The sequence below is a fragment of the Nocardia sp. CA-120079 genome (assembly GCF_050955745.1).
Classification (GTDB): Bacteria; Actinomycetota; Actinomycetes; order Mycobacteriales; family Mycobacteriaceae; genus Nocardia.
Window position 1 is genome coordinate 5,312,236 of the sequence record NZ_CP192088.1, and the last position, 56,269, is coordinate 5,368,504.

Sequence of the window (56,269 nt, forward strand, 5' to 3'; positions counted from 1 at the left end):
CTTGAAGGAGAACGGAACCGTGATGATGCGGCCATCGAATTCCGGGACGGCCACCTGGGTGGCGACATCCAGCGGGGAGAGCCCGTCGTCGTTGGCCTCCCATTGGGCGCGGCCGCTGGTGAGACACAAACCCTGCAGGATGGGCACATCGAGTTCGGCAAGGGCGGCGACATCCCAGGCCTCGTCGTCGCCACCGGCCGATGCGTTGGCGGGCTTGGTGCCGCCCGCCGCGAGCACGGTTACCACCAGTGCGTCTGCGGTGCGCAAGGTGTCGAGGAGTTCCGGCTCGGCGGTGCGCAGGGACGCGCAGTACAGCGGCATGGCCTTCGCACCGGCATCCTCGATTGCCGTGCAGAGGGCATCGATGTAGGCGGTGTTTCCGGCGAGATGTTGTGCGCGGTAATAGATTACGGCCACCGTCGGGGGGCGCTCGGCAGTTGTGCCCAGCTCAGTGCTCGGCGTGCGCTCCAACTCGCCCCAACTCGGCAGTTGCACCGGCGGCTCGAAGCCGTGGCCGGTGAGCAGCACCGTATCCGAAAGGAAGTTGTGCAGCTGACCGAGATTTTCCGCACCGCCGGCGGCGAGGTAGTTGTGCGCGTCGGCGGCCACACCACCGGGCACCGTCGAGCATTCCATCAGCTCGGCGTCGGGTGCGATCTCACCGCCGAGCGCCACCATCGGCACCCCGCTCGCGCGCACGGCCGCGAGCCCGTCCTCCCAGGCGCGCTTGCCGCCGAGGATCCGCACGATCACCAGATCGACGCCGTCGAGCAGCGCGGGCAAGTCGTCGACCAACAGCCGAGCCGGATTCCCCCACCGATATTCCGCACCACTCGCACGCGCGCTCAACAGATCGGTGTCGGATGTCGACAGCAGCAAAATCACAGGTGGCAGCCTTCCTCGGGTGACGCGCCCATCGGTTACGGTGCTCGCCGGAGAGGGTCTGGCTTTCGACAGTGGCGCGACCGCACCGGAGTTCCACCGGTTTCCTCATCGCCCGCCGAGCAACCAGATGCTACAGCGTGTCCTTCCAATCGGATGATTGGGTGACACCACCCTTCTCGGGTGTCCTGACCCATCGCCACCGAGGTGGTGTGGGTGTCGGTTTCCGCGTCATCCGAGACGGTTTCACCCACACCGCAGTGAGGGTCAGCGCCGTCTCGTCGGCCGACATTGATGACCAGGGTTCGCGCTTCGTCCCGAGCCGCTTGATAACAGGTAAGTGCCCGGTCACGTACTCGGCGCTCAGGTCAGGTCGGCGTTTCCGTCGATCACCTTCAAGTGGTAGTGGAATTTGTCGACGCGCCAGCCCGCAGCGGAGCGTTCGGCGCCGATGCTGTAGCTGCCGACGAAGGTGCGCGTCTTGCCGTGGGACGCATCATTCTTCACGTGCACCGCGATGGCGTCGGCGTGGATCTCGGCGTGGTCGCCCTGCAGGTCGACCAGGTAGTTGCCGGCCTGGTGATGGACGCCGTCGAGATCGGCGAGACCCGTGCGCCAATCGCCGACGATATCGGCTGCGGGCCGCACCGCCACCTCGCCGCCGAAGCCACCATCGAAGTCGACCTTCGGCGTGAATACCTCCGCGACAAGGTCATCCCAGCGCTTCTGATCGGTGTAGACGAACATCCTGGTGACAACGTCGATGATCGCGAGTCGGTCGGCAACGGTAGAGATTTCGCTCATTCCGCCAACCTTAACGGCGGGCCGGGGTTTACGCCGACTGGTCGGTCGCTATTGTCTGGTTGCACCCGAGCGTCGGTGCGAGGTACCGGAGATCGGCACCGTTTTCGCTGTGCGCTGCCAGGCTCGGATGTCTTCCAGCGCGTGGCCATTTGCCCGCTCACATGATCAAGCCGCGATCCAGCGCTGGACGCCGCACGATGCGACGGTCACGGCCGAGCGGGTATCAGCGCCGATTGCGCGGGATTCGCGACGAGGCTCCCTCACGGTCAAGCGTCACCGTCGTCGCCGGATTTCGCGACTGGGCGGTGTCGGCGGTCACGCGTTGCGGCCGTCGCTGATCGCGCGGCGGCGGGGTCGTAGGCTGGATGGGTCATGACGCGTACCAATCCCGATTCCTGCCCCGGCGTGCTGCGGCTGCATGAGGCGGCCGATGGCCCGTTGGCTCGGATCCGCCTGCCCGGTGGGCGGCTGGATCCGGAGCAGTTGCAGGTATTGGCCGAGGCGGCCGCCGAACTCGGCGATGGGAATATCGAGCTGACCTCGCGGGGCAATGTGCAGTTGCGGCAGGTGCGTGATGCGGCCGCGCTGAGTGAGCGGTTTGCGGAGGCCGGGCTGTTGCCCAGCGATACGCATGAGCGGGTGCGCAATATCGTCGCGTCACCGCTGTCGGGTCGAATCGGCGGCCGGGCGGATGTCCATGCGCTCGTTCCGGCGCTCGACACAGGTTTGCGCACCGCACCGCGGTTGGCCGAGCTGCCCGGCCGCGTACTGTTCACCCTCGACGACGGTCGCGGCGATATCAGCGGCCTCGGTGGCGATATCGGCGTACACGCCACGGGCGCAGCGGAATTCGCGCTCGTGCTGGCCGGTGGTGACTCCGGCATCCGGGTATCCGGGGCCGACGCGGTCCAAGTGATGCTCGCCGCCGCGCACGCCTTCCTCGATCTCGGCTCGGGTCAATGGCGACTGCACGAAGTCGATGACGGTGTGCGGCGAGTAATCGATATCCTCGGCCTGTCCCCCGGCCCCGAACGCCTGGAATTCGGTGCCGCCCATGACATTCCGATCGGCTGGCTCGACCAGGACAATGGCCTGGTCAGCCTCGGCGCGGCCGTTCGCCTCGGCTCCCTGCCCGCCCGCATCGCCGAATTCATCGCCGCCATCGAACGCCCCATCTTCATCACGCCTTGGCGCAGCCTGGTAATCACAGACCTAGACGAATGGCCCGCCGAACAGGTCGTCCGCGTACTAGCCCCCATGGGCCTGATATTCGACGCCAACTCCCCTTGGCTCCAGGTCAGCGCCTGCGCGGGGCAACCGGGGTGCGCAAAGGCGCTCACCGACGTCCGCGCAGATGCCGCAGCCGCCGTCCAAACCGGTCGCGTACTCCCCACCGACCAGCCCGCCGCAGACAGCGATGCCGACGGCCACGCAACAGAAACCCGCCCGACACTCCACACAGCCGACGAAGTCGCAGTCGCCGGCCGCCAACACTGGTCCGGCTGCGAACGCCGCTGCGGCCGCCCCCGCGGCCCGGTCACCGACATCGTCGCCACCGAAAACGGTTACCGCATCGGCTGACACCGCCCAGCGAGTGATCGCAGGGAATCCCGACGCACCATATCGCGCCGCAGTCCACAGACCGACGATCCGGCGCCGCGGTGGTTTGCTATCTGCTGAAAGCGACAGCACGTGACTGCGGCATGTGCGCCGCAAAAATAGCCCAGTTGAGCTGGTTCTCGGGCACAGCGCGTGGCACGGTGAGGGCAGCGGTTGACTCGTGGGAGGAGTGGTCCTATGACGGTCGGGCGGCTCGGTGATGCCGAGATCGATGCGATGTCGGCGCAGGAGCGGCGGGAGTTGATTCGGCGGTTGCAGTTGCCGCCCGAGGGGGTGTTGCCGCGCCCGGAGGTGGTGCGGATACATCGGCGAGTGCGGTTGACGCTGATGGTGGGTGGGTCGATCGCGCTGATTCCGTGGATCGTGTACCTCGCGGTGGCGCTGCCGCCTGATTATCAGGCCCGTAATTGGACGCTGACCTGGGTCGGGTTCGACATACTGCTGGTCATCATGATGGCCACGACCGCCTATCTGGGCTGGCAGCGCAAGCAACTGCTCATGTTGCCCGCATTCGGCACCGGCCTGCTGTTGCTGGTGGACGCCTGGTTCGACATCACGACCGCCAACTCTCGCGACGTCTGGTTCTCTATCGCCATCGCCTGCGTCGCCGAAATCCCCCTCGCCCTGCTACAGATCAGCGGCGCACTCCTGCTGTTCAAATTCGTTGCCGAACTCCATCCGTTGGCCGAACCAGGTGTCAGCGGTTTGCGCACCAAACTCCCGTTCTGACAGCGGTGCTCGCGCCTTACGAAGCAACCGCGGTCGGTGCACTCCGCGGATCCTCGTGAATCTCCAAGGTGCAGCACTTCACGCCACCACCGGCCTTCAACAACTCCGACAGATCGACGCCCACCGGGTTGTACCCCTGCGCACGCAACTCCGAAGCCAGGTTGTCGGCGCGACTGCTGATGAAGACATTCAGCCCGTCGGAGACACCGTTCAGCCCCAGAACCACCGCATCGGCATCGGTGGCGAGGATCGCGTCCGGATAGAGTTCGGCCAGTATCGCCTGACTCGCGGCACTGAAGGCGGGCGCGAAATACGCGACGTTCGTGTCATCGAGGGCCATCAGCGCCGTATCCAGGTGATAGAAACGCGGATCGACCAGTTCGAGCGAGACCACCGGCAGATCGAAGTACCGCTCGACCTCACGGTGCGCGGCAATCGAACTCCGGAACCCGGTCGCGGCCAGCATGCGCGCACCGACGAGCAGGAAATCGCCTTCGCCCTCATTGGTTTCCTGCGCCCCGACCAGGTCCACCAGACCCAACTGCGCGAACCAGCGGTGATATGCCGGACCTTCCGCGGCCCGCTCGGCATGGGTGAACCGCGCCGACATCGCCCGATCACCCACGATCAGGCCACTGTTCGCGGCGAAAACCATGTCGGGCAGACCCGGCTCCCCCGGCACCACGTCGATGCGGTGGCCGTAGTGCTCGAATGTCGCGCGCAGCGTCTCCCACTGTGATAGCGCCAGCGCCCGATCGACAGGTTCCTGCGGATTCATCCACGGATTGATCGAGTAGCAGACGTCGAAGTGATCCGGTCGGCACATCACGAACTGACGTGGCGACGGCTGCCGCGCCGGCTCGATACGGAGGGTGGCTACAGAGGTCAACGTGTCTCCCGGAGGTAGGCGCGGAGCATTCCACTGACACGAAGGTAATTGGCCTAGTATTGCGCCAGAAACAACGATTCATTGCGCATGATCGAGCCAATTCAGCGAATCATTGCGCCGATCGGGAGTGGGTGTGGCGTGGACGACATCGACCGGCAGATTCTGGCGCATCTGCTGAAATCGGCGCGCGCCTCGTTCCAAGAGATCGGCGCGAAGGTCGGACTGTCCGCACCTGCGGTCAAGCGCCGCGTCGACAAGATGGTCGCCAGCCGCCAGATCACCGGCTTCACCGCACTCGTCAATCCCGCCGCACTCGGCTGGACCACCGAGGCCTACGTCGAGGTCTACTACCGCGACAACATCACCCCCGCCGAACTCCGCCGCACCCTCGAACCGATCCCCCAGGTAGTCGGCGTCTGGACCATCGCGGGCGAAGCCGACGCCCTAGTCCACGTCATGGCAACAGACATGGCCGAAATCGAATCCACCGTAGAACGCATCCGCGAAAACACCCGAGTAGGCCGCACCCGCAGCTCCATAGTCATGTCCCGAATCCTCGAACGCCCCCGAACCTGATCGGCCGAGAAGCATTCAGGCAGCTGCCCCCTCGATGTTCGCCGCCACCCCCGCATTCTCGACCCGCAGCGGGCGTGGAGAGGGAGGGCTCATATGGTGGGGGCATGTCCGATGTTCGCTATGTCAGTGATGGGGCCGAGATCTATCGGCGGTCGTTCGCGATGATTCGGGCGGAGGCGGATCTGAGTGGGTTTCCGCAGGATGTGGCGCAGGTCGTGGTGCGGATGATTCATGGGTGCGGGCAGGTGGATCTGGCCGGGGACGTGGCGTTTTCGCCCGGAGTGGTGGCGGCGGCGCGGGGCGCGCTGCGGGCGGGGGCTCCTATTCTCTGTGATGCGCAGATGGTCGCGTCCGGTGTGACGCGCAAGCGGTTGCCCGCCGACAATGACGTGACCTGCACCCTCGCTGATCCGCGGGTGCCGGAACTGGCTGCGGCGATGGGCAATACGCGGTCGGCCGCGGCGCTGGAGTTGTGGCGCGATCGCCTCGAGGGCGCGGTGGTCGCCATCGGGAACGCACCGACCGCACTGTTCCATCTGCTCGACATGATCAATGCGGGGGCGCCGCGGCCCGCCGCCATCCTCGGCATTCCGGTCGGCTTCGTGGGCGCTGCCGAATCCAAGGAAGCGCTGATCGAATTCGGCGGCGTCGAATATCTGACGGTGCGTGGGCGCCGCGGTGGCAGCGCCATTACCGCGTCGGCACTGAATGCGATTGCGAGCGAACAGGAATGAGCAACGGCAAGTTGTGGGGCGTCGGACTCGGCCCCGGTGATCCGGAGCTGGTGACGGTCAAGGCGGCGCGGGTGATCGCCGAGGCCGATGTCATCGCCTTCCACAGCGCACGCCACGGTCGCAGCATCTCGCGTGGCATCGCCGCGCCGTATATGCGCGCGGGCCAACTCGAGGAACACCTGATCTATCCGGTGACCACCGAGACGACCGACCACCCCGGCGGCTATCAGGGCGCCATCGACGAGTTCTACGAACAGGCCGCCGAACGCCTGGCAACCCATCTGGGGGCGGGCCGGTCCGTCGCACTGCTCGCTGCGGGCGATCCGCTCTTCTACAGCTCGTACATGCATATGCACCGCAGGTTGGCCGACCGGTTCGAGGCCGAGATCATCCCCGGCATCACCTCGGTGAGCGCGGCCTCAGCGGCCCTCGGCACCCCGCTCGTCGAGGGTGAGCAGGTACTGACCGTCCTGCCCGGCACCATGCCCACCGACGAGCTCACCCGCCGCCTGCGCGATACCGACGCCGCCGCCATCATGAAGCTCGGCCGCACCTACCCCGGTGTGCGCCAAGCCCTCTCGGACTCCGGCCGCCTCGCCGACGCCTACTACATCGAACGCGCGAGCAGCACCCGCCAGCGCGTACTCGCCGCCTCCGACGTCGACGACGCGGATGTACCGTACTTCGCCATCGCTCTCGTTCCCGGCCCGCAGCCGACAACCCCACTGTCTCTTACGAATCCGGGGCAGGGGCAGTCGCAGATGGTCGGCGCGCAGGGTGCTACCGAGCTCTCCAGGGCAGCACCCGAGGCTGCGGGCAGCGAATCCCGCACGGCGCAGACAGTTCCTTCCGACAGCTCACGAGTCGAGGAAACCTCGAGCAGTTTCGGTGAGGTCGTGGTGGTCGGCCTCGGCCCGGGCTCACCCGACTGGACCACACCCGAAGTCGAACGCGCACTCGCCGGCGCCACCGATCTGGTCGGCTACACGACCTATATCAATCGGGTGCCGGCACGGCCCGGGCAGCGCAGGCATGCCAGCGATAACCGGGTGGAATCCGAACGTGCCGCCATGGCATTGGATCTAGCGAAACAGGGGGCCAAGGTGGTTGTCGTGTCCTCCGGCGACCCCGGGGTCTTCGCGATGGCCGCTGCGGTACTCGAGGAGTCCGCCGATCCGCAGTGGCAAGGGGTGCCGGTGCGCGTGCTGCCCGGGCTCACCGCGGCCAATGCCGTCGCCAGCCGGGTCGGCGCGCCGCTCGGCCACGACTACGCGATGATTTCGCTCTCGGATCGACTCAAGCCGTGGGAGATTGTCGCACAACGACTTTCGGCGGTCGCGGCGGCCGATATGGCAATCGCGATCTACAATCCCGCCTCCAGTCAGCGCACCTGGCAGGTCGCGGCGATGCGTGATGTGCTGCTCGAGCATCGCAAGCCGGACACCCCGGTAATTCTCGGTCGCGACGTCGGCGGGCCCACCGAATCCGTCCGTGTGGTCACCCTTGCCGAGCTCGAGCCGGCCGAGGTCGATATGCGCACGCTGCTGATCATCGGTGCCGCCACCACCGCCATAATCGAGTCCGAGCAGGGCACCAAGGTTTACACTTCGCGCCGCTACCAGCGTTGATTTTGGAAGGGCAACCCGATGCGCAAGCTCAAACTCCAGGTACAGACCACCGTCGACGGCTACATGTCCGGCCCGAACGGTGAGATGGACTGGATGACATTCCAGTGGTCCGATGACCTCGCCGCCCGCGTCACCGCCATTACCGCCGAATTCGACACCATCGTGCTCGGCCGCAAACTCGCCGAAGGCTTCATTCCGCACTGGGCCTCCAAGCCGGAACACGAGCCCCAGGTTGCCATCGACAAGATGAACAACACGCCCAAGGTCGTGATCTCCAACAGCCTCACCGAATCGCCCTGGGAGAACACCGTCGTCGCGGGCGGCGACCTCGCCGAGACCATCGACAACCTCAAGGCCCAACCGGGAGGCGACATCATCGTCTACGGCGGCGGCACCCTCGTCGCGAATCTGATCGCCGGGGACCTCATCGACGACCTGTACCTGTTCGTCAATCCGACCGCGATCGGCGCGGGCCTGCCGGTCTTCGGTGGCACCACCCGGCTCGACCTCGTCTCCGCCACCGGATTCGAATGCGGGGTGACCGAGCTGCACTACCGGCCGAGGATCGCCTGACCGCGGCCTCGTCGGGGATGCTGATCGGCATCCGGCGACAATTCTCAGGCGCGGTAATTCCCGACGACGAGCGCCAAGCATCCGGCCGCACCAACAGCGGCGGCCGCGAACATTATCGGGTATTCCAGGCCGAAAGATTGATGCAGGAATGCCAGCAGCGCGGGAATACCGAAGCCGACGTAGCTGACGGAGTAGAACACCGCAGTCAGTCCAGCGAGGTCGTCGCGACGAGCAATCCGCTCGATCTCCTGTAGTCCGGCGACCAGCCCGATCCCATATCCGGCACCGAGCACAGCAGCGGTGACAATTGTGAGCACCAATGCCAATGTGCCGGAAGCCCATGCGGCCGAGGCCATTCCACACACAACCAACGCCAGCGCGACAACTGCGGCACGGGCGGTGCCAGCTCGATCGATCCGACGCGCCAGCGACTGGATCGCGAAACCACAGCCGAGCGTGATCACCGTGATCAACGCCGAGAACGCGATCGGTGCACCGTGCACCTTGGGCGCCATCAGAGTGGGCAGCACCGCATAAGCCGTTGCGGCAGAGGTGAACAACCACAGCGCGACCGGCAGCGCCACACACCGGAACCTGCGATGCGCGGCCGCCGGAATCTTCAGATCATCGATCAACCGCCCCGAATTCCGCTGCGCCGATGATGTCTCCGGCGCCCGAGCCACCCACACCGCAGCCATCAGACACAGCACCACATTGATCAGATACGCCAACGTATTCGGCAGCGGAGCCCACTGCGCGAGCACACCCGCCGCACCGGCACCGACGGCGAACCCACCGGTCAGGCTCATCGCCGAGCGTCGCGCCCCGGTCCCCGTGGGCAGTTCCGGCCCGAACGGCGGCTGCGAAACTTCCTCGAGCCAACTGCTTCCCACCGCCATCGCCAGCCCGAGCGCCACCCCGCACAGCACCCGTCCGGCCGATAAAAGCGGCACCGATGCCGATCCGAAAGCCAGCAGCAGCGAACCGGCCGCACCGATCAACGGCGCCGGTCGCAGCAGCGCGCGACGCCCGTAGCGGTCCGAGAGCGGTCCGCCGATCAGCAAGGCGGGCACGATGCCGAGCACATAGTCGAACAGGAGCAGGTCCACCGTGGTGACCGGCAGTCCGTTGCCCTTGTACATCACCAAAAGCGGCGTGAATTCGTTTCCGCCCCAGGCGATCGCGAACATCGTGGCCGCGATGCCCCACCAATTCCGCGTACCATGCCGTGGTCTTGCCGACCTGATGTCGACGGCGAGCAGCGTTGCCATTACCGGCCTCTCATTTCCAGCTTGTGCACGCCGGACATATGGTCCACGAGCGCGGTGGCAAATCCTGCCGCGTCGCCGATTTCGATCAGCAGGGCCAGACGCGTGTGCTGATCGACAATGCGAGCGGTGTCGGTCGAACCCCGGTGCAGGGCAGCGCTGTTCATGCGACGCTGCCGCTCCCGCAGCGAATCGTAGAACCCGGTGAGCAGCGGATTGCCCGCAGCGACCACATAGGTGCGGTGAAAGTCGGTGTCCGCCACCGCGAATCGCTCGAAGTCCGCGGCGGCGGCCAGTTCGCGCTGCAGATCCAGCGAGGCATGCAGGTCAGCGATCAACGCGGACCGCTCCTGCGCGATCACCGCGCGCACCGCTGCGGCCTCCACGACATAGCGGGCATGTACGACGTGCTCTGCCTCGGCGGGCGGAATCGGCACCACCAGCGCGCCGCGCTTGGGGTACAGCCGCATCCATCCCTCGACCTCGAGCCGCAAAAATGCCTCCCGCACCGGGGTTCTCGACATACCGAGGTCGGTGGCGATTTCGCCCTCGCTGATGAGCTCACCGCCCGGTAACGCGCCGGTCAGGATGCGTTCCTTGACCTCGCGATAAGCGAGTTCGGCAGATGAATACGTCTTAGACACAAGTTGAATCTTAGCGACACGCCATAGGAGCCCCAGCAGGTGTGGACAGGAGTCGTATAACATTCCACTATGGAACATTGAGAGCGAGAGGAGCAGTACCTTGGCGAACACCTCGACACAACGCAAATCGCTGAATTCCACTGCGGCGTCGCTGCTCGGATTTCTGCACGACGGTCCGATGTCGGGCTGGGATCTGGTGACCGAAGCCCAGGACCGGATCGGCGATTTCTGGACCATTACCCAAAGCCAGGTCTACCGGGAACTGGCCGCCATGGACGCGGCCGGACTGGTCGAAAAAGGCGAGATCGGGGCACGCGAGCGCACGCCGTATCAGATCACCGACGCCGGTCGCGAGGCATTCCTCGAATGGATCGCCCGTGACCCCGGTGCGGAGACCATTCGGGTGCCGCTACTACTGACCCTGTCCTTCGGCAAGCACGTCGATCCGGACCATCTCGATCGAATCATTGCCGCCAACAAGGAAACTCACCAGCAGCGCCTCGACCGCTACCTCACCGACGACCACACCGACATGTCCGCGTATCAACGCGCCACCCTCGAATTCGGCATCGGCTACGAGCGCACCGTACTCGCCTGGTTCGACCGCCTGCCCGAACTGCTCGGCCGGTGAATCAGCGGGATGCGATCTCCCGCAACCACTTCCACGCCGCGTCGACGGATTCCACCACCACCGCGCCGGGCGGCAGCCCGGGGCGGTCTACGACGACCACTGGAAGGCCCGCCGAGCGAGCGGCATCCAGTTTGGCGGCGGTCTGATCGCCGCCACTGTCCTTGGTGACCAGCACGTCGATCCGGTGTTGCGTCAGCAGGCGCTGCTCATCCGCGGGCGCGAAAGGCCCACGCGCGAGCAGCAATTCGTGGTGGGGCGGCAGCGCGCCGGTGGGCGGATCGATGGCACGGATCAAGAACCACTGGTCCGTCAGGCCCGCGAAGGCGGCGACACCTTGGCGACCGATGGTCAGGAAGATGCGCTCCCCCAGCTGCGAGATCGCCTGCGCGGCCGCGTCGAGATCCGGCACGCGGATCCACCGATCACCCGGCTGTTCGGACCAACCCGGCCGCCGCACATGCAGTAGAGGTAGACCGAGATCCGCTGCGGCACCGGCAGCATTCGAACTGATCGTGCCAGCGAACGGATGTGTGGCATCGACGACGGCAGCGATTTCGTTGTCCGCCAACCACTTCCGTAGACCCCCGACTCCGCCGAAGCCGCCGATCCGAACCGGCCCCGCCGGCAGCAGCGGGTCGCGAACACGACCGGCGAGCGAGGAAACGATATCGAATCCTCGCTCACCGGAAGCGATGTGGGCGATTTCCCTGGCTTCCTGGGTGCCGCCCAGAATCAGAGTTTTCAGGGCTGCCCGCTGAAGTAGGCGATGCCCGCATTGATCAGGTTCGGACCACCCGCGATGAGCAGACCGATCAACGCACCCACCGGCAGACCGATGCCGAAGAAGAAGAATCCGATGATGCCGCCGATCACGGCACCGAGGGAGGCACGCTGCAGTTCGCTGAAGAACCACTCCTGCGAGGAGATGGCCTCGGCACTGATCGCGGCGGTCGGCTCGACTCGCGGAGTCAGCGTCAGCTGCCCGCCCGCAGGGTCGATGGTGGCCGCGATCGGAATCAGCTGGTCCCCGACCTGCGCCTGCAGCGGAATCGAGGTGACGACCGCACCCTCGGCGTTCTTCACCGTGACGTACACCTGATCGGCATCCAGACTGAACGCGCCGCCGGTGACCGCCGCGACGATCGACTTGTCGACGAGTTGCACCGCGTAGTTCACACCGTGATCCTCGCCTTGCACGGCGGGCACGGCCTGGTTCTGCACGGCAGGCGCGGGTGCCAGCGGAGCGGCGCCGGACGTACCCGCCGCGATACCGGTGGCGGCAATGGCCGTAATCGCGGTGGCGGCAAACTTCTTGTACTTCATAAATCTCCCCAATAGGACGCGGATCCGGCGATAACGTCCGGATCTCGGGCACCGACCCTACAGTCCACTTCACCCGCGAAGGAGGTTTTCAGACCGAGCCGCGTTTCACAACTGCCCACTGGGCGACCGGCAATTGCGGACGCCAGGTCGTGAACTTGCCGAGGGCTTCGGCCCGGTAAATCTGAAACTTCCGCAGTTTACCGCCGTGCGCAGCGGCCCAATTCAGTAGCAATGCTTCGGATTCCGCTGTCACCGCATTCGCCACCAAGCGGCCGCCCTGGCGTAGATGCGACCAGCATGTCTCGAGTACGCCATCCTGAGTGAGCCCACCACCGATAAATATTGCGTCCGGAGGTGATGATTCGGTAGATTTTCCGACATCGGTGCGTATCTCTCCAAAAACACCGATGTATGGAACACCAAGGGCGGCGGCGTTGTCGGCGATCTGCCGCCGCCGGTGTTCGAGTCGCTCGAAGCTGACCGCCCGACAGCTCGGATGCGTGCGGCACCATTCGATCGCGATACTGCCGGAACCACCGCCGACATCCCACAGCAATTCCCCGGGCGCGGGTGCCAGCGCGGCCAGTGTCAGTGCCCGCACCTCGGATTTGGTGAGTTGACCGTCACCGCCGAAGAGCTCATCCGCCAGTCCCGGCACACGCGTCGCCCGCAGGTGCTTCGGGTCGGCGACGCAGTCGATCGCGACGATATTGAGCGGGTCCCCCGCCGCGAGTTCCCACCCCGTCGCGCGATCGCGCGCGACCCTTTCGCGCGGGCCGCCCAACTGCTCGAGCACGGTCAATGCCGACTCCCCGAAACCATTGTCCCGCAACAGTTCCGCGAGCTGTGCCGGCGTGTGCTCGTCCGCGCTCAGCACCAGGACCCGCCGCCGGTCCGCCAACTCGGGCAACACCGACTCGACCGGCCGCCCCACCGCGCTGACCACCGGAGTTTCCGCCAATGCCCAACCCAGCCGTGCACATGCCAGCGATGCCGATGATGCCTGCGGAAATACCCGCAGGTGATCAGCACCGAACAGCCGCGCCAACGTCACCCCGATGCCGTAGAACATCGGATCCCCACTGGCCAGCACGCATACCTGCCGACCGGTGTGGCCGGCGAACAAACTGGGCAGTGCAGGGACCAACGGCGAAGGCCACTCTCGCCGCGCCACAGCAACATCCTGCGGAATCAGCTCGAGTTGTCGCGCCGATCCGAATACCACTTCGGCATCCGAGACCGCTTCGCGCGCAGCCTCGCCGAGACCGCTCCACCCGTCGGCACCGATACCGACGACAGCGATCGGCGATCCGCTCCACCGCGCACCGCCGTTCACCGCGGCATCCGACGCCAGATGGGTTGGGGCAGTAGGCGGATCGCGAAGATGACCGGACGCAGAATGCCGGGGACCCACACCCGACCGGCACGACGACGCAGGCCGCGCACGACCGCATCCGCCACCTGGTCGGGGGTGCTGGACATCGGTGCCGGGTCCATGCCCGCGGTCATCCGGCCGATGACGAACCCGCAACGCAGCAGCAGCAGGTGAACACCGCTGCCGTGCAACGCATCGGCGAGGCCGCCGGCGAATCCGTCGAGACCCGCCTTCGCCGAACCGTAGACGTAATTGGCTCGCCGTACCCGTGTGCCCGCGAACGAGCTGAACACGACGAGATGCCCGCCGCCCTGCGCCCGAAGCATATTCGCGAGGATGGTGAGCACGCTGATCTGCGCGACGTAATCGGTGTGCACGACCGCGATCGCATGTGCCGGATCCCGTTCGGCCCGCGCCTGATCCCCGAGCACTCCGAATGCGACCACCGCGACCCCGATCCCCCCGTGCTCGGCCGCGATCTTCTCCAGCAGCGCCGGATGACTCGCTGTATCGTCCGCATCGAATTCAACGGTATGCACTGCCGTCGCCCCGGCTGCCGCAACCGCCGCACGCTCCTGCGTCAACTCCGCGCTGCGTCGCGCCGCGAGGATCACCACACGCCCCGGCGCCAGCCGTCGGGCCACCTCGAGCCCGATCTCACTGCGGCCCCCGAGTACCAGCACCGGCCCCTCGGCAATTCCACGCGCTCCCATGCCGCCAGTCTTTCACCCCACCCCGCTGTGCAGATCCGCCAGGTCAGACGATCTCGAGCTGATAGGAGGCCTCGACCCAGAAGCCGCCCGGCTCGTACTCACCACCGAAGGTGAGGATGTAGTCGCCGCGGACCAGGTCGTCCAGCCTGCACCAGAGCCCCCATGCTGTCGCCTTGAAACGGCCGGTCACCTGGAACGGGCCGCCCGCCGCCGGGTTGATGGGGAATGCCGCGCGGTTGGTCACTTCCAGCATCGGTAGTGCGACGCCGTTCAGCTCGGCGTGGCCGCTCGCCGTCGGTACCACCGGTGGTCGGGTGCCGAATTGGAAAAACGACCTTTCGACCTTCTGGAAGATATTGAAGGCGGGAAAGAATATCGGACGACCGTAGGGCACGGCACAGCTTCGGCCGACCTTGCCGCCGAACGTCCCGGCGAGGAACCAGACATCGTCGGGCTGAGCTTCGGCCGCGCAGGCTCCGGTCTCGTCGCAGACCGGATTCTTGGCGATCGGAATCGACATGGCCCACTGCCACCATCGAGCGGCCAACTGGACGTCCGTGCTCTGCATCCCTGAACCCCTCGATTGTCGATCTCGGGGCTCAGAATATCCGAGCAAGCACGAAACACCGAACTGACCAGTATGTACCAGACGTGCGGACTCGGCATGTGCCGGTGCCGGACGGCCCGCATACCGCTACGGTCGGGGGATGCCGACCAGCACCGCACAGCTGTCCACTGCCGCACTCGAATTCGTCGCCGAGCGCCACCTCGCGACCCTGACCACCCTGCGTGCCGACGGCACGCCGCATGTGGTCGCGGTGGGTTTCACCTGGGATCCGGAAGCCGGGATCGCGCGAGTGATCACCAACGACGGCTCGGTGAAGGTGCGCAATGTGCGGCGCTCCGGCTACGCGGCAGTGAGCCAGGTGGACGGAATCCGCTGGATCACCCTGGAAGGCCCGGCCACGGTGCTCGACGATCCGGACAACGTCGCAGCAGCCGTAGATCGATACGCGGGCCGCTACCGAGTCCCCCGAGAGAACCCGACCCGCGTGGTCATCGCCATTCAAGTCCAGCGCGTACTCTCCAGCAGCACCCTCGCGCCCGCCCCGGCCTGATGCACCGCCCGGCCTGACCTCGAACCCGAAGTCATTGCATCCCAGGGCATTTCACCTCACCGCAGCTTACCGCACCGCCTCTCAGCGCGCGAAGAATCATCGAGCTGGGAACGCCGTCACTGTGCTTGCGCATTCGCCACGCCGCTCACAGCGCGGTCACTCCGCGACGAATTCACGGCCGCCCGGACTCAGAGCACTGTCAAACCATGCGGTCGCTGGTTCATCGACTCACAGCCGTCTTCGGTGACGACGACGATGTCCTCGATGCGTGCGCCCCAATCGCCGCGGAAGTAGATCCCGGGTTCGATGCTGAAGGCCATGCCGGGTTCCAGGACCAGGCTGTTGCCTTCGACGATGTAGGGCTCCTCATGGACCGAGAGACCGATGCCATGGCCGGTGCGGTGAACGAAGGCGGGGCCGAAACCGGCTTCGGTCAACAGGTTTCGGGCTGCGGCGTCGACGGATTCGGCGGTGACACCGGGGCGGACGGCGGCGACCGCAGCAGCTTGGGCGCGCTCGAGTTCCCCGAATTGTGTGGCCACGGTGGACGTGGGCTCACCGAGGACGTAGGTGCGGGTCGAGTCCGAGTAGTAGCCGGGGTCGACCGGGCCGCCGATATCGATCACCACCACATCTGCGGCTTCGATGCGACGATCGGACACGCCGTGATGCGGATCGGCGCCGTGCGGTCCGCTGCCGACGATGACGAAGGCCGCCTCGGTGTGCCCCTCCTCGACGATCGCCGCCTTGATGTCAGCGCCGACCTCGGCCTCGGTGCGCCCGACGCGCAGGAATTCACCCATCCGCGCATGCACCCGGTCGATGGCCGCACCGGCACGCCGCAGAGCCTCGATTTCGGCCTGGTCCTTGATCATTCGCAGTTGCCGCAGCACCGGCGTGGCCGAAGTGGGCAGTCCACTGACTGATTCGGCCAGCGGCAGCAGATGCAATGCGGGCATGACATCGGTGACCGCGACCCGGGAGCCGACGTGCAGCGACGACTTCACGAGCTGATACGGATCGACGCCGTCGACCCAATCCAGCACCTGCAGACCGAGTTCACCCGCGGCCGAACCCTCCAACGCGGCCAGTTCGAGCTTCGGAATCACCACCGAGGGGGTGGCGCCGTCGGCCGTGATCACCAGACAAGTCAGCCGCTCGAAGGACTCTGCAGCCGAGCCGATGAGATAGCGCAGATCCGGCCCCGGCGTGATCAATAGCGCGTCCAGATGAGCGGCGCGCATCAACTGCACCGCCCGCTCGAGTCGATCACCGTAGATATCCGCCGCGAATCGGGACTCCGTGTGCGAGCTCATACCGTGCGACGTTACCCGCCCCCGACATCAACCCGAATGTGAATACCGATCACCCCAGGTTGTCGTTGCGGACAGGTAGCCTCAGCGGCGTGAACACTGCGACTTCCGGTGGGCCCCTGCTGTTGCTCGATGGCGCGAGCCTGTGGTTCCGCGCGTTCCACGCGATTCCGGAGAAAATCACCGCACCCGACGGCCGATCGGTGAACGCTCTGCGCGGCTTCACCGATATGGTCGCCTCGCTCGTCACCAAGCACAAACCGAGCCGATTGGTCGTCTGCCTGGACCTGGAATGGCGTCCCGCATTCCGGGTGGCGCTGGTGCCGACCTACAAGACCCACCGCCTCGACACCACCGCCGATGCGGCACCCGGCGCCGAGGACGTGCCGGACACCTTGACCCCGCAGGTCGAGATGATCCTCGACGTACTCGCCGCGGCGGGCATCGCCACCGGCGGCGCGATCGGACTCGAGGCCGACGACGTACTCGGCACCCTGGCCACCCGCGAGCGCACCGATCCGGTGGTGGTCGTCAGCGGCGACCGCGACCTACTCCAGCTGGTCCGCGACGAGCCGGCACCGCCGGTGCGCGTGCTCTACGCCGGTCGCGGATTGGCCAAGGCCGAATTGTTCGGTCCCGCCGAGGTGTCCGCGAAATATGGTGTGCCACTGGAGAATGCGGGCCCTGCCTATGCGGATATGGCAACCCTGCGCGGCGACTCCTCCGACGGCTTGCCCGGCGTCGCAGGTATCGGCGAGAAGTCCGCCGCGATGCTCATCTCCCGCTTCGGCTCCCTCGACGCGCTCACCGCGGCCGTGGACGACCCCGCAGCCGATATGGCCCAGGGCATCCGCGCCAAACTCCGCGCCGCCGAGACCTACCTGAAGGCCGCCGCCCCGGTCACCCGCGTGGTCTGCGACGCCGATGTGGAGCTGTCCTGCCCCGACACCCTCCCCATGGCCCCCGCCGACCCGGACCGCCTCCGCGAACTGGCCGCCACCTACAACGCGGAAAGCCCCATCACCCGCCTGATCGCGGCACTGAACTCGGCGCACTCGGGGTGACCGCATCGATCGTCATGCACAGGCCTCGCATACCAAGTAGCGGCTCGCATAGGTTGCAGAGCTTGTGCGAGGCCGCCGCTCCCGCTGCGCCACCAGGCGAACAGCTCGGCGGTGCGCCGCCCGACTCGAGAGTTGGACCTACCCGAGGAATACCTGGTCGCCGCGCCAACGTGCCCGCGCTCGCCTACTAGGCCCAAGGCCGCGCAGTTTGGGGTTCTGCCCGGTTGTCAACCGGGCAGGATATGAATGCTGACCTGGGTTTTGTAGATGTTGCGGTCGATGTCGCCCTTGGCGCGGTGTTTGGAGATGGCACGTTTGACGATGCGGGGGCTGGTGCGTGCGCGGCGTGGGGTCAACGGGCTGGTCCGGATTGCGTGGCCGATCGTGCCGATGAGGTCGATCGTGGTGTCGTTGATGATCCCGGCGGCGTGGATCAGTTGGTCGCGTGCGGTGTGCATGGCGACGGTGAAACTTCCGCGGTCCGCGGAAAAATCACCTGTGGCCAGGGCGGTATCGGCGATGACGGTGCGCAGCGCCTGGTAGGTGATGAGCAGGGCGTAGACCTCTTGGCAGACCCCGGCCGGGGTGCGGGCACGGAGTACCCGGCCACCGAGCATGGTCGATTTCAGTTCGAAATAGCTGGTTTCGATCTCCCACCGCTGATGATAAAGAGTCACCAATTCCTGTGCGGGGTAACGCTTCTCGTCGGCCAGGCTGGTGATCAGCCGATACCGCTCGACCCGCCGGGGCCCACCGGCGCAGCAGACGGCGATCTCGGCGTCGATGACCCGCACCGTCGCCGCGCCGGCGCGGGTCAGCCACGACCCGTCGCCCAGCCGCGCGATCGCGGGGACGCGCCGGTTGAGTTTGGCGCGGATCAACAGATCCGCGCCGGTGCCGGTGATCTGCTCGATCAACGCCGTGACGGCGAAGTTCCGGTCGGCCAACAGCAGCATGCCCGGACGCAGACACCCGAAAAGGCGTGGCGCATAGGCTGTTTCGGCGACCCGCAGGGGTCCGAACACGACATCGACGACGGTGCGGGTGCCACAAGCCACCACTGCCAGCAACCGCAGCATCGGGTAACCGGCCTGGGCGTGACCACCGCCGTGACGACCGAACGCGGCCACATTGTCTGGGCTGTCGGGCACGAACACACTGGTGCCGTCGATCGCGCACACCAACAGACCCCGCCACCGCACCGCACCGACGGCAGGCCCGCGGACCAGGTCGAACAACGCTTTCAGGGGTTTGGGCCCGACCCGGCGCAGCGCCTGCGACAACGCCGAGGAACCCGGACACCCCCTCGGACTGCCGGGCAGCCCGGCACACAACCGCGCCCACACCTGCCGATACCCAATCCCGGTGAACAACGCCCCGGCCAGCAGCAAATACACCACCACCCGCGAGGGCAGCAGCCGCACCCGCGACTGCACCGCGCCCGACGCCTCCAGCGCCGCATCGACCAGGTCGAACGACACGATCCGGGTCAGTTCCCCCAGATGACCCGGCGCGAATACACCCGCGGCTACCATGCCGCGTCGGTTGATGACAGACTGATCCGACAGCGGAGCTCCCAGTGAAGAGTTGTCTTGGAGTGACAAACCTCTTCTACCAGGCGCTCCGCTGTCCTACGTCACGGCATACCAAGCCCCACACCATCATTCGATTGACACACCAACTGAACCGCTAACTGCGCGGCCTTGCTACTAGGCCCGCGCAGCGGGGCCGCCCCACCGACGCCCGCTCGCCGACCTGCCGACCGAAGAACCGTCAGTTCGGGCGCCCGACCTCGTAGGTGCCGTCATCCTTGGTGATCTTGACGGTGACCTTCTTCTGCTCGCCACTGACCTTCAGGTCACAGGTGAAGGTCGCGTCGACCTTGACTTGCTGGCCGGAGGGGCAGGAGACATCGGCGACGTCCTGGATTCCGTACGAATCCGAGAGCACCTTCTTCACGCCGTCCTGAACGGCGGCCTGGTCGAGCTCGTCCTTGCTGGTCAGCACGAGCACCAGCACCACGATGGCGCCGATGACGGCGAGCGCGAGCACACCCAGGCCGATGAACAGGCCCTTGCTCTTGCCGCCGCTGCTCGGCTGCGGGGTCTGCTGCTGCCACGGCTGCTGCTGGCCCTGCTGCCAGGGCTGCTGCTGCCCCTGCTGCGCGGACCAGTCCTGCTGGGTCGGCTGCTGCCCCCACTGCGGCTGACTCGGCTGGCTGGGCTGGGGCTGGCCCCACTGTGGCTGGCTGGGCTGGCTCTGCGGATTCGGCTGACCCCACTGCGGCTGGCTGGGCTGGCTCTGCGGATTCGGCTGACCCCACTGCGGCTGCTGCGCGTTCGGATCGCCCCACTGCTGAGTCGGCTGCGCCTGCGGGGTGGCACCCCACTGCTGAGTAGGCCCGGCTGCACCGGGTGCCTGCTGTCCGCCCCACTGCTGGGTGGGATCGTTGCGTCCCTCCCCGGGACCAGGGGCGTCGTTCGGTCCGTACGGGCCGCTCATCTGGTTGCCTCCACTCGCATCGTTATACACACGGTAGCCCCCCGCGTGAGACTCGTCGCACAACAGGACCAATCCCGTATGAGGTGCGATCCTGTCCGACTCCTCCGCCACGGTCGGTACGCGAAAGAAATCAAATCACAATCGAATCGGCTACGCGGCGTCCACGGCTACGACACCCCGTCGGATCGCGCGGACGGCCTTGGCCGCGGTCCCGGCGATCTCCACATCGTCGGCGGTTCCGTGGATCTGATCGAGCAGATCGATCACCTGTCGGCACCACCGCACGAAATCGCCCGCGGACAGCGGCGCGTTCTGATCACCGCTGGCCAGCAACGACTCGGCCAACCCATCGCCGCGCGCCCATTTGTAAACACCTGTCACGAAACCGAGATCCGGCTCACGGGTGGGCGGTAGCTTGTGCCGTGCCTCGTCGGAACGCAACTCGCTCCACACCCCGACGGTCGCACCGACCGCACGGCGAATCGGTTCGGTGGGCCCGCTAGCGCCGAGATAGCCGCCGTCCTGGCGGGATTCGTACACGAGAATGGAAACCACCGCCGCCAATTCGGCCGGACCGAGCCCACGCCACAGTCCCTGCCGCAGACATTCGGCGACCAACAGATCGCTTTCGGCGTAGATCCTGGCGAGCCGCCGTCCGTCGGCGGTCACTTCGCCCGCGTGCACGAACCCGCGTTCCTCGAGCAGGCCCAGGATCCGGTCGAAGGTGCGCGCCAGCGAATTGGTGGTCGCGGCAACCTTCTGGCGCATCGTCTCGGTCTCGCGCAGCAGCCGGTTGTAGCGCTCGCCGACCCGGCTCATCTGCTCGCGATCGGGCCGCGTATGCGCCGGATGCGAACGCAGACTGCGCCGCAAAGTCGACAGCTCGCGGTCCTCGCCCGCCTGCGAACGGTCACCGCGCCGCGGCCGGCCCGGCACCGAGATCCCGGTGCTGCGCAACGCCGATGCCAGATCACGCCGAGTCCGTGCCGTGCGGTGATCGATCTTGCGCGGCAGCCGCATATGCCCCAGCGTCTTCGCGGGCACCGGGAAATCGGCGACCGATACCCGACCCGCCCACTTGTCCTCGGTCAGTACCAGCGGACGCGGATCTCCCGGCGTGGCATCCGGCTCCAGAATGACCGCGAGCCCGGCCCGCCGTCCGGACGGAATGGCCACCACATCACCCCGCCGCAGGGCGACCAGCGCGTCGACCGCGGCCCCGCGCCGATCGGCCCGACCCTGCTGCGCGATCTGACGTTCACGCTGCTTGATCCGCTCGCGCAGGGAAATGTATTCCAGGAAGCCGCCGTCCTCGCCGCCGAGCTGACCTCGCAATTTGCGCAACTGCCCCTCATTGCGCTCGATCCCGCGCACCAGCCCCACCACCGACCGGTCGGCCTGGAACTGCGCGAAAGATCGCTCGAGCAGCGCCCGCGACTCGTCCGCACCCATCCGATCGATCAGATTGATCGACATGTTGTAGCCCGGCCGGAACGAACTGCGCAGCGGATAGGTCCGGGTGGAGGCGAGACCGGCGACCGCACTGGTATCGACCTCGGGCTGCCACAGCACCACCGCATGGCCCTCGACATCGATCCCGCGCCGCCCGGCCCGGCCCGTGAGCTGCGTGTACTCCCCCGGCGTCAGCTCGGCGTGCGACTCGCCGTTGTACTTGACCAGCCGCTCGAGCACCACCGTCCGCGCAGGCATATTGATGCCCAAAGCCAGTGTCTCCGTGGCGAATACGGCCCGCACCAGACCGCGCACGAACAATTCCTCGACGGTATGCCGGAAGGCGGGCAGCATGCCCGCGTGATGCGCGGCCAAGCCGCGATGCAGCGCCTCGCGCCACTCCCAGTAGCCGAGCACCTCCAGATCGCCCTTGGGTAGATCCCCGGTGTGCTTCTCGATGATCGCGTCGATCTCTTCGGTCTCGTCGTCACGGCTGTATTTACCCACCCCGTCGGCTCCGCCGACTGCCGTCCCCCTGAGATCCAGTCGCGAACGCAGGCATTGGGCAAGCGCCCCATCGCATCCGGCCCGGCTGAAGATGAAGGTGATCGCGGGCAGCAGCCCTTCCTCATCGAGCTTGGCCAGCACCTCCGGCCGCGGCAACGGCCGGAAGTTGCGGTTGCCACCGCGGCCGCGCGGTCCACCCCAGCCGTTCATCCGGTCCGCCGCTTCACGGTGGCGGATATAGCGCACCAGATCCTCGTCGACGAGCACCTTCTGCTCGCTGGAGTCGGTATCGAACAGATCGAACATCCGCCGCCCGACCATCACGTGCTGCCACAGCGGCACCGGGCGGGTCTCGTCCACGACCACCGCGGTATCGCCGCGCACGGTTTCCATCCACGCGCCGAATTCCTCGGCATTGCTGACCGTCGCGGACAGGCTCACCAGCCGCACATCCGGCGACAGGTGCAGGATGACCTCCTCCCAGACCGCGCCGCGGAAGCGGTCGGCGAGGTAGTGCACCTCGTCCATCACCACATACGAAAGTCCGCGCAGCGCGTCCGAGGAGGCGTAGAGCATATTGCGCAGCACCTCGGTGGTCATCACGACCACCGGCGCGTCCGGGTTGATCGACTGGTCACCGGTGAGCAGTCCGACTTGGTCGCGCCCGTGGCGCTCGGTCAGGTCGGCGAACTTCTGGTTCGACAGCGCTTTGATCGGTGTGGTGTAGAAACACTTTCCGCCCGCTGCCAACGCGAGGTGCACCGCGAATTCGCCGACGACGGTCTTACCCGCGCCGGTCGGAGCACAGACCAGCACGCTGTGCCCGCCCTCGAGGGCTTTACAGGCATTGCGCTGGAAGGGATCCAACCCGAAAGTCAGCTCGGCGGAGAACTTTGCCAGCTCGCCCGCCTGCGACTGGTGATACGTCACGGTCAGAGGGTATCGGAGTAGTCCGACACGGGGGGATGGTCGCCGGCGGAGCCGGCGGGGTGGGCAGGCATAGCTCGCGCCGATTTCTCCACCGGATCAACGATCGAATCTGCGGGGTTGATCGGCTCGGGGCCGGAGATCGTCGAGGCTTCCTCATCCGAGAGTGCCGCCAATTCCTCGGCCTCCCGACGTGCGCGCCGCTTGTCGTTGATCCGGGAGAACTGGATGGCAACCTCGAACAGCACCGTCAGCGCCAGCGCCAAGGCCAGCATGGAGAACGGGTCCTGCGGGGTCACGATCGCAGCGAAGACGAAGAGCCCGAAGACAATTCCGCGTCGCCACTTGGCGAGCTTGTCGTAGTGCAGCACTCCGACCAGATTCAATCCGACCACCAGCAGCGGGATTTCGAAGCTGACACCGAAGATGACGAGCAGCTGGATGATGAAGCTGAAGTATTGCGTACCGCTCAGCGCGGTGATCTGCGCATTGTTGCCGATATTCAGCAGGAAGCTCAACGCGTGCGCGACAACCCAATACGCGAGTACGGCGCCGGTCACGAACAGCGCGCTACCGGAGGTGACGAAGCCGACCGCGTACTTGCGTTCCTTCGCATACAAACCGGGCGTGATGAAGGCCCAGATCTGATACAGCCATACCGGAGCTGCCAGTACCACGCCGGCCGTCATACCGACCTTCAAGCGCAGCATGAACTGCTCGAAGGGCGCTGTCGCCAGCAGACGGCAGGCGCCGTCGGTGGTGAGCACGGCCCGCGACGAGGCGGGCAGGGAACAGTAGGGTCCGGTCAGCAGCGAACCGAGGCTTTCGATACCGAAGATCGTGTGCGCGTACCAGAAGAAGCCGAACAGCGTGGTGACGACGACCGCGGCGATCGAGACCAGCAGCCGACGGCGCAGCTCTTGCAGATGCTCGACCAACGACATGGTGCCGTCGGGATTCGTCCTGCGCTTACTGCGCCGGGGATCGAACGGGATTCGCATGGTGGTGTGTTGGCCCCTGGGGTCGACGGTGCCCGCAGCGGTCGGCGGGCAACAGCACTAGGACCGGAGCGAGTTCGCTACTCACCCCGGCGGCAAGGCTGGGCTCAGAGCGACTTCGGCTGTGCCTGAGGCTCGGCCTGCGGCTGCGCGACCGTCGGCTGGACCGCCGAGGCCTGCGGCAGTTCGGCGGCCGGTTGCTGCACCGGTGCTGCACTTGTCTGTGCGCTGCTGCTCTCGTTCTGCATCTGGCTGACTTCGCTCTTGAAGATGCGCAGCGAGCGGCCCAGGCTGCGGGCGGCATCGGGCATACGCTTCGCGCCGAAGAACATCACGAAGACCGCGGCGATGATCAGCCAGTGCCAGATGCTCAGACTGCCCATAATTAAACCTCCAAAGAATGTGGTAGCTCCGATGCTACCGGACTATGACATGCGAGAACGCCCGCGTCGGCGCGCGTTCGCTGTGCGTTCAGCCGCACTTGTACGACACGAAGTTCGCGGCCGGCCGGGTTCAAGATCCTCCTGCGGCCGTTCGCAGTTGCTCCAACAGTTCCGGTCCGGTCCAGTCGCGGCGATCGCCGTGTTCGGCGGCCACGATCAGTTCGATGAGACGCTGATTGACCGGTGTCGCCAGCCCCACCATCGCGCCGAGGCTCACGATCTCCCCGCACAACCAGGAGATTTCAGTCTTGCGACCGAGTTCGAGGTCATCGGCCATGGACGAGCGCGCCTGCGGATCGATGGCCAGCACGGTCGCGGCGACCCGGCGGAAGATACCGTCCGGAACGGTCAGCAGCCGGGCCATCCACGCCGGCGGCAGCGGCGTCAGCCGAGCTGGGCGAATGCGCGCTCTGTGCATCGCGGCCAGTGCCTCGCGCTGGGTGAGGGCCAGGCAGCGCCGGAAGTCACGGTCGGACAGTTCCTCGCGCAGCGGCCTGCCGGACAGCGCATTGATCGGGTTGTTGAGGTTCAGCAGCAGCTTCGCCCATTGCACCGGCAGCAGGTCCGGATAGCGCCGCAGTACCAGACCAGCCCGCGCGAATACGTCGGTGAACTGTGCGAGCGCCGGATCGTCCTGCACCGCCAGCCCGCCCTCGGTGCCGCGATGGAAACGGCCGTCGGGATGGTGCACGACGTTGAACATCACCATGCCGGCCAGCACCACGCAGGTCGGCAGGACCTCGCGGATCACCGCGTCGTTGCCGATCCCATTCTGCAGGCTCAGCACCACGGTGCCGGGGCGGATCTTGCCGTCGAGATCGCGCACGGCCGCCGCGGTCGCCGCCGATTTCACGGTGACCAGCACCAGATCGGCGGACCCGACATCCTCCGGTGTGGTCGACACCCGCACCGCATCCCCCGCCACCGCGACGTCACCGCCGTCGAGGTCGGTGAGTCGCAGCCCGGATGCGCGGATCTCGTCCAGCACCCGTTGCCGGCCGACGAATGTGACATCGGCGCCGGCCGCCGCCAGCTTTCCGCCGACAAAGGACCCGATACTTCCGGCTCCCAGGACCAGCACCCGAGCGGGTGCCACCACCTCACTCACGCCGTTCCAGCCTCCGTGCGATTCATCTGGTCTCCAGGAACCCGGCCGCTTCGTAGGCGGCCAGCGCGGCATTCGAGCGTTCGCGCACCGCGGTGATCAATTCGGGTGGGCCGAGCACCGTGACGCCGGAACCGAAGCCGAGTAGCAGCCGCGCCATCCAGTCCATGGTGGCGAAGCGCATGGTCGTCTCGATGCTGCCGTCCGGGTGCACCGCCATCCGATGCATCGGATATTGATCGAGCACCCAACCGTAATCGCCGCGAATGCGCAAGCGCGCCAACGGAACCGCGGGATCGTCCTGGAAGAGGTCGAGCGCGGCGGCCGCCGCGGTCGCATGGCTCGGCGGGCGGGCGGCCTCGTCGAGTTCGGTCGCTGCCTCGATCCGATCGAAGCGGAACAGTCGCACACCCTCGGCCTCGCGGCACCAGGCTTGCAGGTAACTGTTGTTGTCCACCAGCACAATACGAATGGGATCGACGACACGTTCGGATACGACATCGCGACTCGCCGAGTAGTAGACCAGGCGCAGCGCGCGCTGTCGGGCCAGCGCCGAACGCACCGTCGAAACCGCCGGGGCCTCGGTCGGCAGGTGCTCGCGGGCCTCGTCGACGGTCTTGCCGCCGACGATGGCCGATTCCAGTTTGGCGATCGCCGCATGCGCCGCGGTCGGATCGACCATGCCCGGCATATCCACGATCGAGCGCAGCGCCACGAGCAACGCGGTCGCCTCGGTGGAGGTCAGCCGCAGCGGCCGGTCGATACCGGCAGAGAAGGTGACCTCGATGCTCTCCTCGGAGAACGACAGGTCGATCAGATCGCCCGGCCCGTAACCGGGTAGTCCGCACATCCACAGCTGGTTGAGATCGCTCATCAGCTGCTTGGTGGTGACACCGAGATCGGCGGCGGCCTCGGCGGCACTGATCCCCGGATTCGCGATGAAGTACGGAATCATGTTGAGCAGCCGTGAGAGCCGAACCGAAAGTCGACTGCGCTCGGCTGTGCCTGTCGTCCGCTCGGCCGGCCCCCTGGTTCGCTCGCTGCGCTCGCTCATGCCCGCGCCTCGCTAGCGCTCGGCTCCGGCACGAGCGAGTGCTCGGCTGTATCTATTGTTCGCTCGCTGCGCTCGCTCATGCCCGCGCCTCGCTGACGCTCGGCTCCGGCACGAGCGAGTGCTCGGCTGTATCTATTGTTCGCTCGCTCATGCGGTGACCTCCGTGTGGTCGAAGACCGAACGCAATCGCGCCACCACATCCGCGCGTAGTTCCTCCGGTGCGAGCACTACGGCATCTGGACCGAGTCCGGTAATCAAGCGCGCCAACCAATCTCGGGATCGGATGGGCAATTCGACGACCACGCCGTGACGTTCGCCGATGGTGCGCTCTTCCAGCACGGGTCCAAGTCGGCGGATCTCGCGGCCATGGCCATCGGCCACCCACACCGTCGCGGTGCCGGTCACCGGGGCACTGCCGGTGACGGTGCCGACGATCTCACGCAGATCCACACCCTCGGGCTTGCTGACCGCATTCGGCGGCCCGTAGGCGGTCACATCGTCGCCGATGCGCGATAGGCGGAAGCTGCGAACCGCATCCCGGTTCCGATCGTGTCCGACCAGATACCAGCGACCGTTGTGGGTCACCACACCCCACGGCTCCACATCACGCATGACATACGGCTCGTTGATCGCACCCCGATGTTCGAACCGCACCGCCTGACCGACGTCGATCGCGGCCAGCAGCTTGCCGAGCACCGCATCCGAGCCACGGGTGCGCGCGGGGACCGCGGGCACCGAGGCCACCGCGGCATCGGTCTCGACGTGGATCCCGGCCGCACGCAATTTCAGCAGCGCGCCCTCGGCTGCGGCCGCCAGCTCCGGCGACTCCCACATCTGCACCGCGACCGCGACCGCCGCCGCTTCCTCGCTGGTCAGATCGATATCGGGTAGTTCGTAGGCGTCGCGGTTGATCCGATAGCCCTCCACCGTCGAAAATCGGCTGACCTGCCCGACCTCCAAGGGAATCCCCAGGTCACGCAGCTCGTTCTTATCGCGCTCGAACATTCGACTGAACGCCTCGTCGCTGGCCGAATCCTCGTACCCCGCGACGCTGTCCCGAATCCGCTCCGCGGTCAGGAATTGCCGGGTCGACAGCAGCGCGATGACCAGATTCATCAGCCGCTCGACCTTGGATATCGCCACTCGACACAGGGTAATCGGCCGCCCGCCGCGACCGCGCGTCGGCGCGCGATTCACCCCGATCCGGTTCGCGCGCGGCCATCATGGAGTCATGATCATCGCGTTCTCCGTGACACCGCTGGGTGCGGGTGTCGATGTCGGCCGAGCCGTCGCCGAGGCCGTGCGCGTCGTGCGGGCCAGCGGCCTGCCGAACCGCACCGATGCCATGTTCACCACTGTCGAGGGCGAATGGGACGAGGTGATGGCCGTGGTCAAGGAAGCCACGGACGCCATACTCGAGGTCGCACCCCGCTGCAGCCTGGTCCTGAAAGCGGACATCCGACCAGGCGTCACCGACGCGATGACCACGAAGGTCGAGTCCGTCGAGCGCTACCTCACCGACAGCTAGCCGCAAGCCCGCGCCGACTTTGGTCCTCACAGAGCTATCGGACTCCGCACAGAAGTCACAACCTGGGTGCGGCGCTCGATAGGTCTGTTACAGCACGGGCGACCTTGATCGCTGCCGCAACCTGAGGAGGGCTACATCGAGGCGATCAGCCGATCCACTCGTTCGTCGACGGAGCGGAACGGGTCCTTGCACAAGACCGTGCGCTGGGCTTGGTCGTTGAGCTTGAGGTGCACCCAGTCGACAGTGAAGTCACGCCCCGCTTCCTGGGCGGCGGTGATGAAGTCGCCGCGCAGTTTGGCGCGGGTGGTCTGCGGCGGGGTATCCACGGCCGCGTCGACCGCCTCGTCCTCGGTGACGCGCTTGGCCAGACCCTTGCGCTGCAGCAGGTCGAAGACACCGCGGCCGCGCTTGATGTCGTGATAGGCCAGATCGAGCTGGGCGATCTTGGGATCGGACAGCTCCATGCCGTAGCGATCCTGGTAGCGCTGGAAGAGCTTGCGCTTGATCACCCAGTCGACCTCGGTGTCGACCTTGGCGAAGTCCTGCGCCTCGACCGCGTCCAGGGTGCGGCCCCACAGATCGACGACCTGGTCGATATTGGGGTCGCGGTCGCGGTTGCGCAGGTGCTCGACGGCGCGAGCGTAGTACTCGCGCTGGATGTCGAGCGCACTCGCCTGGCGTCCGCCTGCGAGCCGGACCGGACGACGACCGGTCAGGTCGTGGCTGACCTCGCGGATGGCGCGGATCGGGTTGTCCAGGGCGAAATCGCGGAACGAGACGCCCGCCTCGATCATCTCCAACACCAGCGCCGCCGTGCCGACCTTCAGCATGGTGGTGGTCTCGGACATATTCGAGTCGCCGACGATCACATGCAGACGCCGGTACTTCTCCGCATCGGCGTGCGGCTCGTCGCGGGTATTGATGATCGGGCGTGAGCGGGTGGTCGCCGAGGAGACGCCCTCCCAGATGTGCTCGGCACGCTGGGACAGGCAGAACGTGGCCGCCTTCGGCGTCTGCAGCACCTTGCCCGCACCACAGATCAGCTGACGCGTAACCAGGAACGGCAGCAGCACGTCCGAGATCCGGGAGAACTCACCGGCCCGCACGACGAGGAAGTTCTCGTGGCAGCCGTAGGAGTTGCCCGCGGAGTCGGTGTTGTTCTTGAACAGGTAGATGTCGCCGCCGATGCCTTCCTCCGCGAGGCGCTGTTCGGCGTCGATCAGCAACTCCTCCAGCACGCGCTCACCAGCCCGGTCGTGAGTGACCAGCTGCGCCAAGTTGTCGCACTCTGCGGTGGCGTACTCCGGATGCGACCCGACATCGAGGTAGAGCCGAGCACCGTTGCGGAGGAACACGTTAGAGCTACGGCCCCAGGAAACTACCCGGCGGAATAGATACCGGGCCACCTCGTCAGGGCTGAGCCGACGGTGTCCGTGGAAGGTGCACGTCACACCGAATTCGGTCTCGATCCCCATGATTCGTCGCTGCACACTATCGACATTACAGCCATGTCAGGTACTCGCGTGGGGCTGCGGACAACCCCGGTGCATACGTCTTCACAACGATTTCGCACGTGAGCGAAATGTTCGGCGGAAAACTACCGGCCGAAACGAAGGCCCTCCCGAAAAATCGGGAGGGCCTTCGCAGTCGAACGATCGTGGTGGACTACTCCGATTCGGGAGCGTCCTCGGACTTCGCCTCGGCGGGCGCCGCCTCGGCCTTGTTCGCCGACTTGCCGCCGTTCAGCAACTGGTCCAGGGCCACGCCCGCGACCCGGCGGAACGCCCGCCGCGGCCGCGCCTGTTCGAGGGTGGCGACCTCGAGCGAACCCACCCCGAGCACCCGCTTGTCCTTGTCCGCGGCACCCTCGGGCACCCCGGCCTTCAGGGCCTTCACCGCCACGTCGACGGCACCGGCCAGATCGAGTCCGGGCTGGTAGGAGGTCTTCAACGCGGTCATGATGGGCTCGGTCGTGCCGCCCATCACCACATATTCGCGCTCGTCCACGATCGAGCCGTCGAAGGTGATCCGGTACAGCACCGATTCCGGTGACTGCTCCGGGTAGCCGACCTCGGCCACGCAGATCTCCACCTCGTAGGGCTTGAGCTGATCGGTGAAGATGGTGCCCAGGGTCTGCGCGTAGGCATTGGCCAGGCCACGACCGGTGACATCGCGCCGGTCGTACTGGTAGCCCTTCAGGTCGGCCTGCAGGATGCCGCCGCGGCGCAGTGCCTCGAATTCGTTGTACTTGCCGACGGCCGCGAACCCGACACGGTCGTACAGCTCGCTCACCTTGTGCAATGTCGCGGAGGGATTCTCCGCGACGAACAGCACACCCTTGTCGTAGGTCAGCACGATCACGCTGCGACCGCGAGCGATGCCCTTGCGCGCGAGCTCGGTCTTGTCGCGCATGATCTGTTCGGCCGACGCGTAATACGGCAGTGTCATGCTGAGGCACTCCCCTCTTCCGCGGCCTCGCGATCGGCGACGATCGCCCGCGTGATCTCCTCCAACCGCGATTCGGTCACCTCGTCGGCGCCCTCGTCGTTGATGACGATCGCCGTCGGGTAGATGCCGCGCACCAGATCCGGTCCGCCGGTGGCGGTGTCGTCGTCGGCCGCGTCGAAGAGCGATTCGACGGCGATCCGCAATGCGCGATCCTCATCGATTCCCTTGGCGTACAGCTTTTTCAACGACGATTTCGCGAACATCGAACCCGAACCGACCGCGGTGTAACCGAACCGCTCCTCACTGCGCCCGCCGACCACATCGTAGGACACGATGCGACCGGCCTTGTCCGGATCGGTGGCGTGCTGGTCGTAGCCGACCAGCACCGGAACCACCGCCAGACCCTGCAGCGCGGCAGGGAGGTTGTCGCGCACCATCTTCGACAGCTTGTTGGCCTTGCCGTCGAAGGTCAGCGAGACACCCTCGATCTTCTCGTAGTACTCCAGCTCGACGGCGAACAATCGCACCATCTCGATGGCCATGCCCGCGGTGCCCGCGATACCGGCCGCCGAATAGGTGTCGGTGATGTACACCTTCTCGATATCCCTGCTGGCCAACAGGTTTCCCTGGGTGGCCCGGCGGTCACCGGCGATCAGCACGCCACCGCGGAACGAGACCGCCACAATGGTGGTTCCGTGCGGAGCCAGGTCCTTCGCGGCGGTGCCACCGGAGATTCCGGTGGCACCTTCGATCGCGCCGAATCGGTTGCCAGGCAACAGTTCCGGTGCATGCATGCGCAGGTGCTCGGTGAATGACGAGAGGGCGTGCCCCGGGTGGAGACGCAAGGGGTCACCTGCTGTCACTGGCCGCCCTTCTGCACATACGCGCGAACGAAGTCTTCCGCGTTCTCCTCGAGCACATCATCGATCTCGTCGAGCAGGTCGTCGGTGTCCTCCGCCAGTTTTTCGCGGCGCTCCTGACCGGCGGCGTCAACGCCCTCCGGGCCCTCGTCCTCGTCGCCGCCCCCGGCGCGCTTGGTCTGCTCTTGTGCCATGGCAGCCGACCTCCTCTGTCCTCATCATGACCAGGGCTCCATTCTGAGCACGACCCTGATCATGAGCAATGTCCGTGCCCGTACATCAACACTACCCAGCCGCCCTGACAACGTGCTGAGTTATTGGCCGCGCGGGCGCGGCGTGTTCGCGACTGTGTTCGATTCGCAGCGCCCGCGGCGCTGCGTGTTCGCGGCCCCCTGATGTCTCGCGTCCGAGCCGTCGCGGCTCGGACGCGAGACGGGCCCCGAACGTCGCTCGTAAGACTCGCTCCGTCGTCATTGTGATCGCGATAATCGTTGCTACCTGGGCTTATTCGCGCGACTTTGCTACGTGGTCAGCTGTTCGACCAACTCGGCGGCGGTATGCACACCGTCGAGCAGCTTGCCGACGTGGGCCCGGGTGCCGCGGCGCGGTTCCAGGGTCGGGATGCGCACGAGCGAGTCGCCGCCCAGGTCGAAGATCACAGAATCCCAGCTGGCCGCTGCGATATCGGCACCGAATCGACGCAGACATTCGCCGCGGAAGTAGGCGCGGGTGTCGGTCGGCGGGTTGGTCATCGCTTCGAGCACCTGCTGCTCGTTGACCAGGCGTTTCATCGAGCCGCGCGCGACCAGGCGGTTGTAGAGACCCTTGTCCAGACGGACGTCGGAGTACTGCAGGTCCATCAGGTGCAGTTTGGGCGCGGCCCAGCTCAGGCCCTCGCGCTTGCGCATTCCCTCGAGTAGGCGCAGCTTGGCGGGCCAGTCGAGCAGATCGGCGCATTCCATCGGGTCGCGCTCCAGCAGATCCAGCACGTTGGCCCAGTTCTCCAGGATGTCCTTGACGCGCTCGTCGTCGTTTCCGCTGCGGGCCACGAACTTCTCCACCCGGTCGAGGTAGATGCGCTGCAGCGCGAGCCCGGTGAGTTCACGGCCATCGGTGAGCGCCACTGTGGCACGCAGGGTCGGGTCATGGCTGATCTGGTGGACGGCGGTGACCGGGCGGGCCAGCTGCAGATCCGAAAGATCTTCGCCGGCCTCGATCAGATCCAGCACCAGCGCGGTGGTGCCGACCTTGAGGTAGGTGGACATTTCGGCGAGGTTGGCATCGCCGATGATGACGTGCAGGCGGCGGTATTTGTCCGCATCGGCGTGCGGTTCGTCGCGGGTGTTGATGATGCCGCGCTTGAGCGTGGTCTCCAGGCCGACCTCGACCTCGATGTAATCGGCGCGCTGGGACAGCTGGAATCCGGCGTGATCACCGGACTGTCCGATGCCGACCCGGCCGGAACCACAGATCACCTGGCGTGAGACGAAGAACGGGGTGAGCCCGACGATGATCTGGTTGAACGGGGTGTCGCGGCTCATCAGGTAGTTCTCGTGGGTGCCGTACGAGGCGCCCTTGCCGTCGACATTGTTCTTGTACAGCTGCAGTCGCGGCGCACCCGGCACGCTCGACGCGTGCCGCGCGGCCGCCTCCATGACCCGTTCGCCGGCTTTGTCCCAGATGACCGCATCCAGCGGATCGGTGACCTCGGGTGCGGAGTACTCCGGATGGGCGTGGTCGACGTAGAGCCGGGCGCCGTTGGTGAGGATCATATTGGCCGCGCCGACCTCGTCGGCGTCGATCACGGGGGCCGGACCGTTCATCCGGCTCAGGTCGAAGCCGCGGGCGTCGCGCAGCGGCGATTCCACCTCGTAATCCCAGCGCGTGCGCTTCGCGCGCGGTACCCCCTCCGCGGCGGCATACGCGAGAACCGCTTGGGTGGAGGTGAGAATCGGGTTGGCCGACGGCTCGGTGGGTGTGGAGATGCCGTATTCGACCTCGATACCGATGATGCGCTGCATACCGTCGAGCCTAGGCGACGCGTGCCCGCCGCCGGTCGCGACCGGCGGCATCGGCGATCTCGGGTGACCTCGATGTCATACCGATGGTGGTACTTCCGGAGGATATGGCCAGGCCGCGGCGGCCAGGATATTCGGAATATGACCGATTCGATCGCCGAAATCACGGGGCGCCACCGCAAGTCGGATGAACCGAGCCTCACCCAGCCGAAGAATCCCACGCGGTTGGTCGCCTTGGACGTATTGCGCGGCATCGCGATCCTCGGCACGCTCGGCACCAATATCTGGATCCTCACCCATCCCGAGGGCATCGTCGGATATATCGACGAATTGGGCAGCCCGGCGACCGGCTGGATGTGGTCGGAGCGAGTGCTGCAGCAGCTCGCGCAGGGCAAGTTCCTCGGGCTGCTGACCATCATGTTCGGCATCGGCTTGGCCATCCAGCAGGGCTCGGCGGTGCGGGCCGGTCGGCGGTGGCCGGGCAGCTATCCGTGGCGCGCCGGGCTGCTGTTCCTCGACGGTGTGCTGAACTTCGTGTTCGTCGCGGAATTCGATGTGCTGATGGGTTATGCCGTCACCGGATTGGTCATCGCCTTCATTCTCGCGACAAGTGAACGCGCGCAACGTCGCTGGCTGACCATCGCGGCCGGATTCCATATCGCCGTGCTGACCCTCATCGGCATCGCGATGGCCTTTGCGAACCAACAGGATTCGACGCCGCGCGCGCCGTTGGATCCGAATCCCTATGCGGACGGGTCGTTCTGGGATCTGGTGCTGTTCCGACTGGAGAACGCGGGCATGTTCCGGTTCGAGCCGATCTTCGTCTTCCCGATGTCGATCGCGCTGTTCCTCGCGGGTGCGCAGTTGTTCCGGGCGGGAGTGTTCCGACCGGAGGGTGCGCGGTTACGTAGGCGGCTCATGATCATCGGATTCGCTGTTGCCGCGCCGATCGATCTGGCGGTCGGTGTGCTCGGCGGCGATCTGGTCTTGCTGACCAGGTACGGCACCGCCCCGTTCGTCGCCTTGGGGCTGCTCGCGCTGGTCGCGGAGTTCTACCTGCGTCGTGCGCGGGTCGGATTCGTCGGCAGGCGGCTCACCGAAGTCGGGCGGATGGCGCTGAGCTGCTATATCCTGCAGAATCTGGTCGCTTCGGCGCTGTGCTACGGGTGGGGGTTGGGCCTTGCCGCGCGCGTCTCCCCTGACGCCCGCGTACCGTTCACCGTGGGCATCTACCTGCTGGTCGCGCTGATCATCGTGACTCTCGCGCACCTGTGGATGCGCCGGTTCGAGCGTGGCCCGGTCGAGTCGGTGTGGAATCTCAGCTACCGCGCGCTGGCCGGTGAACACTGAGCCACCGCCCGTCTACGGACATCGCCGCAGTTCAACACCCGAAACCGGTGCGAATGCGACCGGGTGCGGCCGAGGAGAACACGAGTAGCGGACTACTCGTGTGCTTTCCGCGTCGGTGCCGGATGCTGACGCGACGTCACCGAACTGCGTCGACGTATCGATTTCAGATGCACAGGAGGTGCGTGGTGTCGGAACCGGCCCGAGCAATGAGTAAGGACCACGCTTTCGCCGAACTCGAACGTCTCGCGAACGATGACCTGATCCGCTTCGACGGGCCGGCGTCCCCGGCTCTGGTCGGATTCGCAGGTTTCGACCCACAGTCCGGCCGGCCGCTACCGGGCAGTCTCGCCGGGGTGGTCATCCGCCACAGCAGCACCCCGGTGGCACCGCAACACCTCGATTCGCGAAATGCGTTGGCGCTGGTGCGATTCTGCCGATTCCTCTCCGCAAATTTCGGCGTTACCGAGTTGCACACCCTCGGAGTAGATGGCCGCCGAACCCATTCCGACGACTGCCACGGCCAGGGCCGCGCCTTCGATTTCGCCGGTGTCACCATGCCGGTCGGGGACGTATCGCGCAGGATCACCGTGGCAGCGCATTGGGGCACCGTCGAGACCGCCGTGACACCCGGCGGAACATGGCCGCGCGGCACCGGATCCCGGGTGCGCTACCGACTCGACGAACCCGATGCGAGTCCGCTCGGCGATCCGGACGGCGATCTGTTCGTCGCCGACTTCTTCCGCAGCGTCTACGATTTCGCGGCGGGTGAATGGCAGGACTGCTCGGACAGTCCCGATCCCGCGACTGCCATCTCCGGCATCGGCGATCCGAGTTTCATCCTGCATCCCGACCATCCGGATGACCATCCGCTCCCGGCCACATCCGGTCGCGCGGCTCATATCGATCACATCCACTTCCAGATCGGCAAGTCCGGGACCGAGTAGGTGGACTAGCGTCGTCGGTGTGACGCTCGCCGACCGATATCCGTTGCTGCACACGCCAACCCGCTGGGAATGGGGCGGTCTGGATGTGCGGTTCTCCACCGAGTTACCACCCGACGAACTGGTCACCAATATCCACGTCGTCTGCTTCGTCGGCGCCGATATCGTGTTGTGTCGCGACGATCGTGATATCTGGATCGTGCCCGGCGGCACCAGGGAGTCGGGTGAAACTGTCGACGCCTGCGTGCGACGCGAACTCATGGAGGAGGCCGGTGCGCGCCCGGTCGGATCGGTGCGGCCGTTCGGCGCTCACCACACGACCACCGATCGCCCTGCACCGCACTATCCTTGGCAGCCGCACCCGCACAAGGCGTGGCTGTGGTGCACGGCGGATGTGGCGCTCGAATCCGCACCGACCAATCCCGAGGATGCGGAAAATATTCTCGAGGTCCGCGCCTTCGCACCCGATGACGCAATGCGCCTGTCGCGCACCGACGGCGACTACCTGGCCGAATTACTCGCCCTCGCAATCGAATTCCACCGGGGCTGATCAGCGCAGGGGTGTACGGAATCCGGCGAGCAGTCGCGCGATATCGATCGGCGCCTGCTCCGGTCGCAGCGGTGCGTGTTCGACGAGCAGGCGGTACCAGAACGGTCCGAAGATCAGATCGGTCGCGTACTCGATATCCAGGTCGGCGGCGAGTTCACCGCGCGCCACACCGCGGGACACTATGCGCGCCACCACATCTCGCCGAGTCTGCACCCAGTCCCGGAACGGTCCGGCGAAGTCCGGGTCCAGCTGAGCCTCAGCCATCAACCCGCGTAATGCCTTGATCCGCAACGGATATTCGACCACACCGTAGAGCGCCTCGAGGAAGACGGTCAGGTCCTGTTCGGCCGATCCGGAATCCGGATCCGGCATGCGCTGGGTGACCACCATGCCTTGAGCGTCCATGACCAGGACCGCCTTCGATTTCCACCAGCGATAGATCGTGCTCTTGGCCACGCGCGAGCGCGCCGCGACGCCTTCGATCGTCACCTTGCCGAAGCCCTGCTCCTCCAGCAGTTCGGCCGTCGCACGCAGTACCGCATCGCGTGCGGCTGCGCTGCGGGTTCGACCGCCGGACCGCGGTGTCGCGGCACTTCCCGTCGCCATGGCGGTCAGTGTATTCGTCTGCTATCGTTTTACGAAACGCTACGGAGCGTTTCGATTTAGGAGATGAGTGACAGTGAGTGCGATCGTGGTGAACCACGGCCTCGGATCCCGGGCAGACAGCGTCTGGTTTCCCTACTTCACGGCGGAGCTGACCGCGCTCGGTCATTCCGTGACGATCCCGAACCTGCCCGATCCAGACGCACCCCGGCTGGACCCGTGGCGCAAAGCCTTCGCCGAAGCGGTGGCCGCGGCGGGCCCCGCAGGCGATACCGTTCTGGTCGGCCACAGCATCGGCGGGGTCAATGTGCTGCGCGTGCTCGAGCAGCACGATGTCGCCGCGGCCGGGCAATTCGCCGGAGTGCTACTGGTGTCCACCGCAGCACATGAGGTCGGCTATGATCTGTTGGCCGAATTCTTCGCCGAACCGTTCGACTGGGCACGAATTCGTGGCGCGGCACGCGAGTTCCGGGTGCTGGCGGCCGCCGACGATCCGGTCAACGTGCCCGATCCGGTCGAACACGTCGGACTGCTGGTGCGCGGCCTGGAGGCCACCGCCGTGCTCACCGCGACCGGGAGCCATCTGGGCGACTTCCCGGACGATCACATCGAACTGCCCGAGGCCGTTCGGTTGGTCGATGAAATCCAGGCGGCCGCACGGTGACTCGGCAGCAGACAGGCGAAAGCCGCATACCGGCCACGCGACCCACGGGTCCGGTCAAATGGAAACTGTGGCTGTTGACGGTCATCGGCATCTATCCGCTGCTCACAGTTCTGGTGACGATCTCAGGGCCGCTGCTCGAACCGCTGGCCCCGCCGCTGCGGCTTGCGGTTATCGTGCCGATCGCCGTGGCGGCGATGGTGTGGGTGGTCATGCCATTGCTCACCCGCCGATGTGCGGAGTGGCTGATGCGGTGACGGATTCTATTGGGACCGTACGGGTTCCGCGCGGCTCAGCAGATCTTTGACGACAGTGTCGCGTTCCAGCGGAACTCCGAGACTGCGCGCATTGCCCTCGAACAGCGCGAGCACGGATTCGGTGAGGATGCCTTCGACTTGATCGCAGGACAGTGTGGTCCCGGCATCGGAGCGCCAGTTGTTCACGAAACCGTCGACGAAGCCGATGATGCCGAAGGCCATCGGGCGGGCGCGATTCGGATCGATTCCGAAGCGCGCCAACGATATTGCGAACATATCGGCGAGCCGACCGCCGATGCGATCGCGCGCACCGGCCAGCGCCTGTGACGAATCCCCAAGCGGTGCGGGATCGCCCAGGAATCGGTGCAGATTCGGATGACGCTCGACCCAACCGATGTAGGTACCGATCGCAGCCCGCACGGCATCGCGCAGGGTGCCGTCGGGCTGCAGGGTCGGCATCAGTGCGGTCAGCAGTGAATTCAGGATCTCCCGGCGAATCTGCTCATCGAGATCGGCGCGCCCGTCGAAATGCCGGTACACCACCGGACGCGGCAGCTGCAGCCGGTCCGCGATCGCCTGTACCGACACCTCGACACCCTGCTCTTCGATCACCGTGATCGCCGCATCGATGACGTCTGCGCGACGGCGAACCTTGTGGCCGTGCCATCGGGTGCTGCGACCGTCCGACGCGGCGGGATCGCGCTTTCTCGCGGTACTGCTCACCAGCTCACGATACCCGGAACAGCTATTGACCGTGACAGTCTGTCTCACTAATCTGAGTGTTACAGCTTGTATCAGGTATTCGAAAGTTGGAGCCGACATGGGCAACGAGGCCGCAGTCATCCCACAGGAATCCTTCGCGCAGCGCCTGCTGACCGGTTCGGTGAAGAAGTCGTACGAACCTGCCATCGACATGGACTGGGACGCACCGCTCGATCCCGACAAACTGTTTCTGCCGCCGGAGGTGGTTTCGCTCTACGGCACCGCGCTGTGGGAATCGATGACTCCGCAGCAGCGCCGGGAACTGTCGCGCCAGGAGCTGGCCAATGTCCTGTCCGTCGGCATTTGGTTCGAGAATCTGCTCAACCGCCTGCTGCTGCGGGAACTGATGCGCGATGATCCGACCACCCGGCATTCGCACTACACCCTCACCGAAATGGGTGACGAGTGCAGGCACATGATGATGTTCGGCAAGCTCATCGACCGGATCGAGGCGCGTCCGTACTGGCCACGGCTGCCCGGCCGCCTCGCCATCGGGACCCTGCCGCTGTTTCTGCGCGGGTCGATGACCTGGGTGGGCGCACTCGTCGGCGAGGAGATCTTCGACGCGCTGCAGCGGCGCACCCTCGACGATCCGGAGTTGCAGCCCTTGGTTTCCCGGGCGATGCGGATCCACGTCACCGAGGAGGCGCGCCATATCGGATTCGCCCGCGACGCACTGGCGCGCCGGGTGCCGAGCATGTCGCAGGCCGAATTGGCCTACACGCGGCTATGTGTCGCGGTGGCCGCACCGCTGTTCGTCTACCTGATGACCAACCGGCACATGTACGACCGGGCCGGGCTGGACGGTCGCGCGGCGCGCCGGATCGCCACGAACAACCCGTATGCGAAGAAGGCGCTCGGTACCGGCGCCGCGAACCTCGGTGCGTTCCTGGACAAGCAGGGCTTGATCGGCCCGTTGGGCAAGCGAATCTGGCGCTGGCGGGGACTCTACGCATGACCGAACCCGAAATCGTCATTGTCGGAGCCGGAATCGGTGGCATCGGCATGGCGATCGAGCTACGCAAGTCCGGTTTCGACGACTTCGTCGTGCTGGACAAGGCCGAGGAGACCGAGCAGTGGACCCGCATGTTCGCCGGGCAGCCACAGATATTGGAGTATCTGCACCGCACCGTGGACAAATTCGACATTCGCAAGCATATTCGGCTGCGGTCCGAAGTCGCCGCACTCGACTTCGATGACGAGACGGACCGCTGGCACGTGCAGACCGCGGACGGGCGGCACTTTCAGCCGCGCGCGGTGGTGATGGCACCGGGACACGAACCGTGCGTGCCGGACCTTCCGGGCCGGGATGTGTACCGGGGATACAGTTTCCACTCGACGCAGTGGGGCCACGATTTCGAAGTAGCTGGCAAGCGGATCGCCGTCATCGGAGCCGGTTCCAGCGCAGTGCAATTCGTACCGCAGATCGCCGAGCAGGCCGCGCAGGTGACCGTGTTCCAGCGGACACCACACTTGATCGCGCCGAAGCCGGATGGGCTGCGCTCTTCGGTTCAGCATCGGATGTTCCGGTATCTGCCAGGGGCGCAACGGCTCTACCGCTGGGCGATCCATTGGGGCTACGAGTCGTTGACGCCGGCATTCATGAATCCGGAGCTCATGCGTCGCGCGGAGATGGCGGCGCCGGCGCATCGGCGTCGTCAAGTGGCCGACCCGGAGCTGCGGCGCAGCCTTACGCCGGACCACCGCCTCGGATGTAAGCGAATTCTGGTGTCCGACAACTATTACCCGGCGCTGCAGCGGGATAATGTCGCGCTGGTAACCTCACCGATCGCCTCGATCACCGAGTTCGGGATCGTCACCGCCGATGGTATCGAGCAGGAATTCGACGCCATCGTGTACGGGACCGGGTTCGAGATCTGCGACCGGTTCGGCGATCAGCACATCGTCGGCGCGAATGGGCTCACTCTCCACAAGGCGTGGCGCCCTGGGATGCAAGGGTTCCTCGGCATCGCCGTGCACGGCTTCCCGAACCTGTTCCTCATCATGGGCCCGAATTCCGGTGGCGGAAATCAGTCCATCGTCTTCATGATCGAGGCGCAGGCCCGCTATATCCGCCAATGCCTGGAGCTGCTGCGCAAGACCTCCGCAAGTCGGATCGAGGTCCGCGCCGCGACCCAGCACGAATTCAATCGGCGGGTGCAGTCTAAAGCGGCCCGCGTCTCCTACTGGCGCACCATGCGCCGACCCGACCCCGTCCACTACGACCTGACCGTGCCAGCGGATCGTGAACCGGCACACGAGTATTCGGGTCCGGCGCTGCTCGACGCCCCGGGGGTGGAAGTACCGGTCGAAGTCACCCTCGGCGGGCATCCGGATCCGATCGACGGCCGCTACCACTGGTACGGACGCGTCGCCCCGAGCGACGGCCACGAATTGCCCGATCCCGGACGCGCCGAGGTTCTGCTCACCCTGCCCGGCGGCGTGCCGACCGCGGGTCGCCTCCAGGAGCGCGACCCCTGGGGCAACCTCCGCATCGTCGGTATCGGCACCCCGCCCTACCCGCTGGCCGCGGTCTGAGTGGCCGGGCGCAGCAGCCAGGCGCGCAACGCCTCGGTGACCTCATCGGGGCGTTCTTCCATGATGAAATGGTCGCCGCCGTCGATGCGGACCAGCGTGGCGTGGGGAATTGCTTCGGCAAGTTCGCGTGCGGTGCGGAACGGGATAGCCGGGTCGTGGTCGCCCCAGATGACAGTCGTCGGGCAGCTGATCGCACCCAGTCCGGCAGCCAATTCCGGGCGGATCCGGACGCGATAGCCGGACCAGAAGTGGGCGTTCCAGCGACGACCGGCCGCAGTGTCCAAGACTGCGAGGTACCGACGCAGCTGTTCGCTGTCGAAGGATCCGTTGCGCACGTACGGTGCGAGACCGACGCGATGCACCCATTGAATGGCCCGTGCGGTGACGAGCGGCCGCAGCAGCGCGGTCCGTGCCAGCACGGTCAGCAAGCCGAACAGCAGGTAGTACGGCGGCGTGAAAATGCCCTGCGCCCGTGAATTCAGAATCGCGAAGCGGCGCACCCGTTCCGGATGACGCTGCAGAAACCCCAATCCGAGGAAACCGCCGTAGTCGTGACAGGCCAGATCGACACGCTCCAGGCCGAGCGCATCCAACATGCGCCCGATCCGCTCGACCTCGCTGTCGTAGTCACAACTCAAAGCCGTATCCCGATCGGAAGCACCCCAACCGAGCCAGTCCGGTGCGATGACCCGCCGCGATAGTGCGAGCGGGCCGATCTGGTGCCGCCATGCGGCGTGACTCTCCGGCCAGCCGTGCAACAGCACCAGCGGATCACCCTGCCCGACATCGACATAACGCAGCCGCGCGCCGTCGACCGTGACCTCCCTCAGCTCGAAGGTCGATTCCGCCTGCCCATCCAGCTTCATCCTGATCTCCCGTCTGTCCTGCGACTTTCTGTATCGTCGCGGATATGGCGCGGTCGGCACTTCCAGAAACGTGCGCTCCCGAAACGGCGGTCACCTCCGCCCGGCTCTGGCTACGACTCGGCCACGCGATCTACATCGGGCCCGGGATGGCTCTTGGCGCGCACTCCACCGCGATCGCCGGTCTCGGGGTCGGACTCGACGCCCCGTTCCGGGTCCGGGTCGCGGACGCTGCGGACATCACCGCCCGCAGCTTCCTGTTCCGGGCCCGCGTCACGCACCACATCCTGGACACCGACGTGCCCAAGCTCTTCTGCTTCTTCGACCCGACCTCGGAAAATATGGCCCGCTGCCTCGGCGGTATGCGCCGCACCGTCAACGGATACAGCGCCGACCATCGCAACGAGGCCGAACTGATCGAGCTGTGCGCCGACCCGGCACCGGACATCGACCGTCTGCTCGAGCTGGCCAGCATCCCGGTTCCCACCATCCGCGATCCCCGCATCGCCGCCGTCGCCACGGCCATCCGCGCCGATCCGACCCAGCAGCAACGCGCAGCCGAAAAGGCAAGTGCCGCAGGACTATCCACCTCCTACTTCCTGCGTACCTTCGCCGAACAGACCGGCACCAGTTTCCGCCGTTACGTGCAGTGGGCGCGGATGCTGCGCGTCGGCAGGGCCTACGCCGCGGGCCACGACCTCACCCGCGCCGCCGTGGACGCGGGTTTCGCCTCCCCTTCGCATTTCAGCGATACCTTCCGCGCCATGTTCGGCCTCACCCCCACCGCCTTCCTCACCATAAACGGCGAGCTGCACATCGACTGACCTAGACGTCGAAGTAGAGCTCGAATTCGTAGGGGTGCGGGCGGACATTGATTTCGGAGATCTCGTTATCGCGCTTGAGGCGGATCCAGGTTTCGAGCAGGTCGTCGGTGAAGACATTGCCTTCGGTCAGGTAGTCGTTATCGGCTTCCAGTCGGTCGATAACGCTGTCGAGGCTGGGCGGGGTTTGGGTGACCTCGGCGGATTCCTCCGGGGTGAGCTCGTAGAGGTCTTTATCGATCGGGACGGGGGGTTCGATCTTGCGGCGGATACCGTCCAGACCGGCCATCATCATGGCGGCGAAGGCCAGGTACGGATTGCCCGAGGAGTCGGGGCAGCGGAATTCCAGACGCTTGGCCTTCGGATTCGCGCCCGTGACCGGAATGCGCACGGCCGCTGAGCGATTGCGCTGACTGTAGACCAGATTCACGGGTGCCTCGAACCCGGGCACCAGGCGCTTGTAGGAGTTCACGGTCGGATTTGTGAATGCCAGCAACGATGACGCATGCAGTAACAGTCCGCCGATATAGTGCCGGGCCAGATCGGACAGGCCCGCATATCCGGCTTCGTCGTAGAACAGTGGGATGCCGTTCAACCACAGGGATTGGTGCACATGCATGCCGGAACCGTTGTCGCCGAACAGTGGTTTGGGCATGAAGGTGACGGTCTTGCCCTCGGCCCATGCGGTGTTCTTGATGATGTACTTGTACAGCTGTAGGTCATCGGCGGCGGCCAGCAGGGTATTGAATTTGTAGTTGATCTCGGCCTGGCCCGCCGTACCGACCTCGTGGTGCCCCTTCTCCAATTCGAAGCCGGCGTTCTGCAGATTCGTGCACATCCGATCGCGCACATCGACATCGGCGTCGTACGGTGCCACCGGGAAGTAGCCGCCCTTCGGGCGCACCTTGTACCCGCGGTTGATCGTGCCGTCCGGATTGTATTCGGCGCCGGTGTTCCAGTCGGCGGAGGACGAATCCACCTCGTAGAAGGCGCCGTTCATCTTGGTGTCGTAGCGCACGGCGTCGAAGATGTAGAACTCCGCCTCCGGTCCGAAGTAGGCGGTATCGGCGATGCCGGTGCTCTTCAGATACTCCTCGGCCTTGCGCGCGACATTGCGCGGATCGCGGCTGTAGGCCTCGTGCGTATGCGGATCGTGCACGAAGCAGTTCAAATTCAGGGTCTTCGCGGCACGGAAGGGGTCCAATTGCGCGGTGCGCAGATCCGGGAGCAGCAACATATCCGATTCGTGGATCGACTGGAATCCGCGCACCGACGAGCCGTCGAAGGCGATCCCGTTGTCGACCAGATCCGCGCCGAATGTTACGGCCGGTATCGAAAAGTGTTGCTGCACACCGGGAACGTCGCAGAATCGAATATCGACGTATTCGACTTCCGCGGCGCAGATGTATTCCAGAATTCCGTCGGTGGTGGCAGTCAAGGCTGCTCGCTCGTTCAACACGGCTTGCTCCTCGCTTTCGCGGCGCAGGTCTATCCGCGGGTGGCGAGGCGACGCCCTGACGACCGGACCCGTCCATGGGTCACGGCAGGTCCTGCTCGCCGAGTCTCACGATACGACTTCGACATCAATGACGGACCCGAATCCGGGCGAGAAACGGACCGATCCGGCGTGTCCGCGGCCACCCCGGGCAGCCGCACAAAGTTCGCGCGAGAGTTTCCCAGGCGCGGTCCTCAACCCGCTGGTGCCGGGCAAACCACCCACGAGATGAACTTCGCCATCTCCGACACCACGGTCGCGGGCACGGCGGTGGCTGATCTGCACGTCCGCGCGGACTGCGCCTGAGCGACGCTATTCGAAACGATGACGTGTCGATTTGTCATCGGTGACGTGATCCAGTACGTCAGCCCGGAGCGTTATCGACCTGTCGACCCGCGATCGTTGGTCATGTGCACAAGGTGAGGCCCGACAGTCTGCTCGTTTGTCGCTAGCGCCACGGTTCGTCGATGCGCCGTGCTGATGGGCCCGCTCGCGGGCACCGTCGTGGTGATCGGTGAGCAGCGTCCGTACAACACCGCGCTGATCTGCCTCGATCCCGACCTGGTGCAGGCTTTCGGCCGGCGCAACAGGCTCACCGCAACCACCGTCGCCGAATTCGCGAAGAATCCGGAGGTCTTGGCTGCAATCGAGCAAGGTGCGGCCGCCGCCAATGGCAAACTCTCCCGGGTGGAGCAGATCAAGAAGTACATCGTGCTACCGGAGGTGTGGGAGCCCGCAAGCGATGTTCTGACGGCGACCGGCAAACTCGAGCGCTCCCCGATCGCCACCCGCTACAACGACACGATCGAGAGCTTGTACTCGTAGTGCGGGACGGAGAAGCTCAATGACGCCGACGCGGACCCGGGTCGTCGACGATTTGCATCGAAGAGCCGCGTCGCTGGTCGACGGGTTCTACGAAAGCCTGCCGCCGTACCCGCGGATCCCGCAGTCCCTGGTCGAGACCGATTTCGCGCGCGGCACGAAACTCAATGTCGACCTGTTCTTCGAATATCTGCGCCGCGGCACCGAACCCTCCGAGGAGGAGACCGGGGAGCTCGTCGAGCTGGCCATGGACCGGCTCCGCGACGGCACGCCACTGACCGAGGTGCTGGACCGATATCGGCTCGGCTCGGCCTTCATCTGGGACCGGCTGCGCGAAGCGGCCACCCCCGCCGAGCAGGAACTGCTGCTCGACGCCTCGCTGGTGCTGCTGAAGTACATCACGCTGGTCATGACGCGCATCGCGGGCGCGGCCACCCTGCGCTCGCACGATCCGCGCTGGGAATTGCTGGAGCGTCGCCGAGGTATCGCCGAGGCCCTGCTCACCGGACGCGATCCGGTGGAGTGGGCCAATGATCCGGTCATTCCGGTCGCGGACGACTTCCTCGTCGCGGTATTCCGCCTCTGCGGCACCCGCGGCGGGCACGCTTCGGCGCTGCGGCACCGGGTCGAGGCGATTCCGGGCGTCTTCCTGCGGCTGGACCCGGGCGGCTGGACCGCATTGATCCCGCTGCAACCCGGCGATGACGGTACGGCCGCGATCACCGGTCTCACTGCACGACTACCAGCACATCAGCCCGATCGAACGCCGCCCTACTGGGTCGGTGTCGGTACCGCGGCGAGCAGGGCCCAGATCCCGACGATCTTTGCCGAGGCGCGGGTGCTGGCCGAACTGGGTCGATGCCTGACACGTCGCGAAATACTCTGCCGCAGAATGGATTTGCAGTTCGAATACACGGTAGCGGTCAGTGATGCGGCACGGCCCGGGCTGGCGTCGGTACTCGCGCCCCTCGATACACAGCCCATGCTGGCGGAAACCCTCGAGGTGTTCGTCGACAGCGGTTTCAACCAGTTGGCGACGGCGCGTCAGCTCAGCGTGCACCGGAATACGGTCACCTACCGCCTGTCCCGCGTCCACGAACTCACCGGCCTCGACCCGCATCGCCCCGCCGACGCCATGACCCTATCCGCGGCCCGACTGGCCCGCCGCCTCGAATCCGCTGCCTTCGGGCCCTGAGTTCGGTCACTCCGACAAACAACGCAAGCCGCAGCGCGGGTCGCCACCGCCAGATTTCTCGGATCGATGCTGCCGGGCGGTTCGAGCTGCGCTGCGGTCCCGGCCGCGTCATGCGACGCAGTTCAGCCGCAGTGCGCCGCTCGGTGGTGTGCAGCTGTGGTTCCCCTGCGCCGGTGACGGTCTCGCTGCGCATCCGATTCCCGGACACCCCGATCGCCCGGCCCTTGATCACCGGCTTCGTCGATCGCGTCGCCGTTACCCTGACAGCGGCCGTGCGGCCGGGATAGTCTCCGTGGGGGATCCGATTCGGGATTCGCAGTCACCCGGGAGCATCCGATGATGAAGGCTCTGGTTACCGACGGGGCATCCACCTCGCCCCGATCCGTGCACTACGTCTCCGGGTCGCCCGGTGAATTGCGTTGGGAGGGTACCGCATTGCTGCGCGCCGGCGTGCTCGCCTTCGGCGGCAGCATCGGTCCCACCGCTTTGCACGCCCATCACGCCGTCCAAGTGGTCGCCGCATGTACTCCGGTGGTCGTGGTGGACGCGAGCGGCATTCGGCATCGCGGCACATATGTCATCGTGCCCGCCGACGCACCGCATCGCATCGCCACCGGGGCAGAGCGCGGCACCGCGATCTATCTCGATCCGGAGTCCGTCGCGGGCGCGGCCGCCGACCGCAGAGCCCACACCTACGGGTGGGCCGATTGTAAGCATTCCCTGCCCATCGATCCGGAGCGGGAAACACTCGCCGAACTGGTCGCCGAGGTGGTCGATGATCTCGAACGCGACAATTCGCACAGCATCGAGGACGAGCGCCACGAGGCAGTGGCCGAGGTGCTGCGACTGCTGCCTTCCATCGTCGCCGACGGACCGATCCGCGGCGCGGATGTCGCACGCCGGGTCGGCATTTCCGCAACCCGACTCACCCATCTGTTCACCGAACAGGTCGGAATTCCATTGCGGCCCTATATTCTCTGGCTCCGACTACATGTGGCGATAACCCGCGTCCGCTCCGGAGACGATCTCACCGCCGCCGCCCACGCCGCCGGTTTCGCCGATAGCTCCCACCTGACCCGCACCTGCCGCCGCACCTTCGGACTGCCGCCCTCGGCCCTGAACCGACGCGTCGACTGGGATCTCGGCGACGCCCCGTAGGTCCAGCCGAATCGTTCAAGTCATGCCGGGCACGGCCGACCAGGCTTGCCCCTATGACCACCATTGTCTACACGCCCACACAGCGTCTCGCGTGCTACGGCTATGTGCCCGTCATGCTGATCGGCCTCATCGGCGTCGGTATTGCGCTGAGTTCCGCTGGCGCGCTGAAATTTTCGTTACTGCTCATACTGGCGGTCGCGATCGTCGCCTCGTTTCTGGTGGAGCGACTGATTCCGTACCGGGCCTGTTCACGCTGATCTGGGATCACCTGTTCCGCACCTACTCCTACGATCCGGCACGACGCTTCGGCACCGACGATCTCGGTATGGCAGCGAAACCCGACTACCCGACCGGTATGTCGACCAGTTCGTCTACCCCTTCACAGCGGACGGCGGCTGTGCAATGTAGTCGGTAAGCTCTTGGCATGTTCTCGCGGGTACACATCATGGCGTTTGCGGTCTTCGCACTCGTCGTGCCCGCGCTCGCCCTGGCCGCGGCGCCGTCGAATGAACCGGCGGCACTGGCCGTCTTCGGTGTCATCGCCGCCTCGCTGACCTTGACGCTGCTCGCCCTGCAGAGCACTCGACGTATCCCGATGGCGCTGGCCCGCTCGGGCCCGCCACCCTCGGCGCAACGTCGCCGCCGGGGTTCCTTCCTGCGTCAGAGCAATCCGGACACCGCCGGACGTCCGCGCCCACGAGCACCTGGTTCGGTCACCGCTTAGCGATCACTCGCCGCCTGGTCCCCAGGCGATTCGGCTGACCATCCCATCGACGTGCGCATACGCACGTTCCCACAGTCAGGTGCTCTCATGCTCGACTTCATCTATTATCCGGTGTCCGCCATTCTCTGGTTGTGGCACACCGCCTTCGCCGCCGTCCTGGGCCCCCTCAGCGGACTCGCGTGGGTACTCGCGGTGATATTTCTCGTGATCACTCTCCGCGCAGCGCTATTCCTGCCATTTTTGAGACAAGCGCGCATCCAGGCGGCTGCGCAGCGGCTGCAACCCCGCGTCAAAGCCATTCAGCAGAAATACAAAGACGATCCGGTCCGCAGGAATACCGAAATCCAGCAGTTGTACAAGGACAACGGTGTCAATCTCTTCTCGAGCCTGATTCCGATGATCGCCCAGGTCTTCGTATTCGTCGGCCTGTTCCATGTGCTGCGTTCGTTCGACCGCACCGGGACCTTCGACTATCTACCGTTCGGGCGTACCGCGACAATGACGGGCGAACAGAATGCCGCGACTGCGAATTACCTCTTCGGTCCGGGTGATGTGCAGTCGTTCCTGCATGCCGATCTGTTCGGCGCACCGCTGTCGGCAACACTCGCCGGTGCCGGCGAACTGCTGTCGACCGTGGCGGTCGTGGCCCTTCCACTCATGCTGATCGCCTCTATCGCAACGCATTTCACTGCGCGTGCGTCAATGGATCGGCAGACCGGGGCGACGCAATTGCCCTTCATGCGCACGCTGAGCCTGTGGGTCTTCCCGGCGGCCGCGATTCTCGGCGGCGCATTGCTACCGGTGGCGATCCTGCTGTACTTCGTCACGAACAATGCCTGGACGCTCGCACAACAGCACTTCGTCTACCGCCGCCTCGATGCCGAAACAGCCGCCGAGGCAAGCGAATCGCCGCGACCCGGGCCGACGCCACCCCCAAACCGGGCGTGAAACCGAAGCGGCGATAAATCATTCGCGGACCTGTACCGCGAACCCTATGGTTGTTCCAGGTCGAGTCAAGGGGCGCAGCGGAATCTCCGCACCCGCGTTCCCCGTGTCGGGCTCGGTCTCGCACCTGGCGAAGGGCTCCAAGCCTGGATGGGTTCGATTCCCACTGCGATGTCACCCGGTTCCGGTCGGATACGGCAAACGGCTCTGCGGGCTCCGCGGCTACGGCCGCGGGACGCCCCCGCCGCGAACCCGTGACCGGAACCGGGTGATATCCGAAACAACCAGGCAGCCAACGACACACGGTAGGGGAGGAGTGAAACATGTACACGACGGTCATGGAGTGGCAGCGAACGCTGCTGTACCGCGACGGCACACTCGAGCGAGTTCTCGAGCCAGGACGCCACCGCTACGACGCCAAGCGCTGCACGCTGATCGTCGTCGACATGCGGCCCCGGCTGCTGAATGTCAGCGGCCAGGAACTGCTCACCCGCGACGGACTCGCACTGCGGGTCAGCTACGCACTGAACTGGCAGGTCACCGATCCGGAGGCGTTCACCATTGGTGCACAGTACCCGGAAAGCGTGCTGTACGCGGCGGTGCAGGATGCCGCCCGCCGGGCGGTGGCAAGCCATTCCCTCGACGAACTCGTCACCGACCGCACGCTGCTCGTCGGGGACATCGCCGAAATCAGCACGGCGGTAACAGGACTCGGCATACGCATCGACGCACTCAACGCCCGCGACCTGATGCTGCCCGGTGAACTACGCAAGGCCGCACTGGAAACCGTGCTCGCCAAGGAACGCGGCCGGGCCGAGCTCGAACGAGCGCGGGCGGAAGCGGCCGCACTACGGTCACTGGCCAATACCGCGCGACTGCTCGAGGAACACCCGACACTGCTGCGACTGCGCACCCTGCAGGTCGCAACCACGCCGGGAACACAGGTCGTGCTCGACCCGCGCGAGCGCACGTGAGCTGAAAGCCCTTGTCCACGCGGACGAGGGCTTTCAGCGTTGGGCGACCTCAGGCGCAGTCCGACCACATTGGAAAGGGACCGCGAATTCCGATACGCACCCTCGATCCGCAGACCATCCAGTCGTCGGGATCGGACGGCCATCAGCCCAAGATCAGGACATCCGCGACATGACGAATCATCAAGGACCCGTTTGTGTTCCGATTGGGTCATATTACGCATACGGAGCGCCGGAATGGGCAGGCGGGCAGCAGCCTGTGCACGGCAGCCCTACACTCGACGCACATGAATGCTCTCGACGGAGGTGATCGGCGGTTGAACCCCAGGGATCCGCGCGACCAGCACACCGCACATTACGAAGCGGGTTATCAGCCGAGGAACTACCGTGATCCCGCGTACAGCCAAGATCACGGATACAGCCAAGATCACGGATACAGCCCAGACCACGGATACGGCACGTACCAGCAGTCCGATTATCCGGACCGGCAGTCTCGACCACAGCAGGGGCCGGACGTCAACATCGGCATGTTCGTTGGGGGTGTGTTCGCGGCGGCGGTGGTGACCGCGCTCGCGGCATGGCTGTGCGCCTGGATTATCGAGATCATCGCCACCCGGGTGACCGAGAGCGGCAATTTCGGGGTGTGGAACCCCATGTCCCAGGACGCGTACTGGTTCGCGGCCGTGGCCTTCATCTGCACGCTGCTGGCCGGGGTGCTCTGGTATCTGCTGCGCCTGGGAACTCCGTCACCGGAATTGTTCTTCAACTGGATCGTGGGAATCCTCACCGCCGCGGCGGTGATCATTCCACTCGCACTGTCGAGCCACCTCTGGGTGGGGATCTCCACGGCGGTCGAACATTTGGTGATCGGGCTCCCGATCCTCAGCATGGTGGGCATGGTGGGCGCCAAGAGCATCATCAACCAGTGATGAACAGCCCGACTGAAGGCCGAAATCCCTTGTAGCGCAGGGAATTTCGGCCCTTTCACATCCGTCAGGCAGCGTCGAGGGCCGCGGTGATCTTGCGGGCCATCGCGGCCGCGGCCAGGCTGGGCTCCCCCTTGCGGGGCCCGGCAGCGGCTTCGACGGCGATCAGGACCGTGCCACGGAAGTTGTCGGCCTCCCGCGGGTCCTGCTCGCCGAGCAGCCTCGTGGCCGCGGTCAGGGCGGGCAGCACCTGATCGGCGAGTTCGGCGACGGACTTGCCTTGCAGGTGGATGTCTTTGGACTTGGCGGCGAGTACGTGCCCGACCAGCCCGGTCGCCGAGGTCAGGACGATCGAGGCCTGCGTGATGCCCTTGTGCGGCGCACCGGAGGCGGCCATCAGCGACACCGCGCCGTAGGCGGCGGTGCGCAGGGTGCTGTGGTCCTGGTCGGTCAGGGAGATGGTGATCGACATGTCGTGTACTCCTCGAAATCGGTTGTGGCGCCGACTGAAACCGTGTCGGTGCCGGTCGTCTTGTTCGATGTGAACACTGTCGCCGGGTTGGCTGACACCGACCTGACACACACCTGACACCCCCTCTGACACCGCGATCGAGCAGTTACTCATGCTTGGTCCAGCCCGGCGTCCCCCGGCTGTGCATACCCCCGCGCACTCTGTCCCGGCAGGAAATCCCTGGTCGCGGCCTCGCCGCCATGACAGACTGCATCTTGGAGATGCCTTCTGGGAATGATCGGAGGATCGGAGCGGAGTTGGAACCGACGACGAATGAGTCGGATGCTGTCCACCGAACTCGCACCTTGCTGGCATCGGTTGTCAGGCGGTTCGCCGATACCTGGGATAAGACCGGTGCGCCACCAGACCTCGCGGAGTATCTGCCGGATGCGCCCGGATTGCGGCGGATGTGTCTGATCGAGCTGATCAAGGTCGATCTGGAGTACCGATGGCTGCGCTACGACCATCCGAAGCGGCTCGCCCAGTACTGCGCCGAATACACCGAGCTGTGCACCGGGCCGACGCCACCCGATCTGGCCTACGAGGAATTCCATGTGCGGCGCCGATCCGGACGCGACCAGGATCCCGGCACGCAGCCCACCGAAGTGGGGACCACCGCGCCGACCGGGTCCGATATCAACTACCGCAGCACGCTGATCGCCCCGCCGCGGTCTCTGGAAGCGCTCAACGGGATCAGCGCCGGTGCGAGCGTGGACGATTTCGACCTGCTCGTCGGACTGGGCAGCGGCGCCTTCGCACGGGTATTCCTGGCACGGCAACGGTCGATGCAACGGCTGGTCGCGGTGAAGATCTCGTACAACCGCGGCACCGAGCCGGAGACGCTGGCGCAGCTCGATCACGAGCACATCGTGCGGGTCTTCGATCATCGGCTGATCGAGAACGGCGAGCTCAAATTGATGTACATGCAGTACCTTCCGGGCGGCACGCTGCTCGGGGTGCTGAATCTGGTGCGTGCGCGATCACCGGAGCTCCGCGGCGGCGCCCTGCTGCTCGACGCCGTCGATCACGCCATTCAGGACCAGGGCGGCATCGTCCCGAGTGGGACCGGTATCCGCGGCGATATCACCGGATACTCGTGGCCGGAAACGGTGGCGTGGCTCGGCAGCCGGCTCGCCGAAGCGCTCGACTACGCCGCGCGCAGCGGGGTGTTGCATCGCGATATCAAACCCGCCAATGTGCTGCTGACCGCGGAAGGCATTCCGAAGCTCGCCGACTTCAATGTCAGCTTCAGCAACCATGTGGCCGGAACCAATCCGATGGCGTACTTCGGCGGGTCGCTGGCCTACATGTCCCCCGAACAACTCGCCGCCTGCCATCCGGAGCTGCCGACCACCGCCGAAGATCTGGACTTGCGCAGCGATATCTATGCGCTCGGCGTCATGCTGTGGGAACTGTTGACCGGCCGCAGGCCCTTCGACGACGAACCACTGGCAGGTGAATCCGAAACCTCGCTGGCGCGCATGCTGGAGCTGCGGCAGCAAGACATCGAACCACGGTTCCTGTCCGAGCTGCCGCCGGACTGCCCGCCGACCCTGTGCCGAGTGTTGCTGAAATGCCTTGCGCCACAGCGGGACAACCGTTGGTCGAGCGGCGCCGAGTTGGCGCGGCAGTTCGAGCTGTGCCTGGACCGTCGCGCCCGCGATCTCGTGGACCCGCAGGGAAGCAGTCTGCGTTCGATAGTCGGTCCCTGGTCGCTGGGGGCGATCGTCACCCTGGCCAGCGCGACCGGAGGGTTCCTCGGCGTGCTGTACGGCAACGTGCACAACAGGGCCTTGATCGAGGCGTGGATTCCGGACGACCAGCGACAGTCCTTGCGGGCCATCAACCCAGTGCTCGAACTGATCATCCCCCTGCTGGTCCTCATCGTGACGAACTACCTGTGCCGCAGGGTTTTCTTGGTGGTATGGCGCGGACTGAGGAAGGGCCGGACGTTCACCCCTGAGATTCTGGCGCTGGCACGAAGGGACACCCTGTCTGTCGGTGACCGAGTCGCCTGGGTCGCATTCGCCGGGTGGAGCGTCAGCGCGATCGTGACCACGATGGCACTGCTCAGCGACACCGACCTGTCCCTCGGCCAGGTGGTGCACTTGTCCGCTTCACTTCTGGTCTCCGGCGCGATCGCCGTCGCCTACCCGTTTTTTCTCGTCACCCTGTTCGTCGTCCGTGCCATCTACCCCCGCCTTCTCCCATACGGCACCACGCCCGAGGACCACGCCAACCTCAGCGCCCTCAGCCGCCGCAGCACCCGCTACCTCGCAGTCGCCGCATCAATTCCATTGATCGGCGTCATCCACGGTCTGATGTTCCTGAAACCGGACGAGGTCGCCCTGGTCACCGATTCGATCCGCTGGCTCGCCATCGCAGGCGTCTTCGGCTTCATCGGCAACTATTGGCTGCACCGAAAACTCGAGGATGACCTGCAAGCATTCCGACGCACGCTGTCCGGCAGCTCGCGGCAGAACCAGCGCTGACCACCGTGCCGATACACCACAGTGATGCGGCGACGCCCGCAGTCCTATAGCACAGCAGGGGAGAGACGACTCGGTTTCCGCGTGTTTCGTGCCGGCGCGCGGCGCGACAACTCGCCTGGTAACGCCGGATCGCCCTCATCGCGGCGGCGCCCCGAGCGCGTCGTCGACTCTAGGTCGCGCAGCGCCGAGATCGAAGGTCGGCTGCGAGATCGGGTCCGCCGCACGCTAATACGCGGCACTCTTGAATAATTCAATCGAATTTGATCATGTAATTCGCATCCGGAATGAAGATCAAATTGTGTTACTTCGGCAAAATATATCGTTAGCGGAGTATTAACGGTGATTATTGACACAATAAGAGAAGTGGATTTGCAGATCACTTCTTCATAACATTTGTGGTGCACGCCCTGATGGCGTCGTTATCCATCTGTGAAAGGAAGCTCCGTAGATGTTCTCTCGCAAGGCCCTGGTCGCCGCCACCACCGTCTCCGCCGCCGCCCTGTTCTTCGGCCCGGTCGCGATGGCCTCAGCCGCTCCCGCCGCCACCGGCTCGGCCGCCACCGGCTCTGCCTCGGGTTCGGCCGACGGCGGCTCGTCCTCGGGTTCGGCCGGCTCGTCCTCCGGTTCCGCCCTGTTCGACTCCGGCAGCTCGGCCGTCGACCACGGCACCACCGCCATCCTCAACATCATCAATTCGATCACCGGCATCAGGGACCTGAACCAGCCCAAGCCTGCCTCCTGACTCGGTCTCGGTAGATCACCGCTTCGTCCGTGACGCCTCTCGGGGCCGGATTCCTTTTGTGCCGCTACGCCACACATCGGCGAATGCGCACTATTGCAGTGAATTTGCCCAATTCGAACAGTTCATTCGCCGGGTAGAGTAACCACGGCTGGGTGAACTCTGATGGCTCCGTTTGTCTGCCAACGAGATAGCTCTCCGCGGTGAGCATCCGAAGCTTCCTTGAACACCGGGTTTCGGGCCGTCCGGAGAACTCGCCGGACGGCCCGAAATTTCCGGAGAGTTCGAAACGCAGCCCGTCGTGGCGAGACGAGCTCAGCGGCGCCTGCCGCGCCGACCGCCTACCTGACGGACCACGTCCGACCAGCGATCGAGCCTTGGCCGACCGGTCCGCCGAGTCCATGTACCTGAGCGACCCCTCCAGCCGAGTGCCGAGGCGCCGACACCGGCTGGTCGCCTATTGCGCTGCCATCAATCAGAGCTCGGCACTTGGGTGCCCAGCGCCGTTGTGGGGACACCGTAGGGCAGGAACCGCACGCGACGACGTTCGTCGGTATTGTCGCGATGCGCACGCAAAGCCTCGAGCTCACTCGGAAAAACCTGCTCGACCCTGGCCTCGCCGGCCTCATCGATGCTGTAGATGGCCCACACTCCACTGCCGGTCTCGCCGGTGGTCTCGCCCTCCGGCTTCGGTGGCCGCGTGCGCTCCGGCTGAACAAACTGGCCCAGCAGCGACGCCAGCGTACTCCCGCTGGTGCGATCGATGTATTCGCCGGCCTTTCCGAGCAGGTCACGGAATTCGATCCCCGCCTCCCGCAACGCGCGCTCGAATTCTTCCGGATCGAACCCAAAAGGCCTGTCGGGTGCCATCACATTGCTCCTGGAGTCGACTTCGGCGCTACGCCTTCAGTGTCCTCGCGTAATTCCGAGTTCGCCACGTCCAGCGATGATCACCGCGCGACGCGGCGAACTCGTCCCACCGGATCGGCTGTGCCAGGCCGTGTGTTCGAGGTCGCATGGATTTGCTTCGGCACGCCCGCATAATCACCCGCGGTCCGTAGACTTCGGCCGTGACCGATATCGCGGACTTTGCTCGGCTGATCGCCGGCGATCATGGCCTATGCGTCGTCTCGACCTCGCGGACCGATGGCACTGTTCAGTCCTCGCTCGTCAACGCAGGAGTGTTGGCGCACCCGCAGACCGGTGAGCCCGTGGTGGG

The 56,269-nt window shown here is 65.7% G+C and carries 59 protein-coding genes (2 of these 59 running past the window's edge); 29 read left to right on the plus strand and 30 right to left on the minus strand.

Annotated features, from left to right (window positions below):
- Both cobN and ACQPYR_RS24430 read right to left on the minus strand, forming a co-directional pair.
- Positions 1-885: the beginning of a cobaltochelatase subunit CobN gene (gene cobN, locus ACQPYR_RS24425; RefSeq protein WP_433621282.1), read on the minus strand. 2,730 nt of this gene lie to the left of the window's left edge; 885 of the gene's 3,615 nt are visible here — the first part of the coding sequence; it begins with the start codon at positions 883-885; its stop codon lies off the left edge, out of view.
- Between the two features lie 360 nt (positions 886-1,245).
- The gene (locus tag ACQPYR_RS24430) at positions 1,246-1,686 is read right to left on the minus strand and encodes a nuclear transport factor 2 family protein (protein ID WP_387293763.1); all 441 of its coding nucleotides are present in this window, start codon (positions 1,684-1,686) and stop codon (positions 1,246-1,248) included.
- 372 nt (positions 1,687-2,058) lie between these two features.
- Here ACQPYR_RS24430 and cobG point away from each other — a divergent pair, with 372 nt between their 5' ends.
- Both cobG and ACQPYR_RS24440 read left to right on the plus strand, forming a co-directional pair.
- Complete coding sequence (gene cobG, locus ACQPYR_RS24435; RefSeq protein ID WP_433621283.1) at positions 2,059-3,267, plus strand: precorrin-3B synthase; 1,209 nt, start codon at positions 2,059-2,061, stop codon at positions 3,265-3,267.
- A gap of 216 nt (positions 3,268-3,483) precedes the next feature.
- The gene (locus tag ACQPYR_RS24440) at positions 3,484-4,035 is read left to right on the plus strand and encodes a hypothetical protein (RefSeq protein WP_433621284.1); all 552 of its coding nucleotides are present in this window, start codon (positions 3,484-3,486) and stop codon (positions 4,033-4,035) included.
- A gap of 16 nt (positions 4,036-4,051) precedes the next feature.
- Here the strand turns inward: ACQPYR_RS24440 and ddaH are convergent, their stop codons facing one another.
- The gene (gene ddaH, locus ACQPYR_RS24445) at positions 4,052-4,924 is read right to left on the minus strand and encodes a dimethylargininase (RefSeq protein ID WP_433621285.1); all 873 of its coding nucleotides are present in this window, start codon (positions 4,922-4,924) and stop codon (positions 4,052-4,054) included.
- 138 nt (positions 4,925-5,062) lie between these two features.
- Between ddaH and ACQPYR_RS24450 the strand changes: the two genes are divergently transcribed.
- The 4 genes from ACQPYR_RS24450 to ACQPYR_RS24465 all read left to right on the plus strand — a co-directional run bounded on the left by ACQPYR_RS24450 (position 5,063) and on the right by ACQPYR_RS24465 (position 8,435).
- Positions 5,063-5,500 (plus strand): Lrp/AsnC family transcriptional regulator, encoded by a 438-nt coding sequence (locus ACQPYR_RS24450; protein ID WP_433621286.1) that lies wholly within the window; start codon positions 5,063-5,065, stop codon positions 5,498-5,500.
- A gap of 104 nt (positions 5,501-5,604) precedes the next feature.
- Positions 5,605-6,234, plus strand: coding sequence for a precorrin-8X methylmutase (locus tag ACQPYR_RS24455; protein ID WP_433602941.1), 630 nt, complete (start codon positions 5,605-5,607; stop codon positions 6,232-6,234).
- Positions 6,231-7,862: a precorrin-3B C(17)-methyltransferase gene (gene cobJ, locus ACQPYR_RS24460; protein WP_433621287.1), complete on the plus strand. Its 1,632-nt coding sequence runs from the start codon at positions 6,231-6,233 to the stop codon at positions 7,860-7,862. The genes ACQPYR_RS24455 and cobJ overlap by 4 nt, the downstream gene beginning before the upstream one ends.
- 18 nt (positions 7,863-7,880) lie before the next feature.
- Positions 7,881-8,435, plus strand: coding sequence for a dihydrofolate reductase family protein (locus ACQPYR_RS24465; RefSeq protein WP_433621288.1), 555 nt, complete (start codon positions 7,881-7,883; stop codon positions 8,433-8,435).
- A gap of 44 nt (positions 8,436-8,479) precedes the next feature.
- Here ACQPYR_RS24465 and ACQPYR_RS24470 read toward each other — a convergent pair whose 3' ends face one another.
- Positions 8,480-9,706, minus strand: coding sequence for an MFS transporter (locus ACQPYR_RS24470; RefSeq protein WP_433621289.1), 1,227 nt, complete (start codon positions 9,704-9,706; stop codon positions 8,480-8,482).
- Positions 9,706-10,347, minus strand: coding sequence for a GntR family transcriptional regulator (locus ACQPYR_RS24475; protein WP_433621290.1), 642 nt, complete (start codon positions 10,345-10,347; stop codon positions 9,706-9,708). The genes ACQPYR_RS24470 and ACQPYR_RS24475 overlap by 1 nt, the downstream gene beginning before the upstream one ends.
- Before the next feature lie 100 nt (positions 10,348-10,447).
- Here ACQPYR_RS24475 and ACQPYR_RS24480 point away from each other — a divergent pair, with 100 nt between their 5' ends.
- Positions 10,448-10,978, plus strand: a complete 531-nt coding sequence (locus tag ACQPYR_RS24480) for a PadR family transcriptional regulator (protein WP_433621291.1) — start codon at positions 10,448-10,450, stop codon at positions 10,976-10,978.
- A 1-nt stretch (position 10,979) separates the two neighbouring features.
- On the opposite strand, the gene ACQPYR_RS24485 is transcribed toward ACQPYR_RS24480, so the two are convergent.
- The 5 genes from ACQPYR_RS24485 to ACQPYR_RS24505 all read right to left on the minus strand — a co-directional run bounded on the left by ACQPYR_RS24485 (position 10,980) and on the right by ACQPYR_RS24505 (position 14,957).
- Entirely contained in the window at positions 10,980-11,723 is a 744-nt protein-coding gene (locus ACQPYR_RS24485; protein WP_433635230.1) for a cobalt-precorrin-6A reductase, read from the minus strand.
- Positions 11,720-12,301, minus strand: coding sequence for a hypothetical protein (locus tag ACQPYR_RS24490; protein WP_433621292.1), 582 nt, complete (start codon positions 12,299-12,301; stop codon positions 11,720-11,722). Before ACQPYR_RS24490 ends, ACQPYR_RS24485 begins: the two co-directional genes overlap by 4 nt.
- A gap of 88 nt (positions 12,302-12,389) precedes the next feature.
- Positions 12,390-13,637, minus strand: coding sequence for a precorrin-6y C5,15-methyltransferase (decarboxylating) subunit CbiE (cbiE, locus tag ACQPYR_RS24495; protein WP_433621293.1), 1,248 nt, complete (start codon positions 13,635-13,637; stop codon positions 12,390-12,392).
- The gene (locus tag ACQPYR_RS24500; RefSeq protein ID WP_433621294.1) at positions 13,634-14,389 is read right to left on the minus strand and encodes an SDR family NAD(P)-dependent oxidoreductase; all 756 of its coding nucleotides are present in this window, start codon (positions 14,387-14,389) and stop codon (positions 13,634-13,636) included. The genes cbiE and ACQPYR_RS24500 overlap by 4 nt, the downstream gene beginning before the upstream one ends.
- Positions 14,390-14,432: 43 nt before the next feature.
- Positions 14,433-14,957 carry a hypothetical protein gene (locus ACQPYR_RS24505; RefSeq protein ID WP_433621295.1) on the minus strand — a complete coding sequence of 175 codons (525 nt, stop codon included), beginning with the start codon at positions 14,955-14,957 and terminating at the stop codon, positions 14,433-14,435.
- A gap of 139 nt (positions 14,958-15,096) precedes the next feature.
- Between ACQPYR_RS24505 and ACQPYR_RS24510 the strand changes: the two genes are divergently transcribed.
- Positions 15,097-15,507 (plus strand): PPOX class F420-dependent oxidoreductase, encoded by a 411-nt coding sequence (locus ACQPYR_RS24510; protein WP_433621296.1) that lies wholly within the window; start codon positions 15,097-15,099, stop codon positions 15,505-15,507.
- A gap of 188 nt (positions 15,508-15,695) precedes the next feature.
- Here the strand turns inward: ACQPYR_RS24510 and ACQPYR_RS24515 are convergent, their stop codons facing one another.
- The gene (locus ACQPYR_RS24515) at positions 15,696-16,823 is read right to left on the minus strand and encodes a M24 family metallopeptidase (protein ID WP_433621297.1); all 1,128 of its coding nucleotides are present in this window, start codon (positions 16,821-16,823) and stop codon (positions 15,696-15,698) included.
- An 89-nt stretch (positions 16,824-16,912) separates the two neighbouring features.
- On the opposite strand from ACQPYR_RS24515, the gene ACQPYR_RS24520 reads away from it, so the two are divergent.
- The gene (locus ACQPYR_RS24520) at positions 16,913-17,884 is read left to right on the plus strand and encodes a 5'-3' exonuclease (protein WP_433621298.1); all 972 of its coding nucleotides are present in this window, start codon (positions 16,913-16,915) and stop codon (positions 17,882-17,884) included.
- 227 nt (positions 17,885-18,111) lie between these two features.
- Here ACQPYR_RS24520 and ACQPYR_RS24525 read toward each other — a convergent pair whose 3' ends face one another.
- The 8 genes from ACQPYR_RS24525 to ACQPYR_RS24560 all read right to left on the minus strand — a co-directional run bounded on the left by ACQPYR_RS24525 (position 18,112) and on the right by ACQPYR_RS24560 (position 28,015).
- Positions 18,112-19,419 carry an IS4 family transposase gene (locus ACQPYR_RS24525; protein WP_433621300.1) on the minus strand — a complete coding sequence of 436 codons (1,308 nt, stop codon included), beginning with the start codon at positions 19,417-19,419 and terminating at the stop codon, positions 18,112-18,114.
- A gap of 238 nt (positions 19,420-19,657) precedes the next feature.
- Positions 19,658-20,386 (minus strand): DUF4333 domain-containing protein, encoded by a 729-nt coding sequence (locus ACQPYR_RS24530; protein ID WP_433621301.1) that lies wholly within the window; start codon positions 20,384-20,386, stop codon positions 19,658-19,660.
- Between the two features lie 150 nt (positions 20,387-20,536).
- Positions 20,537-23,281 carry a DEAD/DEAH box helicase gene (locus ACQPYR_RS24535; RefSeq protein WP_433635231.1) on the minus strand — a complete coding sequence of 915 codons (2,745 nt, stop codon included), beginning with the start codon at positions 23,279-23,281 and terminating at the stop codon, positions 20,537-20,539.
- Positions 23,278-24,273: a twin-arginine translocase subunit TatC gene (tatC, locus tag ACQPYR_RS24540; RefSeq protein ID WP_433621302.1), complete on the minus strand. Its 996-nt coding sequence runs from the start codon at positions 24,271-24,273 to the stop codon at positions 23,278-23,280. Before tatC ends, ACQPYR_RS24535 begins: the two co-directional genes overlap by 4 nt.
- 104 nt (positions 24,274-24,377) lie before the next feature.
- Positions 24,378-24,653 (minus strand): Sec-independent protein translocase subunit TatA, encoded by a 276-nt coding sequence (gene tatA / locus ACQPYR_RS24545; RefSeq protein WP_433621303.1) that lies wholly within the window; start codon positions 24,651-24,653, stop codon positions 24,378-24,380.
- A 130-nt stretch (positions 24,654-24,783) separates the two neighbouring features.
- The gene (locus ACQPYR_RS24550; RefSeq protein ID WP_433621304.1) at positions 24,784-25,821 is read right to left on the minus strand and encodes a 2-dehydropantoate 2-reductase; all 1,038 of its coding nucleotides are present in this window, start codon (positions 25,819-25,821) and stop codon (positions 24,784-24,786) included.
- A 22-nt stretch (positions 25,822-25,843) separates the two neighbouring features.
- The gene (locus ACQPYR_RS24555; protein WP_433635232.1) at positions 25,844-26,773 is read right to left on the minus strand and encodes a helix-turn-helix transcriptional regulator; all 930 of its coding nucleotides are present in this window, start codon (positions 26,771-26,773) and stop codon (positions 25,844-25,846) included.
- Positions 26,774-27,019: 246 nt separating this feature from the next.
- Positions 27,020-28,015, minus strand: a complete 996-nt coding sequence (locus tag ACQPYR_RS24560) for a helix-turn-helix transcriptional regulator (RefSeq protein ID WP_433621305.1) — start codon at positions 28,013-28,015, stop codon at positions 27,020-27,022.
- Between the two features lie 88 nt (positions 28,016-28,103).
- Here ACQPYR_RS24560 and ACQPYR_RS24565 point away from each other — a divergent pair, with 88 nt between their 5' ends.
- Positions 28,104-28,400 (plus strand): MTH1187 family thiamine-binding protein, encoded by a 297-nt coding sequence (locus ACQPYR_RS24565; protein WP_433621306.1) that lies wholly within the window; start codon positions 28,104-28,106, stop codon positions 28,398-28,400.
- Between the two features lie 131 nt (positions 28,401-28,531).
- Here ACQPYR_RS24565 and pafA read toward each other — a convergent pair whose 3' ends face one another.
- The 5 genes from pafA to dop all read right to left on the minus strand — a co-directional run bounded on the left by pafA (position 28,532) and on the right by dop (position 33,729).
- Positions 28,532-29,890 carry a Pup--protein ligase gene (pafA, locus tag ACQPYR_RS24570; RefSeq protein ID WP_218007602.1) on the minus strand — a complete coding sequence of 453 codons (1,359 nt, stop codon included), beginning with the start codon at positions 29,888-29,890 and terminating at the stop codon, positions 28,532-28,534.
- Positions 29,891-30,065: 175 nt separating this feature from the next.
- Positions 30,066-30,848 (minus strand): proteasome subunit alpha, encoded by a 783-nt coding sequence (prcA, locus tag ACQPYR_RS24575; protein ID WP_433621307.1) that lies wholly within the window; start codon positions 30,846-30,848, stop codon positions 30,066-30,068.
- Complete coding sequence (gene prcB, locus ACQPYR_RS24580; RefSeq protein ID WP_433621308.1) at positions 30,845-31,711, minus strand: proteasome subunit beta; 867 nt, start codon at positions 31,709-31,711, stop codon at positions 30,845-30,847. Before prcB ends, prcA begins: the two co-directional genes overlap by 4 nt.
- Positions 31,708-31,902 (minus strand): ubiquitin-like protein Pup, encoded by a 195-nt coding sequence (locus ACQPYR_RS24585; RefSeq protein ID WP_014351559.1) that lies wholly within the window; start codon positions 31,900-31,902, stop codon positions 31,708-31,710. The genes prcB and ACQPYR_RS24585 overlap by 4 nt, the downstream gene beginning before the upstream one ends.
- Positions 31,903-32,229: 327 nt before the next feature.
- Positions 32,230-33,729, minus strand: a complete 1,500-nt coding sequence (dop, locus tag ACQPYR_RS24590) for a depupylase/deamidase Dop (protein ID WP_433621309.1) — start codon at positions 33,727-33,729, stop codon at positions 32,230-32,232.
- Positions 33,730-33,867: 138 nt separating this feature from the next.
- Here dop and ACQPYR_RS24595 point away from each other — a divergent pair, with 138 nt between their 5' ends.
- The 3 genes from ACQPYR_RS24595 (at position 33,868) to ACQPYR_RS24605 (ending at position 36,567) form a co-directional block, all read left to right on the plus strand.
- The gene (locus ACQPYR_RS24595) at positions 33,868-35,076 is read left to right on the plus strand and encodes a DUF418 domain-containing protein (RefSeq protein WP_433621310.1); all 1,209 of its coding nucleotides are present in this window, start codon (positions 33,868-33,870) and stop codon (positions 35,074-35,076) included.
- 185 nt (positions 35,077-35,261) lie between these two features.
- Positions 35,262-36,020, plus strand: coding sequence for a hypothetical protein (locus ACQPYR_RS24600; protein ID WP_433621311.1), 759 nt, complete (start codon positions 35,262-35,264; stop codon positions 36,018-36,020).
- A gap of 19 nt (positions 36,021-36,039) precedes the next feature.
- Positions 36,040-36,567, plus strand: a complete 528-nt coding sequence (locus tag ACQPYR_RS24605) for an NUDIX hydrolase (protein WP_433621312.1) — start codon at positions 36,040-36,042, stop codon at positions 36,565-36,567.
- Here the strand turns inward: ACQPYR_RS24605 and ACQPYR_RS24610 are convergent, their stop codons facing one another.
- Positions 36,568-37,173 (minus strand): TetR/AcrR family transcriptional regulator, encoded by a 606-nt coding sequence (locus tag ACQPYR_RS24610; protein WP_433621313.1) that lies wholly within the window; start codon positions 37,171-37,173, stop codon positions 36,568-36,570.
- A gap of 67 nt (positions 37,174-37,240) precedes the next feature.
- Here ACQPYR_RS24610 and ACQPYR_RS24615 point away from each other — a divergent pair, with 67 nt between their 5' ends.
- Together ACQPYR_RS24615 and ACQPYR_RS24620 are read left to right on the plus strand one after the other, a co-directional pair.
- Complete coding sequence (locus ACQPYR_RS24615) at positions 37,241-37,834, plus strand: alpha/beta fold hydrolase (protein ID WP_433621314.1); 594 nt, start codon at positions 37,241-37,243, stop codon at positions 37,832-37,834.
- Positions 37,835-37,908: 74 nt separating this feature from the next.
- Complete coding sequence (locus ACQPYR_RS24620) at positions 37,909-38,088, plus strand: hypothetical protein (protein WP_433621315.1); 180 nt, start codon at positions 37,909-37,911, stop codon at positions 38,086-38,088.
- Positions 38,089-38,094: 6 nt separating this feature from the next.
- Here the strand turns inward: ACQPYR_RS24620 and ACQPYR_RS24625 are convergent, their stop codons facing one another.
- Positions 38,095-38,811, minus strand: a complete 717-nt coding sequence (locus ACQPYR_RS24625) for a TetR/AcrR family transcriptional regulator (protein WP_433621316.1) — start codon at positions 38,809-38,811, stop codon at positions 38,095-38,097.
- A gap of 97 nt (positions 38,812-38,908) precedes the next feature.
- On the opposite strand from ACQPYR_RS24625, the gene ACQPYR_RS24630 reads away from it, so the two are divergent.
- Both ACQPYR_RS24630 and ACQPYR_RS24635 read left to right on the plus strand, forming a co-directional pair.
- A complete protein-coding gene (locus tag ACQPYR_RS24630) occupies positions 38,909-39,808 on the plus strand; it encodes an AurF N-oxygenase family protein (protein WP_433621317.1) in 900 nt (299 codons plus the stop codon).
- Positions 39,805-41,388: a DUF4873 domain-containing protein gene (locus ACQPYR_RS24635; protein ID WP_433621318.1), complete on the plus strand. Its 1,584-nt coding sequence runs from the start codon at positions 39,805-39,807 to the stop codon at positions 41,386-41,388. The genes ACQPYR_RS24630 and ACQPYR_RS24635 overlap by 4 nt, the downstream gene beginning before the upstream one ends.
- On the opposite strand, the gene ACQPYR_RS24640 is transcribed toward ACQPYR_RS24635, so the two are convergent.
- Positions 41,367-42,254, minus strand: a complete 888-nt coding sequence (locus ACQPYR_RS24640; protein ID WP_433621319.1) for an alpha/beta fold hydrolase — start codon at positions 42,252-42,254, stop codon at positions 41,367-41,369. The genes ACQPYR_RS24635 and ACQPYR_RS24640 overlap by 22 nt on opposite strands.
- Positions 42,255-42,298: 44 nt before the next feature.
- Here ACQPYR_RS24640 and ACQPYR_RS24645 point away from each other — a divergent pair, with 44 nt between their 5' ends.
- Positions 42,299-43,075: a helix-turn-helix domain-containing protein gene (locus ACQPYR_RS24645; RefSeq protein WP_433621320.1), complete on the plus strand. Its 777-nt coding sequence runs from the start codon at positions 42,299-42,301 to the stop codon at positions 43,073-43,075.
- A 1-nt stretch (position 43,076) separates the two neighbouring features.
- On the opposite strand, the gene glnA is transcribed toward ACQPYR_RS24645, so the two are convergent.
- Positions 43,077-44,510, minus strand: coding sequence for a type I glutamate--ammonia ligase (glnA, locus tag ACQPYR_RS24650; RefSeq protein ID WP_433635233.1), 1,434 nt, complete (start codon positions 44,508-44,510; stop codon positions 43,077-43,079).
- 531 nt (positions 44,511-45,041) lie between these two features.
- Here glnA and ACQPYR_RS24655 point away from each other — a divergent pair.
- The 8 genes from ACQPYR_RS24655 to ACQPYR_RS24690 all read left to right on the plus strand — a co-directional run bounded on the left by ACQPYR_RS24655 (position 45,042) and on the right by ACQPYR_RS24690 (position 51,311).
- Positions 45,042-45,392: a hypothetical protein gene (locus ACQPYR_RS24655; protein ID WP_433621321.1), complete on the plus strand. Its 351-nt coding sequence runs from the start codon at positions 45,042-45,044 to the stop codon at positions 45,390-45,392.
- Between the two features lie 19 nt (positions 45,393-45,411).
- Positions 45,412-46,584 (plus strand): PucR family transcriptional regulator, encoded by a 1,173-nt coding sequence (locus ACQPYR_RS24660; RefSeq protein WP_433621322.1) that lies wholly within the window; start codon positions 45,412-45,414, stop codon positions 46,582-46,584.
- A gap of 336 nt (positions 46,585-46,920) precedes the next feature.
- Positions 46,921-47,742: a helix-turn-helix domain-containing protein gene (locus ACQPYR_RS24665; RefSeq protein WP_433621323.1), complete on the plus strand. Its 822-nt coding sequence runs from the start codon at positions 46,921-46,923 to the stop codon at positions 47,740-47,742.
- Between the two features lie 53 nt (positions 47,743-47,795).
- Positions 47,796-47,999 (plus strand): hypothetical protein, encoded by a 204-nt coding sequence (locus ACQPYR_RS24670; protein ID WP_433621324.1) that lies wholly within the window; start codon positions 47,796-47,798, stop codon positions 47,997-47,999.
- A 167-nt stretch (positions 48,000-48,166) separates the two neighbouring features.
- Positions 48,167-48,466, plus strand: a complete 300-nt coding sequence (locus ACQPYR_RS24675; protein WP_433621325.1) for a DUF6412 domain-containing protein — start codon at positions 48,167-48,169, stop codon at positions 48,464-48,466.
- 87 nt (positions 48,467-48,553) lie between these two features.
- Positions 48,554-49,414, plus strand: coding sequence for a membrane protein insertase YidC (yidC, locus tag ACQPYR_RS24680; RefSeq protein ID WP_433621326.1), 861 nt, complete (start codon positions 48,554-48,556; stop codon positions 49,412-49,414).
- 320 nt (positions 49,415-49,734) lie between these two features.
- Positions 49,735-50,385 (plus strand): slipin family protein, encoded by a 651-nt coding sequence (locus tag ACQPYR_RS24685; RefSeq protein WP_433621327.1) that lies wholly within the window; start codon positions 49,735-49,737, stop codon positions 50,383-50,385.
- 284 nt (positions 50,386-50,669) lie between these two features.
- The gene (locus ACQPYR_RS24690) at positions 50,670-51,311 is read left to right on the plus strand and encodes a hypothetical protein (RefSeq protein ID WP_433621328.1); all 642 of its coding nucleotides are present in this window, start codon (positions 50,670-50,672) and stop codon (positions 51,309-51,311) included.
- Positions 51,312-51,375: 64 nt separating this feature from the next.
- On the opposite strand, the gene ACQPYR_RS24695 is transcribed toward ACQPYR_RS24690, so the two are convergent.
- Complete coding sequence (locus ACQPYR_RS24695) at positions 51,376-51,780, minus strand: hypothetical protein (RefSeq protein WP_433621329.1); 405 nt, start codon at positions 51,778-51,780, stop codon at positions 51,376-51,378.
- A gap of 344 nt (positions 51,781-52,124) precedes the next feature.
- Here ACQPYR_RS24695 and ACQPYR_RS24700 point away from each other — a divergent pair, with 344 nt between their 5' ends.
- Positions 52,125-54,311: a serine/threonine-protein kinase gene (locus tag ACQPYR_RS24700; RefSeq protein ID WP_433621330.1), complete on the plus strand. Its 2,187-nt coding sequence runs from the start codon at positions 52,125-52,127 to the stop codon at positions 54,309-54,311.
- 448 nt (positions 54,312-54,759) lie between these two features.
- A complete protein-coding gene (locus ACQPYR_RS24705) occupies positions 54,760-55,053 on the plus strand; it encodes a hypothetical protein (protein WP_433621331.1) in 294 nt (97 codons plus the stop codon).
- A 468-nt stretch (positions 55,054-55,521) separates the two neighbouring features.
- Here the strand turns inward: ACQPYR_RS24705 and ACQPYR_RS24710 are convergent, their stop codons facing one another.
- Positions 55,522-55,920 (minus strand): hypothetical protein, encoded by a 399-nt coding sequence (locus ACQPYR_RS24710; protein WP_433621332.1) that lies wholly within the window; start codon positions 55,918-55,920, stop codon positions 55,522-55,524.
- Positions 55,921-56,120: 200 nt separating this feature from the next.
- On the opposite strand from ACQPYR_RS24710, the gene ACQPYR_RS24715 reads away from it, so the two are divergent.
- Positions 56,121-56,269 carry the start of a pyridoxamine 5'-phosphate oxidase gene (locus ACQPYR_RS24715; protein WP_433621333.1) on the plus strand. 295 nt of this gene lie beyond the right edge of the window, so the window shows 149 of its 444 coding nt (coding positions 1-149); the start codon lies at positions 56,121-56,123; its stop codon lies off the right edge, out of view.

Bases quoted from the DNA above. Each gene is read 5' to 3' on its own strand.
- ACQPYR_RS24490 (WP_433621292.1), bottom strand. From the start codon at position 12,301: ATGAAGTACAAGAAGTTTGCCGCCACCGCGATTACGGCCATTGCCGCC.
- tatC (WP_433621302.1), bottom strand. From the start codon at position 24,273: ATGCGAATCCCGTTCGATCCCCGGCGCAGTAAGCGCAGGACGAATCCC.
- ACQPYR_RS24690 (WP_433621328.1), top strand. From the start codon at position 50,670: ATGAATGCTCTCGACGGAGGTGATCGGCGGTTGAACCCCAGGGATCCG.
- ACQPYR_RS24675 (WP_433621325.1), top strand. From the start codon at position 48,167: ATGTTCTCGCGGGTACACATCATGGCGTTTGCGGTCTTCGCACTCGTC.
- ACQPYR_RS24465 (WP_433621288.1), top strand. From the start codon at position 7,881: ATGCGCAAGCTCAAACTCCAGGTACAGACCACCGTCGACGGCTACATG.
- cobG (WP_433621283.1), top strand. From the start codon at position 2,059: ATGACGCGTACCAATCCCGATTCCTGCCCCGGCGTGCTGCGGCTGCAT.
- ACQPYR_RS24635 (WP_433621318.1), top strand. From the start codon at position 39,805: ATGACCGAACCCGAAATCGTCATTGTCGGAGCCGGAATCGGTGGCATC.
- cobJ (WP_433621287.1), top strand. From the start codon at position 6,231: ATGAGCAACGGCAAGTTGTGGGGCGTCGGACTCGGCCCCGGTGATCCG.
- ACQPYR_RS24525 (WP_433621300.1), bottom strand. From the start codon at position 19,419: ATGGTAGCCGCGGGTGTATTCGCGCCGGGTCATCTGGGGGAACTGACC.
- ACQPYR_RS24440 (WP_433621284.1), top strand. From the start codon at position 3,484: ATGACGGTCGGGCGGCTCGGTGATGCCGAGATCGATGCGATGTCGGCG.
- ACQPYR_RS24530 (WP_433621301.1), bottom strand. From the start codon at position 20,386: ATGAGCGGCCCGTACGGACCGAACGACGCCCCTGGTCCCGGGGAGGGA.
- ACQPYR_RS24710 (WP_433621332.1), bottom strand. From the start codon at position 55,920: ATGGCACCCGACAGGCCTTTTGGGTTCGATCCGGAAGAATTCGAGCGC.
- ACQPYR_RS24515 (WP_433621297.1), bottom strand. From the start codon at position 16,823: ATGAGCTCGCACACGGAGTCCCGATTCGCGGCGGATATCTACGGTGAT.
- ACQPYR_RS24500 (WP_433621294.1), bottom strand. From the start codon at position 14,389: ATGGGAGCGCGTGGAATTGCCGAGGGGCCGGTGCTGGTACTCGGGGGC.
- prcA (WP_433621307.1), bottom strand. From the start codon at position 30,848: ATGACACTGCCGTATTACGCGTCGGCCGAACAGATCATGCGCGACAAG.
- ACQPYR_RS24705 (WP_433621331.1), top strand. From the start codon at position 54,760: ATGTTCTCTCGCAAGGCCCTGGTCGCCGCCACCACCGTCTCCGCCGCC.
- ACQPYR_RS24645 (WP_433621320.1), top strand. From the start codon at position 42,299: ATGGCGCGGTCGGCACTTCCAGAAACGTGCGCTCCCGAAACGGCGGTC.
- ACQPYR_RS24455 (WP_433602941.1), top strand. From the start codon at position 5,605: ATGTCCGATGTTCGCTATGTCAGTGATGGGGCCGAGATCTATCGGCGG.
- ACQPYR_RS24610 (WP_433621313.1), bottom strand. From the start codon at position 37,173: ATGGCGACGGGAAGTGCCGCGACACCGCGGTCCGGCGGTCGAACCCGC.
- yidC (WP_433621326.1), top strand. From the start codon at position 48,554: ATGCTCGACTTCATCTATTATCCGGTGTCCGCCATTCTCTGGTTGTGG.
- ACQPYR_RS24565 (WP_433621306.1), top strand. From the start codon at position 28,104: ATGATCATCGCGTTCTCCGTGACACCGCTGGGTGCGGGTGTCGATGTC.
- ACQPYR_RS24595 (WP_433621310.1), top strand. From the start codon at position 33,868: ATGACCGATTCGATCGCCGAAATCACGGGGCGCCACCGCAAGTCGGAT.
- ACQPYR_RS24510 (WP_433621296.1), top strand. From the start codon at position 15,097: ATGCCGACCAGCACCGCACAGCTGTCCACTGCCGCACTCGAATTCGTC.
- tatA (WP_433621303.1), bottom strand. From the start codon at position 24,653: ATGGGCAGTCTGAGCATCTGGCACTGGCTGATCATCGCCGCGGTCTTC.
- ACQPYR_RS24630 (WP_433621317.1), top strand. From the start codon at position 38,909: ATGGGCAACGAGGCCGCAGTCATCCCACAGGAATCCTTCGCGCAGCGC.
- ACQPYR_RS24470 (WP_433621289.1), bottom strand. From the start codon at position 9,706: ATGGCAACGCTGCTCGCCGTCGACATCAGGTCGGCAAGACCACGGCAT.
- ACQPYR_RS24695 (WP_433621329.1), bottom strand. From the start codon at position 51,780: ATGTCGATCACCATCTCCCTGACCGACCAGGACCACAGCACCCTGCGC.
- ACQPYR_RS24670 (WP_433621324.1), top strand. From the start codon at position 47,796: ATGACCACCATTGTCTACACGCCCACACAGCGTCTCGCGTGCTACGGC.
- ACQPYR_RS24685 (WP_433621327.1), top strand. From the start codon at position 49,735: ATGTACACGACGGTCATGGAGTGGCAGCGAACGCTGCTGTACCGCGAC.
- ACQPYR_RS24585 (WP_014351559.1), bottom strand. From the start codon at position 31,902: ATGGCACAAGAGCAGACCAAGCGCGCCGGGGGCGGCGACGAGGACGAG.
- ACQPYR_RS24555 (WP_433635232.1), bottom strand. From the start codon at position 26,773: ATGATTCCGTACTTCATCGCGAATCCGGGGATCAGTGCCGCCGAGGCC.
- dop (WP_433621309.1), bottom strand. From the start codon at position 33,729: ATGCAGCGCATCATCGGTATCGAGGTCGAATACGGCATCTCCACACCC.
- ACQPYR_RS24640 (WP_433621319.1), bottom strand. From the start codon at position 42,254: ATGAAGCTGGATGGGCAGGCGGAATCGACCTTCGAGCTGAGGGAGGTC.
- ACQPYR_RS24505 (WP_433621295.1), bottom strand. From the start codon at position 14,957: ATGCAGAGCACGGACGTCCAGTTGGCCGCTCGATGGTGGCAGTGGGCC.
- ACQPYR_RS24665 (WP_433621323.1), top strand. From the start codon at position 46,921: ATGATGAAGGCTCTGGTTACCGACGGGGCATCCACCTCGCCCCGATCC.
- ACQPYR_RS24660 (WP_433621322.1), top strand. From the start codon at position 45,412: ATGACGCCGACGCGGACCCGGGTCGTCGACGATTTGCATCGAAGAGCC.
- ACQPYR_RS24430 (WP_387293763.1), bottom strand. From the start codon at position 1,686: ATGAGCGAAATCTCTACCGTTGCCGACCGACTCGCGATCATCGACGTT.